Here is a 55,095-nt window from a genome sequence, read left to right on the forward strand (position 1 = left end):
GTCCTCGTCGGCGTAGAAGCAGAGGTCGCCGTCACGGAGCACGAAGCTGACGCCGTCACAGCCGACCAGCTGCCGGGCCGTGGTCGCGACGATGCGCTGGACCTCGGTCAGATCGGGTGCCATCGACAGGGCTTGGACAGCATCGAGCAGTCGCTCGATCCCCTCGGTGTATGTCGTGCTCATCTGGCTCCTTCCCTCGCGTGCGCCATCATGACATTCCGTCCGAAAATTCAAGTCACCCGATCGGTTCCATTTCCTGGCCCGATACCGAACTCTTGAGTTGTGCTCTCTAGAAACCGGCTCGCGGTCTGCGCAGCCTTCGCCGTCCAGGGCGCCGGGCTGATCACTCTGACCACCCGGCTTCCGGTGATCTCAGAACGCTGGAACCTCAATGAAATAAGGCTTTCTGCACTTCTGCTACTGATGATCCTGCTAGCTGGGGTGGGCTCGGTGATCGCCGAACGCGCGGCCACGAACCGACCCAGCGCGGTGCTGCTGCGGACCGGTCTGATGGGTGTGGCCGTGGGTATCGCGACAGCCGTTCTGGCGCCGTCGACCGCAATCTTCGTCGCTGGTCTGGCCCTCTACGGGCTCGCACTCGGCGTTGTCGACGCGACCAGCAACATGCAGGCGGTGGCCATCGAGGCCGCCTACGGCCGCCCGATCCTGCCCTCCTTCCACGGTTGCTGGACCTTCGGCGGGATGATCGGCGCTGCGTTCACCCTGGCCACCGCCCGGTTCGGGTTGGAGGTGGCCGCAGCGGTCGCGCTGGTGGTCCTGGCGGCGGCCGCCGGGCCGTTCTGGCAGCGCGCCGAACAGACCACCGCTGAGGAGCCGGGCCCACCCGCCGAGGAGGTACCGATCCCGTGGCGCCCGATAGTGATGGTGGGCATCGCGATGTTGATCTTCTATCTGGTCGACACCGCCTCCACCACCTGGGGCGCGACCTACCTGGACCGGGTCTTCGACACCCCGGACGCACTGGTAGCGCTGGCGACCTTCCCGTACCTGGCAGCGAGTCTCGTCGCTCGTTTCCTCGGCGACCGCGTGGTCAAGCAGGTGGGTGCCGTCCGGGTGCTGCGGGTCGGCGCCCTGGTCGGCGCGGCGGGCCTGGCGCTGGTGGTGACCGCACCGTCGTGGCAGCTCGCGGTGGTGGGGTTCACGGTGACCGGATTCGGCGTCGCGGTGGTGGCGCCGTTGAGCTTCTCCGCCGCCGCGACGATCGCGGGCGGCTCGCCGGAGCGGGTCGACGCGGTGATAGGCCGGTTCAACCAGTTCAACTACGTCGGAGCGCTGCTCGGCTCGGTGTTGACCGGCGTCGTCGGCAGCGACTCGCTCCGCTACGGCTTCGTCGTACCCGCGATCCTCGTGCTCGCGCTGATCCCGCTGGCGAAGTTCTTCACGCCGGCTGGGAACGGGGCGCTTCCTCCAGTGGTGCCGCCAGGTCCAGATCCAACACGATCAGCGCAATCCCAGCGGACTGACCTCACCAGGAGATCGGGTCCCGGCTGATCGGACAGGTCATGCAGTGGCCGCCGCCGCGGCCGCGGCCGAGCTCGGCGCCCACGATCTCCAGTACCTCGACACCGGCGTTGCGGAGCAGCGCGTTGGTCGCGGTGTTGCGGTCGTAGGTGTAGACCACGCCGGGACTCAGCGCCACTGCATTGTTCCCGCTGTCCCACTGTTGACGTTCGGAGGCGTAGACGTCGCCAGCGGTCTCCACCACCCGGAGCTTGGCGAGGTTCAGCGCTTCGGCGACGACGTCGACGAACCGGGCGTCACCCTCGTCGGTGACCTCCAACGGCTCGCGGCCCTCGCCGGGGCGCAGCGAGAAGGTGTGCACGGCATCCATGATCTTCGGGTAGAGCGTGACCAGGTCGCGGTCGGCGAAGGTGAAGACCGTGTCCAGGTGCATCGCCGCACGCAGCTTCGGCATCCCGGCGACCACCACCCGCTCGGCGGCCCCCTGCTCGAAGAGGGCGGCTGCGACCTGGGTGATCGCCTGGCGTGAGGTCCGCTCGCTCATCCCCATCAGCACCACGCCGTTGCCGACCGGCATGATGTCGCCGCCCTCGAAGGTGGCCTGTGCCCAGTTGCGGTCGGGGTCGCCCCACCAGACGGTGGAGTCCAGGTAGTCGGGGTGGAAGCTGTAGACCGCCTTCATCAGCATCGTCTCGTCGTGACGGGCCGGCCAATAGAGCGGGTTCAGGGTCAGCCCGCCGTAGAGCCAACAGGTGGTGTCACGGGTGTAGAGCGTGTTCGGCAACGGCGGCATCAGGTACTCGCGGGGACCGGCGGACTCGCGGGCCAAGGTCAGATAGGTGGAGCGGAAGTCCGTCGGCAGGTCGGTCGTGGAGAGCCCGCCGATCAGGTACTCGGCCAGTCGCGGCAACGGCAGCGACTCCAGGTAGCTCCGGGTGTCGGCCACCAGCCCCAGCCCGACCGTGTTCGGGGTGATCTTCCGTTCCAGTAGCCAGTCCCGCGCACCCGGGACGGCGAGGGTCTCGGCGAGCAGGTCGTGTAGTTCGACGACCTCCACCCCGTTCTCCTCCAGGCTGGTGACGAAGGCGGCGTGGTCGCGCTGGGCGTTCTCCACCCAGAGCACGTCGTCGAAGAGGAGGTCGTCGCTGTTGGTCGGCGTCAGCCGTCGGTGGGCGAGGCCCGGCCGGCAGACCAGGACCTTCCGGAGCCGGCCGACCTCGGAGTGCACGCCATGTACGGGGCGCTGGTTGGGAGACATCGAGCTACCTTTCCGAGTCGGTTAGAGGGTGATGCGGCCGGTGGCCAGGGCGATCACGCCGATCGTGGCGGTGATGACCGAGAAGGCGAGGATCACCAGTTCACGGGCGTCGAACCAGCGGCGGTCCTGTTCGCTGCGTGCCTTGACGAAGAGCAACGTCGCGGGGGCGTAGATGATCATCGAGACCAGCAGGTACTTCGGGCCCGCTGCCCAGAGCAGGAACGCCGTGTACCCGGTGGCGACGACGGCGATCGCCAACTCGCGTGGCCAACCGGCGGGCTGATCGTCGTAGGTCTCCTTGGTGACGGTGAGTTTCAGCGCGTAGGCGGCCGCGAGCAGGTAGGGGATCAAGGTCAAGGCGCTGGTCAGGTTGAGCGCGAGGTCGAAGGCGTCGTCGGAGAAGGCGGTGACCACCAACATCACCTGGATCAACCCGGTCGTCATCAACAGAGCGGGGACCGGGACGTCGACGTCGCTGATGCTCTTCAAGAACCGCGGCATGTCGTCGTCCTCGGCGGCGACGAAGAGCACCTCGGCGGCCATCAGGGTCCAGGCCAGGTAGGCGCCCAGGACCGAGACGATCAGGCCGACGCTGATGAATACCTTGCCCCAGTCGCCGACGGCGGCCTCCAGGACGCCGGCCATCGACGGCTGACGCAACTCGGCCATCTCCTCGGCCGGCAGGATCCCGTAGGAGACGATCGTGACCGAGGCGAAGATGCTGAATACCATCAGGAAGCCCAGCACGGTGGCCCGGCCGACGTCCTCGCGACGCTTCGCGTGCCGTGAGTAGACGCTGGCACCTTCGACGCCGATGAAGACGAAGACGGTGACCAGCATGGTGCCCTTCACCTGGTCGAAGAGGGAGTCGTAGCTCTCGCCCGACCAGTTGTCGGCGAAGACGCCGACGTCGAGGTAGAAGAGCGCCAACACGATGAAGACCAGGATCGGCACCACCTTGGCGACGGTGACGATCTGGTTGAGCGCGGCAGCGTCCTTCACGCCCCGTTTGATCAGCAGGTAGAAGCCCCAGACCCCCACACTGGAGAGGCAGATCGCCAGGACGGTGTTGCCGTCGCCGAGTTCCGGGAAGAGCGCGCTGAGCGTCGACATGATCAAGACCCAGTAGGTCACGTTGCCGACGCAACTGCTGGCCCAGTAGCCGAACGCCGAGAAGAAGCCCAGGTACTCACCGAACCCGGTCTTGGCGTAGGCGTAGACGCCGGAGTCGAGCTCGGGTTTGCGGACCGCCAGCATCTGGAAGACGAAGGCCAACATCAGCATGCCGGTGCCGGCGATCAGCCAAGCGATGAGTGCACCGGCGATGCCGGTCTCCTGGCCGAACCGAGCAGGAAGCGAGAAGACCCCAGCTCCGACCATGCCGCCGACCACCATCGCGGTCATCGTCAGTAGGCCGAGCTTCTGGGCTGGTAAGGCGCTTGCGACTGGCTTATCGCTCATCTTCGCTCCTGGTGGCTCGGACGACGATAACCATGTGACACCGGGTTTTGGCTAGAGAGTCGGGGCAACTCGGGACCAAAGTCCCGGTCGGTGTCGGCCGCTGACAAACCGGCGTCAAGGCGCGTCAAGATGACGACAACATCGCTGGAGTCAGGCGCCGAGGTGGGTTGGCTGGGTTCATGAGTATCGAATCCGGCCTGCTGATCGCGGCCGTCCTCGCCGTCGCGGTCTATCTGCTCGCGGCCCTGATCTTCCCGGAGCGTTTCTAGTGTCTGAAACCGTGTCCGGCCTGCTCACCCTCAGCGTGCTGATCGCCCTGCTGGCGCTGGCATACGTGCCGCTGGGGGACTTCATGGCCCGGGTCTACAACCGCTCCACCCACTACCGTCTCGAGCGTGGGATCTACCGGCTCGCCGGAGTGAATCCGCACGTCGAACAGAGCCCCAAGTCCTACGCCCTCAGCGTGGTCGGGTTCTCGACGGTCGGCGTCGTCCTGCTGATGGCGTTGCAGATGGCGCAGGCGCATCTGCCGATGAACCGGGATCTGCCCGGGGTGGACCTCTGGATGTCCTTCAACACCGCTGCCTCGTTCGTGGCGAACACCAACTGGCAGTCCTACGGCGGCGAGTCGACGCTCGGCTTCACGGTGCAGATGGTCGGCCTCGCGGTGCAGAACTTCGTCTCTGCAGCGGTCGGGATGGCGGTCGCGGTGGCGCTGATCCGTGGGTTCGTCCGGTCGCGCTCGGGATCGCTGGGCAACTTCTGGGTCGACCTGACCCGCGGCGCGCTCTGCATCCTCGCGCCGATCGCCTTCGTGGGTGCGGTGCTGTTGATCGTCGGCGGCGTGGTGCAGAACTTCGGTGACCAGACGGTCACCACCCTGGCCGGCGCGCAGCAGGTGATCACCGGTGGCCCGGTGGCCAGCCAGGAAGTGATCAAGCTGCTCGGCACCAACGGCGGAGGCTTCTTCAACGCGAACTCCGCGCATCCCTTCGAGAACCCCAACGGCTATACGAACCTGCTCCAGATCTTCCTGATCCTGCTGATCCCGGTGGCGCTGACGCGAACGCTGGGCACGATGTTGGGCAACAAGCGCCAGGGCCTCGCCGTCCTCAGCGCGATGACGATCCTCTTCGGCACGGTGCTGGCGATCGTCACCACCGCTGAGGTGGGCGGCCACTCGCAGGCCGCACAGGCGGCCGGTGCCTCGTTGGAGGGCAAGGAGGTCCGGTTCGGCGAGTGGGCGACGTCGCTCTTCGCCACCGCGACCACGGGCACCTCGACCGGTGCCGTCAACGGCGCCCACGACTCGCTCTCACCGACCGGTGGCGGTGCGGTGCTGGTCAACATGATGCTGGGAGAGATCGCCCCCGGTGGTGTCGGCTCGGGGATCTACGGGATCCTGGTGATGGCGATCCTGGTGGTCTTCATCGCCGGGCTGATGGTCGGCCGGACCCCGGAGTTCCTGGGCAAGAAGATCGGCGCTCGGCAGATGACCTTCGTGGCGCTCTACATCCTGACCACGCCGCTGCTGGTGCTGGTAGGCACCGGCGTCGCTATCTCGTTGGGCAGCACGCCCGGCTTCATGGGCAATCCGGGCGGGCACGGATTCAGCGAGGTGCTCTACGCCTACACCTCGGCCGCCAACAACAACGGCAGCGCCTTCGGCGGCATCACGGTGACCTCGGACTTCTTCCAGATCACCCTGGGTCTGGCCATGCTGCTGGGCCGGTTGGTGCCGATCGTCCTGGTTCTGATGCTCGCCGGATCCCTTGCCGAGCAAGGGAAAGTGCCGACCACGGCCGGCACCCTGCCCACCCACAAACCGCTCTTCGTAGGCCTGCTGGTCGGCGTGATCCTGATCGTCACCGGCCTCACCTACTTCCCTGCCCTCTCCCTGGGGCCGATCGCAGAGGCACTGGCATGACACTCTCCGTCCTTCTCGCGCAGTGCGTGCAGCAGTTCCCGACCGCGCTGCGCAAACTCGATCCGCGCCATGTCTGGCGCTCACCGGTGATGTTCCTGGTCTGGTTGGGCTCGGTGCTGACCACCGTGGCCGCGCTCGCCGACCCGTCGGTCTTCACCATCGCGCTGACTGTCTGGCTGTGGCTCACGGTGATCTTCGGCAACCTGGCCGAGGCGGTCGCTGAGGGCCGTGGCAAGGCCCAGGCGGCATCGCTGCGGGCAGCGCGTACCGACACCGTGGCGCGGCGGCTGGAGGCCGACGGAACCCACGCGGCGGTGCCCGGCACCCAGCTCGCCATCGGCGACCGGGTGATCGTCGAGGCCGGTGAGGTGATTCCCGGTGACGGCGACGTCGTGGAGGGGATCGCCACCGTGGACGAGTCGGCGATCACCGGTGAGTCCGCCCCGGTGATCCGCGAGGCCGGCGGCGACCGGAGCGCGGTGACCGGCGGAACCAAGGTGCTCTCGGACCGGATCGTCGTCCGGATCACCACAGCGCCGGGGGAGACCTTCCTGGACAAGATGATCGCGCTGGTCGAAGGCACCTCGCGCCGCCGGACGCCGAACGAGATAGCCCTCTCGATCCTGCTGGTCAGCCTTACCGTGGTCTTCCTGGCTGCGGTCGCGACCGTGGCGCCGATGGCGACCTATGCAGGCGCACCGCAGGACGTGGTGGTCCTGGTGGCACTGCTCGTCTGCCTGATCCCGACCACGATCGGCGCGCTGCTCAGCGCGATCGGGATCGCCGGCATGGACCGGCTGGTGCGGGTCAACGTGTTGGCGATGTCCGGTCGTGCGGTGGAAGCGGCCGGCGACGTCAGCACGTTGCTCCTGGACAAGACCGGAACGATCACCTACGGCAACCGCCAGGCGAGCCGGTTCGTTGCGGCTCCCGGCGTCAGCGACGACGACCTGCGCGACGCAGCCCGGCTGGCCAGCCTCGCCGACCAGACGCCGGAGGGACGGTCGATCGTCGACCTCGCTCTGAAGGTGGGCGCCGACGACGCGGACCTCCCGAGCGGCGCGGAGTTCATCGAGTTCACCGCCCAGACCCGGATGTCCGGCGTCGACCTGGCCGACGGGACCCAGATCCGCAAGGGCGCAGGCTCCGCGGTGGCGGGCTGGCTCGGCAGCACCCCGGAGCCGGGGGTCACCGACGTCGTCGATGCGATCGCCAGCTCCGGCGGCACCCCGCTGGTGATCGCCGTCCGCGACCCTGACGAGAAGGGCCGGGTGCTCGGTGTCGTCCACCTCAAGGACGTGGTGAAGGAGGGGATGGCCGAGCGGTTCGCGCAGCTGCGGGCGATGGGTATCCGCACCGTGATGATCACCGGTGACAACGCCCTGACGGCGCGGGCGATCGCCGATGAGGCCGGCGTCGACGACTTCCTGGCCGAGGCGACGCCCGAGGACAAGATGGCCTATATCCGCAAGGAGCAGGCGGGCGGCCGCCTGGTCGCGATGACCGGTGACGGCACCAACGATGCGCCCGCGCTGGCCGCCGCCGACGTCGGCGTCGCGATGAACAGCGGCACCGCAGCCGCCAAGGAGGCCGGCAACATGGTCGACCTCGACTCCGACCCGACCAAGCTGATCGACATCGTGGAGATCGGGAAGCAGTTGCTGATCACCCGCGGTGCGCTGACCACCTTCTCGATCGCCAACGACGTCGCCAAGTACTTCGCGATCATCCCGGCGATGTTCGTGGTCGCCTATCCCTCGTTGGACGCCCTGAACGTGATGGGGCTGAGCACGCCGCAGTCGGCGATCCTCTCCGCGGTGATCTTCAACGCGCTGGTGATCGTGGGGCTGATCCCGCTCGCGCTGCGTGGGGTCCGGTTCCGGGCGGCGTCGGCGACCCAGGTACTGCGTCGCAACATCACCGTATTCGGCCTCGGCGGCGTGATCGTCCCCTTCATCGGCATCAAGATCATCGACCTTCTGGTCTCGAACATTCCTGGAATCGGGTGACCGACATGTTGACTGACTTTTCCCGGCAGACCCTTGCTGGATTGAGGATCCTGATCGTTCTGACGGTGCTGCTCGGCGTCGTCTATCCGGTTGCGGTCTGGGCTGCGGGACGGGCCTTCGCCGACCGGGCCGACGGCCAACTCCTGCACCATGACGGTGAGGTGGTGGGCAGCAGGCTGCTCGGGCAGAACTTCGAGGGTGACACCTGGTTCCACCCGCGTCCGTCCGCCAACGGCTACGACACCTTGGCCTCGGCACCGAGCAACCTGGGCCCGTCGAACCCGGACCTGCTGGCCGCGATCGAAGAACGCCGCGCGGCGGTGGCCGAGGCCGAGGATGTCGATCCGGCGCGGGTACCTGCCGATGCGCTCACCGCCTCGGGGTCGGGGCTGGACCCGCACATCTCGCCTGCCTACGCGCTGCTCCAGGCGGGCCGGGTCGCAGCTGCCAACGGCCTCACGCCGGAGAAGGTGCGCCGACTGATCGACGCCTATACCGAGGGGCCGGTACTCGGCTTCCTCGGCGTCGAAGGCGTCAACGTCGTCGAGCTGAATCTGGCGATCAGTCGAGCAGCACACTGAGCGGGGGTGGAGACTGGACGTCATGGAACGCGCGAGGCTTCGGGTCTACCTGGGCGCCGCCCCCGGGGTAGGGAAGACCCATGCCATGCTCGCCGAAGGGCACCGACGCCGGGACCGTGGCACCGATGTGGTGGTCGGCTACGTCGAGACCCACGGCCGTCCCCGTACCGAGGAGATGGTCGGCGACCTCGAGGTGGTTCCGCGTCGGGAGGTCGCCTACCGGGGCACCACCCAATGGGAGATGGACCTCGACGCGATCGTGAAGCGGGCACCGACCGTGGTGTTGGTCGACGAGCTCGCGCACACCAATGTTCCGGGCAGCGCGCATCAGAAGCGGTGGCAGGACGTGGAGGTGCTGCTCGAGGCCGGGATCGCGGTGATCACCACCGTCAACGTCCAGCACCTGGAGTCACTCAACGACGTCACTGAGGCGATCACCGGCGTCCGGCAGCGGGAGACCGTGCCGGATGCCGTGGTCCGTGCGGCCGACCAGATCGAACTGGTCGACATGTCACCGCAGGCGCTGCGCCGGCGGATGGCGCACGGCAACATCTACCAACCCGAGAAGGTCGACGCCGCCCTCTCGAACTACTTCCGTGAGGGCAACCTGACGGCGCTGCGTGAGTTGGCGCTGCTCTGGCTGGCCGACCAGGTCGAGGAGGGCCTGGACCGGTACCGGGCCCAGCACGACATCGACTCCACCTGGGCTGCCCGGGAACGGATCGTGGTGGCGGTCAGCGGCGGCCCCGAGTCCAGCACCCTGATGCGCCGCGCCGCCCGGATCTCCGCGAGGCGATCCGGCGGGGAGTGGCAGGCGCTCTACGTGACCCGCCACGACGGACTCAGCGGGATCGCGCCGGAACGGCTCTCCGAGCTGCGCGCCAAAGCCGAGGAGTTGGGCGGGACGCTGCACACCGTCGTCGGCGACGACGCCGCCGACAGCGTGCTCACCTTCGCCCGCGCCGAGAACGCGACCCAGATCATCCTGGGCGCCAGCCGGCGTCGACGTTTCTCGCTGATGCTGCGTCCAGGTGTGGGGGAGCAGGTGATCGCCGGGGCGCGCGAGATCGATGTCCATATCGTCAACCACGACTATGTCCGCGCCTCGCGCACGACCCTGGCACCGCGCCGCGACAGCATCGGTCGCGGTCGCCGGATCGCCGGCTATCTCTTCGCGGTGCTCGCCCCGGTCGCGGTGAGCATGGTGATGTGGACCTCGCACAACATCGACGGTCTGCCGACCGAGGCGATGGCGTTGATGGCGGTGGTGGTCGCGACCGCGCTGATCGGCGGCCTGCTCCCGGCGGTGCTCGCTGCCCTGGCCAGTGGCCTGCTGCTCAACTATTTCTTCACGCCACCGCTCTACAACTGGACGATCTCGGCGCCGGAGAATATCACGGCGCTGTTGCTCTTCATCGTCGTGGGCATCTCGGTGGCGGTCGTCGTCGACCGGGCGGCTCGGCGTTCGGTCCAGGCCAGTCGGGCCCGGGCCGAGGCGGACGCCCTGACTGTGCTGGCGCACAGCCTGCTGACCAGCAGCGACGACCTCACCGGACTGCTCGGCTCGGCCTGCGAGGTCTTCGGTGCTCGCGGTGCGGCGGTGCTGCTGCGTGACGAGACCGGGACCGAGTCGGTGCTTGCCGTGGTCGGCCAGCCGATCGGGCAGAGCGAGGACGCCGACCTCTCCTGCGAGATCGATGAGCAGACCACCCTCGTCCTGCGCGGATCGCGGCTGCCGGCCGAGCAACGCGGACTGCTCAACGCCTATGCGGCCTACGCGAAGGTGATGACCGAGCGCCGGGCGGCGACCTCGGCGGAGGTGGAGCGGTTGCGGCTCGCGGAGGCGGATCGGACCCGCACCGCGTTGCTGACCGCCGTCTCGCACGACCTGCGCTCGCCGTTGGCGGCGGTCAAAGCCGCGGTGGCGAGCCTGCGGAGTACCGAGGTGACCTGGTCGGCACAGGACGAGGCGGAGCTGCTGGCCACCATCGAGGAGTCGGCGGATCGGCTGACCGCGCTGGTGATCAACCTGCTCGACATGAGCCGCATCTACACCGGTTCGGTCCAGGCCACGCTCGCCGAGGTGGGGGTTCGCGCCGCGGTCCAGGACGCGCTGGCGCCGATGCCGGACGGCGCACGGGTGCGGATCGAGGTGCCGGATGATGTCGGCGTCCGGGCCGACCCCGGCCTGCTCGACCGGGTGTTGGCGAACATCGTCGAGAACGCGTTGAAGTACACCCCTGCGGAGGCGGCGATCGAGGTGGACGCGACCACCCATGCCGAGCGGACCCTGATTCGGATCGCCGACAACGGTCCGGGGGTGAGCGACCATCGACCGCTCTTCGCGCCCTTCCAACGGATGGGCGACGTGCCGGCCAAGGACGGAGTCGGGCTGGGGCTGGCGGTCGCCCGTGGGCTGACCGAGGCGATGAGCGGCACCTTGGTCACCGAAGACACCCCCGGCGGAGGGCTTACCTTCGTTCTGGACCTACCCAGTGCTGACCAGGAGAACGCATGACCTTCGTGCTCGTCGTCGATGATGACCCGGCGATCCTGCGGACGCTCTCGATCAACCTGCGTGCCCGCGACTACGACGTGGAGACGGCGGGCGACGGACGCTCGGCGCTGCAGATCGTCGACGAGCGGATGCCCGACGTCGTGCTGCTCGACCTCGGTCTCCCGGACCTCGACGGCGTCGCGGTGCTCAAACAGTTGCGTTCCTTCACCCAGGTCCCGGTGATCGTCGTCTCGGCGAGGAGCGAGCCGGACGACAAGGTGGAGGCGCTCGATCTGGGTGCCGACGACTTCATCACCAAGCCGTTCTCGATCGAGGAGCTGTTGGCCCGGGTCCGGGCCGCGACCCGGCGGGCGGGGGTGGAGAACCCAGGGCTGACGGTCGACGTCGATGGGCTGACCCTCGACGTCACCGATTCGCGAGCCTCGCGGGACGGCGTCGATATCCACCTGACCCCGATCGAGTGGCGGATCGTGGAGATCCTGGTCCAGCACCGCGGCCGTCTGGTCCGTCAGGTCGATCTGCTGCGCACCGTCTGGGGGCCGACCTACGAACGCCAGACCAACTATCTCCGGGTCCACCTGGGCAGCATCCGTCGCAAGCTGGAACGGGATCCGGCGCACCCGGTGCTCTTCGTCACCGAGGCCGGACTGGGCTACCGGTTCGCGCCGCGGCTCACGGCGCAGCCTTAGGACGGTGTCACCGACTACAGATCTCGCCCGGTTGGGTGCGTTTGCGTTCGTTCTTGGGATCTTGCAACTGCCCGGTACGATGACGCCGAAATGGACGAGGACTATAGACCGCCCAGACCTGACCTTCGCGCGCCGCTGATCGGCGCTTCCACCCCGATGTTGGTGACTCGCTGATGTGGGTACTCACCTTGTTGATCGGCCTGCTGGTGGTCCTTGCGATCACCGTGGCCACCGGCTACTTCGTAGCCCAGGAATTCGCTTACATGGCCGTCGATCGGTCCCGGCTCGCAGCCCGGGCCGAGGCCGGGGACACCGGCGCGAAACGCGCCCTGGCCGTCACCAAGCGGACCTCCTTCATGCTCTCCGGCGCCCAGTTGGGCATCACCGTGACCGGTCTGTTGGTCGGTTACGTCGCCGAGCCGCTGATCGGTGAGGCGCTCGGCGAGGGACTCGGCGGTGTCGGCGTGCCGACCGCTGTGGGCATCGCCGTCGGTACCGTGCTGGCGCTGCTGCTCTCCACGCTCGTGCAGATGCTCTTCGGTGAGCTCTTCCCGAAGAACCTGGCGATCGCTCGGCCGGAGCCGGTGGCGCTCTGGTTGGCCCGATCCACCACGGCCTACCTGGCTGCGTTCGGCTGGCTGATCAAGATCTTCGACGCCGCCTCCAACGCGCTGCTGCGGTTGCTCAAGGTGGAGCCGGTCCATGACGTCGAGCACTCGGCGACCGCTCGCGACCTGGAGCACATCGTGGCGGAGTCGGCCGAGAGCGGCGACCTGCCGCCGGCCCTGGCGATGCTGCTGGATCGGATCCTCGACTTCCCCGAACAGGACGTCGAGCACGCGATGATCCCGCGGGCCCGCGTCGACGTGATGCGCGCCGACGGCACCGTCGGCGACGCCCGCCGGCTGATGGCGACCGGCCACTCCCGCTACCCGGTGCTCGACGACGACGGCGAGATCGTCGGCGTCGTCCATCTGGCCGACCTGTTGGCCACCTCGGCCGGCGACGATGCGCCGATCGCGGTGCTGCGCCGCGACGCACTGGTCGTACCGACGGCCATGCTGCTGCCGGACGCGATGCGGACGATGGCGCAGACTCGCAACCAGTTGGCCTGCGTCATTGACGAGTACGGCGGCTTCACCGGCGTCCTCACCTACGAGGACATCGCCGAGGAGTTGGTCGGCGAGATCACCGACGAACACGACGAGCCGATCGCGGGCTGGGTGGACGCCGAGGACGACGGCATCTGGGTGATGGCGGGCGAGGTGCACACCGACGAGGTCGAGCGTGCCATCGGACGTGATCTTCCCGAGGGCGACTACGAGACCATCGCCGGTGTGGCGATCGCGGCTCGCGGTGCGCTGCCCGAAGTGGGCGAACTGATCGAGGTCGAGCTGCCGCCGGAGCCTGAGGAACTCCTCGGCGACGAGGCGGCCGGAACCTTGCTCCAGATCGAGGTGCTTGAGGTCGAGCGGCATGTGCCGACTCGGGTCCGGGTCCAGCTGAAGGCGGGGGAGAAGTGATGGAGAACCCGTGGGTGGTCGCTGCGGCGACCACAGCGATCATCGTGCTCAGCGCCTTCTTCGTGGCCGTTGAGTTCGCCCTGCTGGCGGCCAAGCGGCACCGCCTCGAGGACCGTGCGGGCGAGAGCCGGTCGGCACGCGCCGCGCTGCGGAGCGCCAACGAGCTCACCGTGCTGTTGGCCGGGTGTCAGCTCGGTATTACCGCAGCGACCTTGGCCTTGGGCGCGATCACCAAGCCGGCCGTGCACCACTGGCTCACCCCGGCGATCGAGAACATCGGCGCGCCCTACTGGGTGGCCGACGTCGCGGGCTTCGTGCTCGCGCTGATCGTGGTCACCTTCCTGCATCTGGTGGTCGGTGAGATGGCCCCGAAGTCGTGGGCGATCGGACACCCCGAGAGCTCCGCGATCGCGTTGGCGTTGCCGATGCGGGCCTTCATGGCGGTGAGCCGGCCGTTGCTCACCGGGCTGAACTCGGCGGCCAACTGGTGCCTGCGGAGGGTGGGCGTGGAGCCTGCCGACCAGGTGGCCGGAGGACAGAACGCCGAAGACCTGCGACACCTGGTCGAGCACTCGGCCAGCGTCGGCGCGTTGGACCTCGCCTACTCGGCGCAGATCACCAGCGCGCTCGACCTCCGCAGCCTGACCATCGGCGACCTGCTCAAGCCGGACCGGACCCCGACCGCAGTTGCTCACGACGCGACCGCTGCCGAGGTACAGGAGATGGCGGCTCGCTCCGGGCACCTGCGGATCCTGGTCCGTTCGGCGGTACCGGGGCAGGCGCCGTCGACGATGGTGCACGTCCGAGACACCTTGCTGAACGCCCCGGATCAGTCCGTCGCGGAGCTGGCCCGTCCGGTCTTGGAGTTCGCTGCCGAGACCCCGCTGTACGCGGCGCTAGGCGAGATGCGCGAGACCCGGACGCACTTGGTGATCGTGCGTCGTGGGGACGGCAGCATCGGCGTCGTCACGCTGGCTGACGTGCTGGCGAACCTGCTGCCGCAGGCTGCCTAGTCGCTGCCAGCGCGGCGATGGAGTCGTCGGTGCACGACTCCCAGAAACCACCGACGACGTCCTCTACGTGGCTGAACGACTCAGCGGCGTAGAGGACGTCCTGGTAGGCGGTGATGTCGTAGTCCGCGGTACCCATCGCGACCAGGTCGAGGGGGCGGATCGTGACCTCGCGGAACTCCTCGGTCTCGCCTGGTGAGGAGAGGATGCCGGCGCCGTAGGCGCGCAGTGCGCCGCGTTCGGTGAGGACGCCGAACTCGAGGGTGAACCAGAAGACCCGGCTGATGAATTCCAACGCCTCGGTGCTCTGCACGCGCTGGCTGGCCTGCCCGGCGAGCTCGTAGAGAGCGGTGAACCGCGGGTTGGCGAGGGTGTTGCCGTGGCCGATCACTTCGTGGATGACGTCGGGCTCCGGGGTGTAGAGCGGAACCGAGTGGTGGCGGACGTACTGGGTGGAGAAGAACCGACGCGCGGCGAGCGCCCCGTAGAAGTCGCGCAGCGGGACCAGCCCGGCTGCGGGTTGGTAGCCGAAGCCGGTCAGTGGCGCGAGCAGGGCGCTGACCTCCTCGAGTTGCGGGATGTGGTCCTCGGGGAGTTGCAGGCTCTCCTTGCCGTGCAGGTACTCGGTGGCGGCGTACTGCTCGTGCAAGGGCCGGAGCGCGGCGCTGACTTGGCGCCAGACGTCGTGCTCGGCGTCGGTGTAGCTTGCCTGCGGGCAGGGCTCACCGGGCGCCCATCGGGCGGCGAGGGTGGCCAGTTCGTCGCGGCGGGCGCGGTAGTCGGCGTCGGCGAATCCGGGGTGGTCGGCGCCGAGTTGGACCTGGAGTGAACCGTCGTCTCGTTGGTGGACCGGGGCGAAGTACTGGGCCTCTTCGAACATGCTTCGATCTTCTGTCGTTCGTCGCTTAGTGACGAGGCAGGGGAGATGAACTGTCGCTTGATGCGGGTTTGGGTGGCAAAGTGTCTGGATATGGATGCGATTGACCTTCAGATCGTGGACGTCCTGCGGGCCGACGGCAGGATCTCGATCAGCCGGTTGGCGGAGCAGGTCGAGATCAGCCGGGCCAGCGCCTACACCCGGTTCCAGAGGCTGGTGGAGAGCGGCGTGATCCGCAGGTTCACCGTGGACGTCGATCCGGCGGCGGTGGGGATCGGCGTCTCCGCCTATGTCCATGTCCGGGTGCGGCAGAACTCGTGGAAGACGTTTCGGGCCAAGGCCTGGGCGATCCCCGAAGCGGAGCACGTGGCGCTGGTCTCCGGCGACTTCGACTGTGTGCTGCTGGTCCGGGCCCGTGACACCGCTCATCTGCGTGAGGTGGTGCTGGAACGGATCCAGGCGCTGGCCGAGGTGGTGGCCACCCAGACGGTGCTGATCTTCGACGAGCATTGATTTTCGTCTGGGCATGGAGCGGCTCTGTCGTGAGACCATCGAGGGGTGTGGGGAGTAACGGACCTGGGCACCTATCTGGTGGGGCTGGTGCTGATCATTCTGCTGCCCGGACCGAACTCGATCTATGTGCTCTCGGTGGCTGCGCGGCGTGGGATCCGTTCGGGCTACGCGGCCGCCTGCGGGGTCTTCACCGGCGACGCCGTGCTGATGGTGCTGTCGGCCGCGGGTGTGGCCTCGGTGTTGCGGACCAACGAGGTCCTCTTCACGGTCATCAAGTACGCCGGCGCCGGTTATCTGGGGTGGCTGGCGTTCGGCATGTTGCGTGGTGGTTGGACGCTGTGGCGTCGGCGTCGCACAGCTGTCGACGAGTTGGAGATCCCAGAGGCTCCGGCACCCTTGGAGCGACCGTACCGCCGCGCGCTGGTGGTCAGCCTGCTGAACCCGAAGGCGATCTTGTTCTTCATCGCCTTCTTCGTTCAGTTCGTCGACCCGAACTACGCCAATCCGGCGCTCTCCTTCCTGGTCCTCGGGATCATGGTGGAGGTCGCGAGCTTCCTCTATCTGAGCGCGTTGATCTTTGCGGGTGCCCGGTTGGCTGAGGCGGTCCGTCGCCGTCGGGCCCTGGCCGCGGGCGGCACCTCCGTGGTCGGCGCGGTCTTCCTCGCTTTCGCGGTGAAGCTGGCGACGGCGAGCGCGGGCTAGCGGACCAGGTCTGCCTCCTCTCGGCTGATCCGGTGGGTGCCTTGGTGGTCGATCATGAACGCTAGGCCGTTGGGAGTGGTCCAGACGTAGCGATTCGCTCCGGCCTGCCGGGCTCGATAGCCGGCGTGCGTCTTCCAGCGGTGGTGGGTGCGGGTGAGCGGACCGGAGTTGTGGTTCCCGGTCTGGGCGGGGCGGTCTTCGCCGTCATCGGGTGGAGCGCCTGGGGGTGGTGGCGGCCAGTAGGCGGTGACGTGGTCGTAGTCGACCTTGCGTGAGGTGGAGTTGGCGTAAGGCCAGTAGTCGCCACCGACCGCGAGGAAGACCTGCTCCTTGAGCGCCTCGGGGTGTTCGTAGGCGATGGTGCGGACCCGGTTGGCCAGGTCGATGACCGGCTTGACGGTGACCTTGGCACCGCGCAGTAGGCCGTGGAGTTGGTCGAGGGTCTGGGCACGTAGCCCGAAGTTTCCGACGCTCTCTACTCGGACCACGCCAGCCACCTTCGGTCGGTCGCCGACCTGGACCAGCGCGCCTTCATGCAGGTGGAGGTAGAGCACGGCGCGGGGAGCGAGCTGGCGCCAGTCGACCTGACGGAGGTGGGCCAGAAGTTCGGCGGGGAAGGCGATCGCCCGGTTGAGGTGCTCCGGAGCGTCGGGCTCGGCGGTTGCGGGCTGCTCGTTGTCGTGGACCTCGGCGGCCAACAGGGCAAGGAGCTCGGCGGGGCGGGCCAGGTAGCCGAGTGCGATGGCGCGCCACTCGTCGGTGGGGCGGTCGACGGTGTCGAGGCCCTGGCGGCGCAGGATTTCGACGATTCGGGTGAGCGTGGCCTCGATCCAGGCGGCGTCTCCCGCCTCGATCTGCGCGATCAGGGTGCGCAGACCGTGTTCGTTGGTGCGGGTGAAGCTGACATAGCGGCGACGCTTCTCGTCTTCCAGGCGCTGGTGGTGCGCATCGATGTCGGCCTCGATGATCTTGGCCTCGGCGACCTCCAGGATCCGGCCGCCGCCTTCGTGGCCGAGCATCCGGGCCACGGCGGCGTCGACGAGGCCGACCGCGACCAGGGGGAGTTGGCGCGACATCTTGGCGACCTTGCGGACGATCCAGAGATCGACGATGCCACTCTGGGCAGCGGCCCAGATCTCCGGCAGGCGGTGCCGGAGATCCAGGACGTCGGCAAGCGCATTCGTGGTGGCGACGGTGTGGGTTCCGCGGGCCAGCGCGATCTCGCCGAGGCAGTGGTCCTGCACCTTCGGCGTGCCTTCGCCGCCGAGCTGTACCAACGCGTTGCGCGATCCGCCCGGTACATCTCCCGAGTGGAGAGCCGCCCATTGTGCGAGCAGGCACAACTCGTGCACCTCGACCAGTCGCCGATGCACGACCGTGTCGACGGCCGCGGCAAGCACCGCGGCGGCGTCGAGGTCGGACAAGGCGGGGTTCATGCGATCAGGTTATTCGAACAAACTTTCGATAGCCAGAGGCAAAAGGGACCTGTGAAGGAGAATCTCAAGCGGTCGGTCGAAGCGGTGGTTCAGCCTGGATCCGGCGAGGTGATCGCCTTCTCGACCAGCGCGTAGGTCGCCTCGTCGAAGGCGACGATCCGGGCCTCACGCACCTGGGTCGGGGTGGTGCGCAGCGTCTCCACCGCGGCGCGCACGGCGTCGGATTTGGGCCATGCGTAGACACCGGCACTGATCAACGGGAAGGCGATGGAGGTGGCGCCGAGCTCGTCGGCGACCTCCAGAGACCTGCGGTAGCAGGAGACCAGGAGTGAGCGGTCGGTCTGGCCGGCGCGACGGTCGGGTCCGACCGTGTGGATCACCCATCGGGCCGGGAGGTTGCCCGCCGTCGTCCAGCCGGCATCGCCGGTGGCGAGGCCATCGGGGAACCGGGCGATGCAGTCGGCGAGCACGGCGGGCCCGCCGACGCGATGGATCGCCCCGTCGACGCCACCGCCGCCACGCATCGCGTTGTTGGCGGCGTTGACCACTGCATCGACGTCCTGACGGGTGATGTCGCCCTGTACGGCACGGATCTCCATGGCCCAGTCATACAACGCCGACCGCCTTCGGCCCAGCCCGTGCGGGGTCATCCGCGGGAACCATCGGTCCGGCCCGGCCGTCGGACCTCTATGTTCTCGGGAAAGAAGGCGCTCCGATCGTCGGCGACCGTGTTGGCGATCCTCCTGTCAGGGTTCGGCGTCGTCGGCTGTGCCGACGACGGCCCGGCGCCGACTCTCCAGGTGGAGGTCCGCGACTGGAGCGGGTGGGACCCTCAGCATCGCCCCACGCCCGAGAGGTTCGAGCTCCTCGGTGAGCAGGGCGAGGAGGTCACCTTCACTGCCCTCGGTGACGAGCTGACGGTGCGCGTCGTCGAGCGGGACGGCGATGAGATCACCGTTCGCACCTCGGCGGCGATGGCTCCGGAGAGCGCCGGAGGTGGGATCGGCCTGCGGGATCCGCGCAACGAGTTCACCGTGCAGGAGGGGAGGGCGGTGACGTTCGCGACGCCCACGACGGACGCCGGGACCACGGTCGAGATCTCGTGGCGCTGAGCAGCCCCTGGGCTGCGGTGCGGCAGACTCACCTCTGCAAGGATGATGACTCCGATCTGGGCAGAGGGAGAGCAGCGTGGTGGCAGGGCGTGACCAGCGCAAGCCGATGGAACGCCTGGTGCGGATGGCCGCGGCACTGCGCGCTGCCGGCGCCAACGGCGTCGCGGGGGAGAAGCTTGCCGACCTCGCCGAGTTCCAGGGCGCGGGCCGTGCCGACCAGGTCGCCCGCGAACTGCGCCTCCTGAACAGCCAGGGCTGGCAGATCGACAACATCGCGAACCGCGGTGAGCCCGCGGTCTACCGGATGACCACGGTCGACAACCGGCTCCGGCTCCGTCTGACGTCGGCCCAGCAGGCTGCGTTGCGCCGTGCCGCGCTGGTCGCCGACCGGGCAGACCTGGCCGACCGGCTCGGCCTCGGGGCTGCCACCTCCGAACCGCCGGTCGAGGTCGCCGAGACGCCGCACGACCCGGCGCTCGGCGTCGTGCTGCAGGCGGTGCGTGAAGGCGCCCTGCTCCGGTTCCGGTACCGCGGCAGCGATCGGGTGGTGCACCCCGAGTCGGTCCGAACCCAGTACCGCACCTGGTACCTGCGCGGTGTCGAGGACGGCTCGGAGCAGGTGAAGAGCTTCGTCGTCTCGCGGATGAGCGACGTCGACGTCGAAGCACCCGGCACCGCACGGCCGGTCCCGGTGGAACACCACCAGACCCTGCACCCGATGCATTGGCAGATCGACGAACCGGTGCAGGTGCGGCTCCGCACCAAGCGCGAGTTCGGGCCTGATGTACTCCGCTGGCTGGGCGGCCCGGAAGCCGAGACGGTGCAGGGCGAGGAGCTGCTGCTCGACTACACGGTGACGCACCGTGCGGCGCTCTACGACCGGCTCTACGAGTTGGGTACCCGGGTCGAGCTGATCGGCCCCGCTGAGATCCGCGCCGAACTGTTGGCCGAACTCGACTCGATGGCAGGACCGCGATGAGCTCTCCCACCTACACCTCCCGGATCGCCCGGCTCCCGCAGGTCTTCGAGATCCTCGCTGCCTACCCGGATGGCCTTGCTGTCAACGAACTTGCCAAACGCGTGGGTGTCCCGTCCGCGGAGCTCCGCGAGGACCTGCTGGCCTTCTACGCCGCCGACCTCGGTCCGGAGTGGTTGATGGGCCTGTCCCGACCCGAGGTCATCGAGTTCGTCGGACCGGACGGCGTCGACGAGGACCCGAACGACGCCGAGCGGGTCCGCATCGTCGACCCCCGTCCTACCGAGGAGCTCGGGGTCGAGTACATCGACGCCTCGGAGCTGGCTCTGATCTACACCGCGGCCCAGATGGAGCTGGAGGCCGCCTGGAGCCAGGAGCTCGCGGACGCCGTCGCGGTCCTCGAAGAGACCCTGCTCGGTGACGCGGCGAAGCCGTTCGCACCGGCCAGCGCCGCGTCGGGATCGACCACCCTCGCGGAGCTGCAGCGGGCCCGTACCGAACGTCGCCAGGTCCGCATCGAGTACTCGCGAAGTTGGCGCCACGGCGTCGCCGAGCGGCTGGTGCAGCCCTACCGGCTGGTGCACACCCGCCGCGGTTGGGAGGTCGATGCCGGTGTCGACGGCGGCGAGCTGCGGACCTTCCTGCTCTCCAACATCCGCTCCTGCGAGGTGGTCGAGGAGACCTTCACCCCGCCCGCCGACCTCGCCGAACGGTTGGCGGCACAGCGGGCCACCACCACGGTCACCGTGGAGGTGCCGTTCTCGGCTCGCTGGGCGGCGGACAGCTACGCCGAGCAGGTGCGAGTGATCGCCGAGCACGAAGCGTCCGTCGAACTCGAGCTCGACCTGCTGCCTCCGCTGGAGCGCCGGGTCGGCCTGTTGCTCCTGGTCGCCGGCCCGCAGGCAGAGCTGAAGGCACCGGCCGCGTTGACCGGCGCGCGCGGCGAACTCGCTCGAGAGTTGAGCGAGCACCACCGCACGCACTGAGGTCAGGCGATCGCCGCGAACTGGGCGGCATGCAGCCGGGCGAATGCGCCGTCGGAAGCCAGCAGTTCGGCGTGGCCGCCCTGCTCGACGATCCGGCCCTCCTCCATCACCAGGATCAGGTCCGCGTCACGGATCGTGGAGAGCCGGTGTGCGATCACGAACGAGGTGCGATCGGCACGGAGTGCCGTCATCGCCTTCTGGAGCAGGAGTTCGGTCCGGGTGTCGACCGACGAGGTCGCCTCGTCGAGGATCAACAGCGCAGGCTGGGCCAGGAAGGCACGGGCGATGGTGATCAGTTGGCGTTCACCGGCCGAGAGGTTCGACCCCTCATCGTCGACCCGGGTCTCATAGCCCTCGGGGAGCGAGTGCACGAATCGGTCCACGTAGGTCGCGCGGGCGGCCGCCAACACCTCGTCCTCGCTGGCATCGGGCCGGCCGTAGGCGATGTTCTCGCGGATGGTGCCCTTGAAGAGCCAGGTGTCCTGGAGCACCATGCCGACCTTGCTCCGCAGTTCGGCCCGGCTCAGCTCGGTGATGTCCACGCCGTCCAGGGTGATCCTGCCGCCGTCGAGTTCGTAGAACCGCATGATCAGGTTGACCAACGTGGTCTTGCCGGCGCCGGTCGGGCCGACGATCGCCACCGTCTGTCCGGGTTCGGCCACCAGCGAGAGGTGCTCGATCAGCGGCCGGTCGGCAACGTAGGAGAAGGAGACGTCCTCGAACGCCACCGCACCACGGGTCTGGCCGTTGCGCCGATCGCCGACAGCAGGGTCAATGCTCTCTTCGTCGGCGTCGAGGAGTTCGAAGACCCGCTCGGCCGAGGCGACGCCGGACTGCAGCAGGTTCGCCATCGAGGCGATCTGCGTCAACGGCTGGGTGAACTGGCGGCTGTACTGGATGAAGGCCTGCACCTCGCCGATCGTCAACGCCCCGCTGGTCACCCGGAGGGCGCCGACCACGGCCACCGCGACATAGGTGAGGTTCCCGATCAGCATCATCATCGGCATGATCAGGCCGCTGATGAACTGAGCGCGGTAGGAGGCCGTGTAGAGGGCTTCGTTCTGCTCGGCGAACTCGGCGTTGACCGCCTCGCGTCGGCCGAAGACCGAGACCAGGGCATGGCCGGAGATCGACTCCTCGACGTGGGCGTTCAACGCCCCGGTCCGTCGCCACTGGGCGATGAACTCACGTTGGGACCGCTTCATGATCTGACCGGTGAGGATGATCGAGACCGGCACCATCACCAAGGCCAGCAGCGCCAGCAAGGGGGAGATCCAGACCATCATCGAGAGCACCGCCACGACGGTGAGCAACGAGGTCAGCAGTTGGCTCATCGTCTGCTGCAAGGTCTGGCTGACATTGTCGATGTCGTTGGTGACCCGACTGAGCAGTTCGCCCCGCGGTTGCCGGTCGAAGTAGGACAACGGCAGCCGGTGCACCTTCTCCTCGACCTCGGTCCGCATCTGCTTCACGGTGCCCTGCACGATGTCGTTGACCAGGAAGCCCTGCAGCCAGGCGAGCAGCGCGCCGACCAGGTAGATCGCCAGTACCAGCAGGAGAAGCCGGCCCAACGCGCCGAAGTCGACCGGCTTGCCGTCGATCAGACCGTTGAAGACCAGGTCGGTGCCCTTGCCCAACAGCCACGGGCCGATCGCGGTCGCCGAGACGCTCGCCGCAGCGAGGATGAGGACGCCGATGGCACGGCTGCGCTCGGGCCGCATCCGGCGCAGCAGACGTCGGGTGGAGGCTTTGAAGTCGTCGGCCTTCGAGCCGACCATGCCGGCGCCCATCGGCCCCCGCCCGGGCCCGGTCGGACCGGCGATCCGCTCGGTCTCCTTCATCGTGGTGCTCATGCCGAAACCCCTTGGCTCGCAGCGATCTCGCGGTAGGTCGGGTTCGCGGCGAGGAGTTCGCCGTGACTGCCGGTACCGACCACCTCTCCGTCCTCCAGGACCAGGATCTGGTCCGCCTCCCGGATCGTGGCTATCCGTTGCGCCACGATCACCACCGTCGCGTCGCGGGTGATCGGGGCCAGCGCGGCGCGAAGCCGGGCATCGGTGGCGACGTCGAGGGCGGAGAAGGCGTCGTCGAACAGGTAGATCTCCGGACGCCGGACGATCGCGCGGGCGATCGCGAGACGCTGGCGTTGCCCACCCGAGACAGTGGTTCCGCCCTGCGCCACCGGGCTGTCGAGCCCTTCGGGAAGTGCCTCGACGAAGTCGCGTGCCTGGGCGATCTCCAAGGCCTGCCAGAGCTCGTCGTCGGTGGCCTCGGGGCGACCGTAGCGCAGGTTCGAGGCGATCGTGCCGCTGAAGAGGAAGGCCCGCTGCGGGACCAACCCGATCTTGGACCACAACAGTTCGGGGTCGAGGTCGCGCACATCGACGCCGTCCACCCGGACGGTGCCGACGCTGGCGTCGAGGAGCCGGGGCACCAGGTTGAGCAGGGTGGTCTTGCCGGCACCTGTCGAGCCGATCACGGCGATGGTCTGCCCGGGGCGGGCACTCAGGGTGACGCCGTCGAGGACCGGCGCTTCGGCGCCCGGGTAGGTGAAGCCCACGCCGTCCAGGTCGAGGTGGCCGACGACGTCGACCTTGCTGATCGGATCGGCCGGAGGGAGCACACTGCTCGGGGTGTCGAGGACCTCCGCGATCCGGTCGGCGCTGACCGCAGCCCGCGGCACGCTCATCAGCATGAAGGTGCCCATCATCACCGACATCAGGATCTGCATCAGGTAGGAGAGGAACGCGGTCATCGCACCGACCTGCATCTCGCCGTTGTCAACGCGGTGTCCACCGAACCAGATCACCCCGATGCTGGCCACGTTCGCCACCGTGATCACGATCGGGAACATCGCCGCCATCCACCGACCCGCGGTGATCGCGACCTCGGTGAGCTCCTGGTTCGCCGTCTCGAAACGGGCGCGCTCCTGCGGCTCGCGGACGAAGGCGCGGACCACCCGGATCCCGGTGATCTGCTCGCGCAGCACCCGGTTGACGGTGTCCAGCCGCTCCTGGACCGCCCGGAAAGCCGGAACCATCCGGGTCACCACCAGACCGACGGCGATGATCAGTACCGGAACCAGAACCACGATCAGCCAGGAGAGCCCGAGGTCCTCGCGCATCGCCATCACCACGCCACCGACCATCATGATCGGGATACCGGCGCCCATCACACAGGTCATCATCGCCAGCATCTGCACCTGCTGGACGTCGTTGGTGGCGCGGGTGATCAGCGACGGCGCCCCGAACCTGGCCACCTCTCGACCGGAGTAGTCGCCGATCGTGGAGAAGATGGCGGCGCGCAGATCGCGGCCGAACGACATCGAGGCACGTCCGGCGAAGTAGGCGGCCACCATCTGGCAGACGGCCTGCCCCAGAGTGACCACCAGCATCACCGCGCCGAGGCGCAGCACATAGTCGTTGTCCCCGGTGACGACACCGTTGTCGATGATGTCGGCGTTCAGACTCGGCAGATAGAGCATGCCGACGGTCGCGGCGAACTGCAGCGCCACGATGATCGCCAGCCAGCCACGGTAGGGGCGTGAGTAGGTGACCAGGAGGCGGAAGAGCGAGGAGCTGATAGACACGGCTATCAGTCTCACACCTTTGCCCTAGCCGCGGGGGTCACCTCGAACGTACCGTGAGGCCATGAGTGATGTGGAGCCGCTCTTCCTGGAGCCGGGCCGGGCCTTCACGGCCGAGGAGATCACCTTCTTCGCCGGACGCGGGGAGCGGACTCTCGAGCAGGCGTTGGCCGACGCCGAGGTGCTGGTCAGCTGTCCGCATTCGGGTGCTGCCATCCCCGGCGAACTGCGCCGGTTCCTGGTTCCGGAGTTCACCCGGCGGCTCCAGTTCGACTACACCGACTGCTCGACCGCACCGATCGTTCGGCGCTGGGCAGAGATCGATCCGTCGATCATCTATGTCGAGAACCCGCATCCGCGCCTCGTCCGTGACCCGAACCGGGCGCGCCCCGACGACCTCGCCGAACGGCTCACCGAAGCGCTGCGCCGGGTCCGAGAGGCAGGACTCTTCCATCGGGTCGACCTGACCGGGGTGGACGCGATCCGGCCGGTCACCTTCTCCTTCTTCCCGATGCTGGCGGTCCCCGACGACGCAGCAGGTGTTGCGGAGTTGGTGGAGGCGTTCGTCGACGCCGGAACCCGGGGTGTCGACGTCTACCAGCAGACCCGGGAGGCGTTGCAGGAACGGCTGATCAGCCAGGCGCTGGCCGGCGGTTCGCCGTCGGGCTCGCTGACCGCACTCTCCTTCCACGACACGATGAACCACACCACGACCCGGCAGGGCGCGGTCAACGTCGAGCGAGCACCACAGGACCGGCTCCCCGCTGTCGTTGCGCTCTCCAACCGGGGGACGGCGAGCGGCGACCCGCGTGCCGAGGACCCCGCCGTCACGATGGACCCGGCGCGGATCAGGCTGTTGGCCCAGGCCCATCGCGATGGCTTCGACGTCGCGGACCCGGACGACGTCGCCCTCAACCAGCCGGACCTGGGCAGCCAGGAGATCATCGCCTCCGGTGCCCGGTTCCGGGAGCTGGCGTCGGAGGCCGGAGCGGCAGGGGTCCGCTTCGACGCCGTCCAGGCGGAGTTCTTGCGCGAGCTCCTGCTCGGTGCCGCCAACGCCGCGCATATCGCGCAGCCCGGCACCGACTGGCCCGAGCCGGACGCGGCACACGTCGACGACCTCGCTCACCGGTGCGCCGCCTCCTGGGCGCGTTACCGGGAACTGGTGCGCTGAACGTCAGTCAGCGAGCACGACGTCAGTCAGCGAGCACGACGTCAGTCAGCGAGCACAGGGTCAGCCGAGAGCCAGGCCGAGCAGGGCACCCGCGGCGACCGAGGTGACGGCCAACACGATGGTCGGGATCGCGAACGAGTGGTCGATCAGTTTGGTGCCCAGTTGGGTGCTGCCGGACTCGTCGAAGTTGGCGGCCGCGATCTGGGAGCCGTTGGTGGGCAGCAGATAGATGCCCGCGAAGGCGCCGGCCCACATACCGGAGAGCAGGCCGGGCGCGATGCCGGCGGTGAGGCCGATCGGCACGATGGTCTGGGTCGCCGTCGATTGGCTGGTGGTGAGGACGCAGACCACGAAGACCCCCAGCGCGAAGACCCACGGCGCGTTGCTGACCAGGTCGCCGATGCTCTCCACGATCTCCTCGGTGTGGGCGGCGATGAAGGTGTTGGTCATCCAGGCCAGACCGAAGAGGGCGATCGCGGAGACCATGCCCGCCCGGAAGACGGTCTGCTCGGGGATCGCGGCGACCTTCGGGTTGCAGACCAGCAGGATCACCGCGCCGGTCAGGAACATGATCATCTGGATCAGTGAGGTCATCCCCATCGGATTGCCGTCGACCTCGGGTCGGATCTGCTTGAAGAGGCCGAAGACCACGATCGCGGCGACCCCGAGCAGGAAGATGATCGCGGCATTGCGGCCACTGCTGGTCGCCTTGACCTCCAGCTCCTTCGCGGCGGCAGCACCCGGTGCCAGCAGCTCGCCGCGGGCGATCCGCCCCTGGATCTCGGGGTCCTCGTCGATCTCCTTGCCGAGCCGATTGACCACCATCGAGCTCAGCACGATGCCGATGATCGCGGCCGGCAGGGTCACCTTGATGATGTCGAACATCTCGAAGTTGTAGGGCGCGACCTCGGTCAACGCCACCATCGCGGCCATCGCCGCCGAGACCGGGCTACAGGCCAGGGCGATACCGGTCGCGACCACCGAGAGCGAGAGCGGGCGTGAGGGCCGGACCCCGTTGCGGTAGGAGAGATCGGAGATCACCGGCAGCAGCGGGTACAGGATGTTGGAGGTGCCGGCGCCGACCGAGAAGAGGAACGAGACCAGCGGCGCGATCAGGGTGATCTGACGAGGTCGGGCGGCGATGATCTTGGCGGCCACGGTGACCAGCCAGTCGATGCCGCCGGCCAATTGCATCATCGAGCTGGCCAGCACCACCGTCAGCACGATCAGCAGGGCGTCGACCGGTGGGCTGCCCGGCTCCTCGCCGAAGACGAAGACCAGGACCGCGACACCGGCCCCACCCCACAGGCCGAGTGCGACACCGCTCGATCGGGTGCCGAGCACGATCGCGCCCAGGACCACCAGCAGTTCCAAGATCACGATCACGGTGTCCAAGGCGACTCCTTGCGTGGGGTTAGGAGCCCATCAGAACAGATTCCCGGCCCCGGCGGAATCATCGGCGCGCCGTCGGTTCAGCCCAGGTCGAGGCGCGTCAGCTCGTCGGCCACCGCGTCACGTACACCTCGGGGAACGTTGGACCTTGGTCGGTACTGGGCGAGCGGCTGGAACCCGTGTTCCTGGACGACGGCGGAGACGTTGCACAGCAAGGGCTCCAGCTGGTCGACGCTGCGGTCCGTGGCGTCGAGGAGCTCGGCGATCACCTGGGGCCGGCTCGCCGCTGCGCCGCCGTTCTCGGCGATCAGCAGACGCAGATAGGCCCGGACGGTGGCCTCGATCTCCTCGATGAGCCAACCGGTCCGGTGCCGGGCGCGCGCGGCCGGGTCGGTGAGGGCCAGGTGATCCGCACCGATGGTGCGGATCACGCCTTCACCGATCAGCGATTCGGTACGCGCCCGCAGCTCCAGTTGCCAGGTGTAGAGCAACTCGTCGCTCGAGCGCAGGGTCGCCTCGTGGTGGGTCCAGACCCAACGCGCGACCTCCACTCGCGAAGCCGGGGAGCCCAACTGCCGTAAGGCCTCAACGGGCCAGGAGCGCAGCAGATCGTCGACGTTCACGGCCCCAGCTTGGCATGGAGTCGGCTACTCGGCTGCGCCGATCCGGAGCATCTCCGCTCGCTCGCCGACCTTGACCCGTTCGCGTCCCGCGGCGGCACCGAGCGCGACCTCGTGCTCGTCCAGGCGCTGCCAGGCGTCGAAGGAGGTGGCGTCGATGTTGCGCTCGCGGAGCCACTGGTCGACGTCGTCGGTGCTGCGGGCGGTTGCGGTGGGGGTGGTCTCGGCCAGCAGGTGGCCGACGGTCTCGGCGGCGTCGCTCTTGGTGTGGCCGATCAGTCCGACCGGGCCGCGCTTGATCCAGCCGGTCACGTAGAGGCCCTCGACCCGCTCGCCGGCCAGGTCGAGCACTCGCCCGCCGTCGTTGGGGACGACAGCTGCGCGCTCGTCGAACGGGATGCCGGGCAGCGCGGTGCTGCGGTAACCCACGGCGCGGTAGACCGCCTGGACGTCCCAGTCGGTGATCTCGCCGGTGCCCTCCACGCCGCCGTCGCCGGTGGCCTGGGTGCGCTCGGTACGGAGCCCGACCACACCGTTGTGGTCACCGAGGATCTCGGTCGGCGCCTCGGCGAAGTGCAGGTGGATCCGGTGCGGCTTGCCCTCCAGGTCGCGGCCCACCCAGTTGGAGAGGGTGTTGAGCACCATCTTCTGCGACTTGTGCTTGGCGATGTGTTCCATGCCGTGCTCGTCGACGTCGAACCCCTCGGGGTGGACGACCACCTCGACGTTGGGGGAGTGGTTGAGCTCGCGGAGCTCGAGCGGCGAGAACTTTGCATACGCCGGACCACGCCGGGCGAAGACGTGGACGTCGGTGGTGGTCTTCGCCTTCAGGCCTTCGTAGACGTGCTGCGGGATGTCGGTCACCAGCATCTCGTCGCCGGTCTTCGCCAAGATCCGGGCGACGTCGAGGGCGACGTTGCCGACTCCGATCACGGCGACGCTCCTGGCGTCCAACGGCCAGCTCTGCTCGACGTCGGGGTGGGCGTCGTACCAGGAGACGAAGTCAGCGGCGCCGTAGCTGCCGGGAAGGTCCTCGCCCGGGATGCCGAGCTCGCGGTCGGCCATCGCGCCGGTGGAGACCACCACGGCGTCGTAGAACTCGCGGAGCTCCTCGAGCTTGATGTCGCTGCCGAGTGAGACGTTGCCGATGAAGCGCACCTGCGGCTGGGCGAGCACCCGCTGCAGGGCCTTGATGATCTCCTTGATCCGCGGGTGGTCGGGGGCGACGCCGTAGCGGACCAGGCCGTAGGGGGCGGGCAGCCGCTCGAAGAGGTCGATGGAGACCTCCGTGCCGGACTTGATCAGCTGGTCGGCTGCGTAGATTCCGGCAGGGCCAGCGCCCACGATCGCCACACGAAGAGTCATGACACCGAGTCTGCGGAGACCGGGGCCGGCTCACAACGAGAACAGGATTGGCACCTCACAAGGTATCCTTGTGAGGTGTTGAGCACGCGGGTACCCGAGCTCCGGTCCTTGGAGCTGCTGCTGGTGATCGCGCGTACCGGCAGCCTGGGAGCCAGCGCCGCCGAGCTCGGGATCAGCCAGCAGGCCGCCTCCTCGCGGCTGCGCACCATGGAAGCGCTGATCGGGGAGCCGTTGGTCGCCCGCAGCAAGCGGGGCTCCGAACTGACCCCTACCGGGGAGCTCCTCGCCCAGTGGGCCGGCCGGGTGGTGGAGGCCGCCGAGGAGCTGGACGTCGGCATCGACGCGCTCCGGGTGGACCGCCGGGCACATCTCAACGTGGCCGCCAGCCTGACCATCGCCGAACACATGCTGCCGGGCTGGTTGGTCGCACTCCGGTCGCTCCAGGCCCAACGTGGACTGCAACCGACCGAGATCACCATGACCGCCACCAACACCGAGAAGGTGGTCGCGCTGGTCAAGGCCGGTGAGGTCGAACTCGGCTTCGTCGAAGGACCCGACGCCCCCTACGGCCTGCGCCGCCGTCAGGTCGGCACGGATCGGTTGATCGTGGTGGTGGGTGCCGCACATCCGTGGGCGTTGCGGGCCCGCCGCCGGGTCAGCGCCGCCGTCCTGGCTGCCACGCCGTTGGTGGTCCGCGAAGCCGGGTCGGGAACCCGCACCGTCCTCGAGCGAGCACTCGCCGGCTACGAGACTCCGGCGCCGGTCCTCGAACTCTCCAGCACTGCGGCGGTCCGCTCGGCGGTGGCAGCAGGGGCGGGGCCGGCCGCACTCGGCGCGCAAGGGGTGCGCGACGATCTCGCCACCGGGCGGCTGGTCGCGATCGACGTTCCGGACCTCGACCTGACCCGGGTCCTGCACGCGGTCTGGCGCGACGGTCCGCACCCGCCCGAAGGGCCGGCCCGGGACCTGGTGGCGCTGGCGGTCCGTCAGGCCCGCTGAGTGGGACAACGTGGCGTCGGGCACAATGTCGGACCATGAGCAGCGCCACGAGCAAGACGAACCCCGGGAACTTCTTCGAGGACTTCGCCCTCGGCCAGGTGATCGAGCACGCCACGCCGCGGACCGTCACCGAGGGTGACCGTGCGCTGTACGGCGCGCTCTACCCGACCCGCTTCGCGCTGCCGTCCTCGGCCGAGTTCGCTGCCTCCGTCGGTCTCCGTCCGGCTCCGGTCGAGGAGCTCATCGCCTTCCACATCGCCTTCGGTAAGACAGTTCCGGACGTCTCGCTCAACGCCGTCGCCAACCTCGGCTACGCCGAGCTCCGCTTCCACGAGCCGATCGTGCCCGGTGACACCCTAGCCACCCGCTCCGAGGTGATCGGCCTCAAGCAGAACTCCAACGGCAAGTCGGGCGTCGTCTACGTCCGCTCGACGGCGACCAACCAGCGTGGCGAGGTCGCCCTGGAGTGGGCCCGCTGGGTGATGGTGCACAAGCGCGACGTCGACGCGCCGGCCCCCGAGACGGTGCTCCCGCAGTTGGCTCCGGCCCTGGCGGTCACCGACCTGGTCGTGCCGAAGGGTCTGGACTTCACCGACTACGACTTCGCGGCAGCCGGTGAGCCGCACCGGTTCGACGACTACACGGTGGGCGAGAAGATCGACCACGTCGACGGGGTAACGCTGACCGACCCCGAGCACATGATGGCCACCCGGCTGTGGCAGAACACCGCCAAGGTGCACTTCAACACCGAGGCGCGCCCCGACGGGCGCCGCCTGGTCTACGGCGGCCACATCATCTCGATGGCTCGGGCCCTCTCCTTCAACGGCTTGGCGAACGCCCAGCTGATCGCAGCGATCAACGCCGGGGCGCACACCTCGCCCGCGTTCGCCGGCGACACGGTCTACGCCTGGTCGGAGGTGCTGGAGAAGGCCGAGACCACCGCTCCCGGCGTCGGTGCCCTGCGGCTGCGTCTGGTCGCGACCCGGGGTCGCGACGAGTCGATGACCCTGCGTGGCGAGGACGGCAAGTACGCCGAGGGCGTGCTGCTCGACCTCGACTACTGGGTCTTCATTCCGCGCTAGTGGTCAGTCGAGGCGGGGCTCGATGAAGAGCCCCTCGGCCTCGACGGTGACGCCTTCGGCGTCATAGATCGCACCCTTGATCGTGACCTTGCGGCCCGACTCGGAGGCGGTCCAGGCGTGCAACCGCAGTTCGCCGAGCGGGGTGCCGCGGCGGTAGCGCAGGCTGAGCGTGCCGGTCATCAGGACCCGGCGACGGTCGGCGGCTGCCTGACCCATCACCTGGTCGAGCAGGAGCGCCGAGACGCCGCCGTGGACCAGTCCCGGCGGACCTTCGTAGGCGGCGCCGAGGGTGACCTGGGCATGGACGCCGTCCTCCCGGTGCTCGCTGCGCACCGGCGGAGCGATGGCGTTGCGATGTCCGATCACCGCGTTTCCCCAGTTCCAGACCCGGCCCTCGGTGTTGAAGTGGACACCGGCGGAGACCGGTACCTGCTCGCTGCGCAGCTTCTCCGTGATCGCCGCGATCTGGGCGGCGGCGTCCGCCAGGGTCGCCTCGTCGCTGATCGTGGACCGGATCGTCGCGTCGATCAGCTCGCGGATCGCACCGGTGAGCGGCCCGTAGGCCGCCTCGATCCGATCGATCTCGGCACTCGGAGTCGGGTCGGGGGAGAAGAGGTCGTGCTTCACGTCGAGGAGTCTATGGAGTGGGGTTGTTCGCCCCGGACGACGGCTCGAGTTGGAGTTCGATCGCGCGCTCCAGCCGGGCGAGCGCTTCGCCGGCGTCGGCGACCTCCATGGCAGCGGCATCGGAACGGCAACACGCGAGCATCTTCCGGAGCCGCAAGCGGTCCTTCTTCTCCAGACCGACGCTACGGAGATCGCGTGCCGCGACGAGGCTGGCCAGAACGACGAAGTCGATGCAGTGACGGGTCTGGGCCGGGTCTCGGACGATCTCCGTGCGGGCTGCCGCCTTTCCGACCAGTGCGGCGAACAGGGTCGGGCGGAGGACATGTCCGGTCCGGCCCCCTGTGGTCACCGCGACCCTCTCTGTCCGGCTCAGGGCTTGGGACGTGCCCGGGGCAGAGAGCGTCGGAGCGCCGCCGACACCGAGTCGGGCGGCTGCCCGCTCGCCGATGCCTTCGGGAATCAGGACGTCGATCTGGGCCAGCTCGCGGCGCCAGCGGTGCTGCAGCCCGTCCCCTGTGATGTCGGGCTGGAAGGCCATCACGCGGAGCGCGCCGGTGAAGGTGGCGAGCATGCCGGGGTTCGTCCTGATGTTGACGACCGTATCGGCATCGTCCGTTGGGCGGGACGGTGACACGTTGCGCTCGGCGCAGTGGAGGTGAACGAGTTGCCCGCCGATCAGCGTCCAGTCGGAGTCGATGTACTCGTGGAGATCCATCAGCGCGTGCCACGACTGTTGCTGGCCAGGTGAGAGTGGGGGCAGGACGATGGGTTCCGTCACTGTTCGCTCCTTGCGGACGCATTCACCGTTGTCGGCCACATAGCTCAGTGAGCAAGCGGACGGCTTCGCGATGCTCACGCACACCGTCGTGCTCCGCGAGATCGGCGGCGAGCCCGAGTGGGGATCGTGAGATCCGTGCGATCTCGGAGGGTGAGCGGTCGGCAACGATGTGGAGGATCACGTTGGTGCGTTCAGGTGAACCCGGTGAGAGGAGGTAGGCACTCTCCAAGGCGCTCAGGTCTGCTGACTCGACATAGCCCTCGACGAGGTCGGCTGCAGAGAGGTTCGACGCGGAGCGCGAGACCCCCGCGAGGTGGATGCGTGCCTCGTTGCGGAGGTCGGGGAGGTCGGGCGGAGCGGCGACGAGGAGATGGCGCGAGGCGCGCTTGCCCAGGGCGTGGCGCAGCGCGGACGCAGCTCGAGCGAGGTCGTCTGGAGCGGAGACTGCTGCACCCTGTGCGAGCAGAGCACGAAGACGGGCACGAGCCCGTGAACGTTCGGGGGCGCTGAGCGCTGCGACTGCCTCGGCGTCGTCGGAAGAGACGGCAAGAATCGCCCACGCCGATCGTGGGGAGAGCGGCCGACCGGCTGGCGGGTAACTACGTAGTCGACGCAGTTCATAGCTTTCGATGACCCATTGATGACCGATCTTCTCGGCGCGGAGCGAGCCGCCACGAATGCGCTGGTGAATGCGCTGGGGATGGACGCCGAGAAGCTTCGCGGCTTCGGCGACGCTGTGGCGTGGGCTGGACATCGGGCGCTCCTCCCTCGGGCGACGGACTCAGTGGTTGCGACAAATCTATAAGGACCAATAGGGAACAGGCAATGGATAGGAGCGGACCAGGGTTTCCCGAAGGCTGTTGAACGATTGTCAATTACTCGCTACCGTGGCCGATGTGACCGTCATCGCACAGGCTCGTTCGTTCATCCACTGGGGAATCGCCCACGGCGTACCGCGTGCGGTTCTGCGCGCGGCGGCCCGACGCGGCGACATCCAGGCCAACCTGATCGCCTCCAGCCACGACGCCAAGCGGGGCGTGGACGATCCGGTTTTCGGCATCATCGAGGAGATCCGCGCGCAGGGGCCGATGAACAGTTCCAGCTTCTCGCGGCTCACCGCCGACCACGCGCTGGTCCGCGAGGTGCTGACCAGCAACGACTTCCGCACCGGGATCCCCGGGCGGACCGGAGCCCTGGGCAGGATCGCCGACGCCACCGCGCCTCGCACCGTCCACCCGGTCGAAGCGCCGTCGCTGCTGGTCACCGAGCCGCCGGACCACACCCGCTATCGCAAGCTGGTGATGAAGGTCTTCACCATGCGCAAGGTCGAAGCGTTGCGCTCACGCACCCAAGCGATCGCCGACGAACTGCTCGACGAGTTGAAGGGCCGCGACCACGTCGACCTGGTCGAGGCCTACTGTGCGCGTCTTCCGGTCACCGTGATCGCGCAGATCCTCGGCGTCCCGGACAGCCAGCAGCAGCGGGTGTTGGAGTTCGGCGCGGCAGCCGCGCCGAGTCTCGACCTGGGTCTGCCCTGGAGTCAGTACCGGACCGTCGACCGTGCCCTCGCCGACTTCGACGGCTGGCTCGGCGAGCACCTGGAGTATCTGCGTCGTCACCCCGGCGACAACCTGCTCAGCGACTTGGTCGCCGTCCGCGACCAGGACGGTGGGCTCAATGAGACCGAGCTCCGCTCCACCGCGGGGCTGGTGCTGGCCGCCGGGTTCGAGACCACCGTGAACCTGCTCAGCAACGGGATCGCGTTGCTGCACGACAACCCTGACCAGCTTGCGGTCCTGCGCGACGACCCCTCGTTGTGGTCGAACACGGTCGAGGAGGTGCTCCGCCTCGACCCGCCGGTGCTGCTCACCGGCCGCGCCTGCATCCGCGAGACGGAGATCGGTGGTCAGCGGATTCGGGCGGGGGACCTGGTGACCACGCTGTTGGCGGGTGCCAACCGTGACCCGGCGGTCTTCACCGACCCGGCCCGCTTCGACGTCGCCCGCGAGAATGCGCGCGAACACCTCTCGTTCTCTGCCGGGCGGCACCACTGCTTGGGCGCCATGTTGGCCCGGATGGAGGGTGAGGTCGGGCTGCGCTCGATCTTCGAGCGGTACCCCGACCTCACCCTGCTGCCTGGTGCGCACCGGCGCAGCACCCGGATCCTGCGTGGGTTCGAGGTGCTTCCGGCGCGAATGGGCTGACTCAGGCCAGGCCGAACTCGGCCCGTCGGTCCTCGGGGACCAGGTCCACGTACTCCGGGTTCTTGGCGATGAAGCCACGGACCGCGGGGCAGACCGGGAGCACCAGCTTGCCGGCGGCCCGGGTCGCGTCGAGGCCGTCGCGGATCACTCGCTTGGCCAGGCCCTGGCCGGCGTACGCCTCATCCACCTCGGTATGCGGGAAGACCCGCGCGTCCGGTCGGTCGACGTACTCGGTGAACCCGGCCAGAGCGCCATCCACATGGACTTCGAAGCGTCCCTTGTCGGCGGCGTCGACCACAGTGACTTCAGGTTGTGTGCTCATGGGGGTCAGGTTAGCGCCGGGTAGGGCGGCGCTGGTGTCAGTGGGATGATGGCCCGGTGACGATCATTGCTGCAGCAGACGGTTCCGCCCTCGGAAACCCTGGACCGGCCGGGTGGGCCTGGTACGTCGACGACTCCTGTTGGGCTGCCGGCGGCTGGGCCCACGGCACCAACAACATGGGCGAGCTGATGGCCGTCCTCGACCTGCTGCAACAGACCGCCCACATCGACGACGACCTGCACGTCTTCTGCGACAGCCAGTACGTGATCAACTCGGTGACGAAGTGGATGAAGGGCTGGAAGGCCAACGGCTGGCGCAAGAAGGACAAGAAGCCCGTCCTCAACGTCGAGCTGATGAAGGCGATCGACGCTGCGATGCAGGGCCGCACCGTCCGCTTCGAGTGGGTCAAGGGGCACGCCGGTCACCCGCTCAACGAAGCCGCGGACTCGCTGGCCAACGCCGCCGCGGTCTCCTGGCGTTCCGGCACCCCGCCCGAGCCCGGCCCCGGTTTCGCCGGCGCGACGGTGGAGCACCCCGACGCCGAGCAGAAGCCGGCCGAGGACGAGCCCGATCTGTTTTCCATGTTGGACAGCTGAAACGCTGGCAGACTGACGCCACTGCTGCGGCGACGCCGCGGATCGATCCCTGGGAGGACCTATGAAGACGCGACTCACCTGCCCCTGCGGTGAACTGCTGACCGGCAAGGACGAGGACGAGCTGGTGGAGAACGTGCAGGCGCACCTGCGCGCGGCGCACCCGAGCCACGAGTACACCCGCGAGCAGATCCTCTTCATGGCTCTGTGATCTTCACGCCCTGGGGCGAGGAGCTCGACCCCGATCAGGTGCTGCCCGAGCACCCTCGTCCCCAGTTGGTCCGTCAGGATTGGCTGAACCTCAACGGGCGTTGGGATTACGCGATCACGCCGGCGGATCGGCAGGAAGCTCCTGCTCGGTTCGACGGCGAGATCGTGGTCCCGTTCTCGCCCGAGGCACCGCTCTCCGGCGTCGGCCGCGTCCTGCAGCCCGACCAGGCGCTCTGGTACCGCCGCACACTTCGGCTGGGCTCGGCGATGGCGCGACGGGGGCGGCTGCTGCTGCACTTCGGTGCCGTCGATCAGCGGTGTGAGGTCTGGGTCGACGGGACCTCGGTCGGGACCCATCTGGGTGGGTACCTGCCGTTCAGCTTCGACATCACCGACGCGCTGCGCAACGTCGTCGACCACGAGGTCGTGGTCCGGGTCCGCGACGTCACCGACACCTCCTGGCACGCCCGGGGTAAGCAGAAGCTGAAGAGCGGCGGGATCTGGTACTCGCCGCAGTCGGGAATCTGGCAGACGGTCTGGCTCGAACGCGTGCCGACCCGGTGGATCACCAAGCTCGACCACACCGCCGGACTCGACGGCCGACCGGGTGCTTGGCGGGGGCGGTTGACCTTCACGGTCCAGACCTCGGGCGATGCCGGAGAGGCGATCGTCAAGGTTCGCGACGGCCATGACGTCGTCGCCTCCGGTTCCGGGCGTGCGGGGGAGCCGATCACGTTGGAGATCGCCAACGCTCGGCCCTGGTCTCCCGACGACCCGCACCTCTACGACGTGGAGGTGGTCGCCGGCGAGGACCGGGTGGCTTCGTACGCCGCGATCCGTACCGTCGGCACCGCTCGCGATCCGCAGGGCCGGACCCGGTTCACCCTGAACGGCGAGCCGATCCTGCACGCAGGCCTGCTCGACCAGGGTTACTGGCCCGACGGTCTGCTCACGGCGCCGCACGACGACGCCCTGGTCTTCGACATCCAGACGGCCAAGGACCTGGGTTTCACCTTGCTGCGCAAGCACATCAAGGTCGAGCCGCTGCGCTGGTACTACCACTGCGACCGGCTCGGGATGCTGGTCTGGCAGGACATGGTCAACGGCGGGCGCAGCTACCAGCACGCCATCGTCACCACGCCGGTCCTGGCCCCGATCCGGATCGACGACCGGCGCCATCGGCTCTTCGGTCGTCAGGACGCCGCCGGCCGGGCCGAGTTCCGAGCCGAAGTGGACCGAACCGTCGAACTGCTCCGGAGCACGCCGAGCGTCGTCGCCTGGGTGCCGTTCAACGAGGGCTGGGGCCAGTTCGATGCGGCCGCCGTCACCGAGCAGATCCGGGCGCTGGACCCCACCCGGCCGATCGACGCCACCTCCGGTTGGCACGACCAGGGCGCTGGCGACATGGCGAGTCGACACGTCTACTTCAAGCCGTACAAGCTCAGCGCCACCGACGCCGCCGACGATCGGGTGGCGGTGCTCAGCGAGTACGGCGGCTACTCGCATCGGGTGGCCGGCCACTGCTGGAGTGAGGCCGAGTGCGGCTACCGCCGGATCGCTGCCCGCGACCAGTTCGAGCGGGCCTTCCGTGACCTGCAGCAGCGCCAGGTCCGCCCGGCGATCGCCGATGGGTTGGCTGGGTTCGTCTACACGCAGCTCAGCGACGTCGAGTCGGAGAGCAACGGCCTGATCACCTACGACCGAAGGGTGGTGAAGGTCGACGCAGCGGCGATCCGTGCCTCAAATGCGGGCCTACGCAGCGAGTTCGACCGTGCCGTGGGGCGGGTCCCGGCGCCGGTCACTGTCGCCGAGCGGGAGCTGGTTGCGCCGGTCTCACTGACCCTGCCCGATGGCCACCTCAACCCCGCGGCGATCGGTTGGTGCCGGACCCCGATGGTGCGTACCGACGGAATCGGTGCCGGAACAACCGGTAAGGGGCGGAACAAGCGCTGGGAGTACTGGGCGATCACCACCCCGACGCACGTGGTGGCAGTGGTGCTCTCCGATATCGACTACGCCGGGGTCAGTGGGCTCTGGGTGCTCGACCGGGCTACCCGGACGCCGATCGCCGTCGACGTGATCACCCCGTTCGGGTCGGGCGTCGAACTGCCGGGAACTCTGGGTGAAGGCGTGGCGCGGCTGCGTTCGAAGAAGTTGAACATCGAGATCGAGGAGATCGACGGCGGCACCGCGCTGCGGGTCACCGCCGATCGGGTGCGGGTCGAGGTGGTGGCTCAGCGCCCGGTCGGGCATGAGTCGTTGGGGGTCGTGGTGCCGTGGACCGAACGGCTCTTCCAGTACACCGTCAAAGATGTGGCACGTCCCGCCGTCGGCTCGCTGTGGATCGACGGCGTCGAACACCGGCTCCTGGCGGGGGAGTCCTGGGCGACCCTGGACCACGGGCGTGGACGGTGGCCGCACGCGATGCACTGGAACTGGGGTGCGGGGTCTGGGCTCAGCCACGGCCGGCGCGTCGGGATCCAGGTCGGCGGCAGGTGGACCGACGGAACCGGCTCGGTGGAGAACTCGCTACTCGTGGACGGACGCCTGCACAAGATCAGCGATGAACTGGTGTGGACCTACGACACCCAGGACTGGCTGGCGCCGTGGCGGGTGCACGGCCACGACGTCGACCTGACCTTCACGCCCGAGTACGACAAGGTGAGCGTCACCGACTTCAAGGTGCTCTCGTCGCGCACGCACCAATGCTTCGGCACATGGTCCGGGCACATCCACCTCGGCGGAGGTTCCTGGGTGGTCTTCGCCGATCTCTTCGGTTGGGCCGAGGACGTCCACCAGCGCTGGTGATCAGCTGCTGGGCTGTGGTCGCCAGCGGCGTTCGACGACGATCATCGCCAGCGCGACGGCGCCACCGATCGCGGTCTCGGCACCACGGTCCAACAGCAGGTCGCCGACCGGGCGATGCGCGCCGAGTTGGCCCATCAGCAACGCCATCGGCGTGATGCAGAGCAGGGCGAGCGCGTAGTTGCGCCCGACGACCAACTCGGTGAGTACCTGGAGCACCACCACGACGAGAACGGTGCGGACCGGCCCGAGCGAGAGGCTCAGCAGGATGGCGGCCGGGATCAGGCCGGCCAGGGTGCCCAGGACCCGGTGCCAGGCGCGCATCGAGCGGGACGCGTGGTCGGCGCCGGCCAGGGCGGCGACCACCGCCACGATCGCCCAGTAGGGATGCCCGAGCCCGGAGGCGAGAGCGGCAGTACCGGCGATCAGGACACCGATCGCCAGCCGGATCGCGTGTCCGCTGACGGGACGTGGGCTGGGTGAGGCGTCGCCGCGCTGGCGGCGCACCACTGCGCCCGCGTTGCCGACGATCACGCCGAAGAGTGCGGTCGAACCGGCGACGGCGGCCGGCACCCAGAGGCTGTCGTGGAGTGGGGGAGCGGAGGCGACGGCACCGAAGGCGAAGGTGAGGAAGATCGGGCCGGGCGGGTGCCAGTCCTGACGTTCGGCGACCAGTTGGCCGAGCACCACCACGATCAGGCAGCCGAGCAGCAGGCTCAGGTCGGTGGTGCCGGCTCTCGCGACGGTGGCGCCGGCGACCACGGTCAGCGTGAGCGCGGCTCCGGCGCTGGCCTGCATGACGGCGCGGGGCAGGTGGATGTGGTTGCGCCCGTAGAGCGAGGTGAAGGCGCCGAACGCGGCGTAGAGCGTCCATTCGGGGTGCCCGAGAGCGATACAGAGTAGGAGCGGCACCGCCACGCTGAAGCCGGCGCGGAGGGCGACCCGATGGGCTCCCGGGGTGTCGCGTAGCTGGAAGAAACCGGGTCCTGCGGGCACCCGACGACCTTACTCCGCGAGCACCGCCAGGATCGCGCGGCCGGTGGTGGTGGCGAGTTGGTCGGCTGCCAGCGGATGTGCCGAGACCTGGGTGTCATCGAGCAGGGCTTGGCTGACCCCGAGAGCGAAGAGGAGCCGCCAAGCGGCCTGGGCTCCGGTCGGGGTGGCGCCCAGATTGCGGCGCAGCCAGTCGGTGACCAGTTCGGCCAGCGCGTGCAGGAACCGTTCGGTGGCCGCGGCGTGGTCGGCGTCGTCGCGGCTCTCGATCAGGAACGCGCGCGACGCGCCGCGATGCCGGGTGAAGGTGTCGAAGGCGGCGCGGGCCAGTTGGCTGGCGACGTCGGCGGGGCTCTTCGCGGAGGCGATGGCGGCTTCGGCGGCGTCGAAGGCGCTGGTGGTCTCGGCGGTGATCTGCTCGTAGGCGCGGGCCTGGGCGGCGAGCAGGAGTCCGTGGCGGTCGCCGAAGCGGTGGTAGAGCGAGCCGTTGGAGCTCTGTGCGGCCTCGGCGACGGCGGCGATCGTGACCGCGCTCAGGCCGCCGTCGGCGAGCAGATCGAGGGTTACCTGGACCATCCGGTCGGTCGAGGTGGTGCTGCGGTTCTGCTGGGGAGTTCGCACGGAAACACTGTACAGACTAGAGCGCGTACTCTAATCTCGAACCATGAAGCGAGATCACTGGCGCCGCGAGAACGACCGCCTCGACGCCGCGGTCGACTATGTCGAGATCTACCGCAACGTGGCCTACCGCGAGTTCCCCTGGGACGTCGTGCAGTCGCTCAGCTTCGCGCTGTTCCGGACCTACGCCGTCCCCGGCATCGGCGGCCTGCTCGACGAGACCCGGCAGTTCGAGGTGAACGCCCAGAAGCGGTACGACGACACTGCGCTGCTGCTGGAGCCGCCCGGCGTACACGGGTTCGAGCACCCCGAGGCCAGGGCCGCGATCCGCCGGATCAACCAGATGCACCACAGCTACGACATCCCCAACCACGAGATGATCTACGTCCTGGCCACCTTCGTGGTGGTGCCCAAGCGCTGGCTCGACGACTACGGCAAGCGCCCGTTGACGGCCAACGAGGTGGTCGCCTCGGCCAACTACTACCGAGAGCTCGGTCGGCACATGGGGCTCAAGGAGATTCCCGAGACCTACCAGGCGTTCGCCGACTTCATGGACGCCTACGAGGCCGAGCACTTCGCCTTCACCGCACCCTCGCGCCGGGTCGCGGACGGCACCCTCGCGCTGATGCTGACGTTCTATCCGCGGCCGGTGCGGCGCCTGGTGGAGATCTTCAGCCGGTCCTTGATGGACGAGCCGCTGCTCGACGCCTTCGGCTACCGCCGGCCCCCTGCCGCCGCCGTGGCGTTGAGCCGCGGCGGGCTCAAGGTCCGTGGTCGCCTGCTCCGCCTCTTCCCCGCTCGCCGTGGGCTGAAGCGGATCGTCGACCAGCCGCAGATCCGCAGCTACCCGAACGGCTATCGGATCGAGGAGCTGGGCACCTTCCCCCGCGGCTGTCCGGCCTCGCGCTGAGCGCGGCCTTGCGCCGAAGGCAGCCTTGATGGTCCGGTGGCGTAACCTTGCGCCTTGTGGCAGTCCGTGACTTCGATGCAGAGATCAAGCAGCTCCAGGCAACGATGAAGACGATCGGTCAGGTCCTCGACCTCGACTCGATGCGTACTGAGATCGCCGACCTCTCGGAGCAGGTTGCTGCACCCGACCTGTGGGACAACCAGGAGAACGCGCAGCGCGTCACCGGGCGGCTCTCCACGCTGAACGGCGAACTCGAGAGGTTCACCAGCCTGGAGGACCGGATCGAGGACCTCGGCGTGCTGGTCGAACTGGCCACCGAGGAGGGTGACGAGGAGTCGCTCGCCGACGCGGAGGCCGAGCTCGGTCGGGTCCAGAAGTCCGTCGAGTCCCTCGAGATCCGGACCCTGCTCAACGGCGAGTACGACGCCCGCGAAGCGCTGGTCAGCATCCGCGCCGGCGCCGGTGGCGTCGATGCCGCGGACTTCGCGCAGACCCTGCAGCGGATGTACGTGCGATGGGCCGAGCAGCACGGTTACCCGGTGGAGATCTTCGAAACCTCCTACGCCGAAGAGGCCGGGATCAAGTCCACGACCTTCGCGATCAAGGCGCCCTACGCCTACGGCAACCTCTCGGTCGAGGCCGGTACCCACCGCCTGGTCCGGATCAGCCCCTTCGACAACCAGGGACGACGCCAGACCTCGTTCGCCGCCGTCGAGGTGGTCCCGGTACTGGAGCAGACCGACGAGATCGACATCGACGAGAACGACATCCGCGTCGACGTCTACCGTTCCGGTGGCCCCGGCGGCCAGTCGGTCAACACCACCGACTCGGCGGTGCGACTGACCCACATCCCGACCGGCACCGTGGTGAGCTGCCAGAACGAGAAGAGCCAGCTCCAGAACAAGGCCTCTGCGATGGTGGTCCTCAAGGCCAAGCTGCTCGCCCGTAAGAAGGCTGAGGAGAAGGCGCAGCTCGACGAGATGCGCGGCGACGTCCAGGCGTCGTGGGGCGACCAGATGCGCAACTACGTGCTCAACCCGTACCAGGTCGTCAAGGACCTGCGTACCGGCTACGAGTCCGGCAGCCCGCAGGCGGTCTTCGACGGCGACCTCGACGACTTCCTCGAGGCCGGCATCCGCTGGCGCCGCGGCGCGGAGAAGGCTGACGCCTAAGAGGTGGCTGAGGCGGCGCTCAGCGCCGCCGCGCACCAGGCGTCGGCCCGCACCGTGACATCGGTCGAGTCGAGCCGTGTTGCCTCGAGGTCGGGCACGCTCAGCGAGCAACTGAACCAGGTGTCGGTGAAGAGGCCCTGCAAGGTAGCGGTGACAGCGTTGCCGTCGGCGCAGAGCGTATGCAGGCCCGGGGTGCCGAACTCTCGGCCCGGCGTCGTCTTGCAACCCCTCGTGCCGCTCGCGGACGTCACCAGCTTCTTGGCGCGCTCGGGCGTCACCGGTGGTACGAAGACCCAGGCCCGAGCCACGATGCCCTCGGCGCCGGTGAACGTGCAGTCGACCTCGTGGGCGACGTCTTCGACGCCGGGGGCGACGGTGGCGCGCTCGCCGTTGCCGTAGCTGGTGCTCCCGGCGACCTCGCCGATCGTCGTGGCGAAGACCCGCTCATCGATCCGGTCGCAGAACGAGGTCGGGTTGACCGCGGGATCGGTGGCGAGCACCTCCCTCAACGTCGGCAGCGGCGCCTCGGTCTCACCCTTGTCGTCCCCGCCGGAGCAGCCGACGGTGAACAGCAGCAGGGCGGCGACGGGAAGTGCGCGGAGCGTGGGCGGGGTACGGCGGGGCACGGGGTCAGCGTACGCACCACGCCCGGAGTGGCGCATTGACCGGCCCGAGTTGGCGACTGGCCTAAACTCGATCCAGTGATCCGCTTCGAAAAGGTTGTCAAGACCTATCCGGGCCAGTCCCACACTGCGCTCGATCAGGTGAGTGTCGACATCGAGAAGGGCGAATTCGTCTTCCTCGTCGGCCAGTCAGGTTCTGGTAAGTCGACCTTCCTGCGGCTCATCCTGCGTGAGTACCGGGCCACCTCCGGCAAGGTCCACGTGGCCGGCAAGGAGATCAACCGGCTCGCCTCCTGGAAGGTGCCCCGGCTGCGCCGACAGATCGGTACCGTCTTCCAGGACTTCCGGCTGCTGCAGAACAAGACCGTCGCCGAGAACGTCGGCTTCGCACTGCAGGTGATCGGCAAGTCCCGCTCCCACATCAGGACCGCCGTGCCGGAGGCACTGGAGCTGGTCGGTCTGGGCGACAAGGGGGACCGGCTGCCGGACGAGCTCTCCGGTGGTGAGCAGCAGCGGGTGGCGATCGCCCGTGCCTTCGTGAACAAACCGATGATCCTGATCGCGGACGAACCGACCGGAAACCTCGACCCGACGTCGTCCGCGGAGATCATGAAGCTGCTCGACCGGATCAATCGGACCGGCACCACCGTGGTGATGGCTACCCACGACGCCGGCATCGTCAACGAGATGCGCAAGCGAGTCATCGAGCTGGAGCACGGTCGCGTGGTGCGCGACGAGGCCAGCGGCATCTACGGAAACCAGAACTGAGTACCCCATGCAGCTTCGTTACGTCTTCACTGAACTCGGCCAGGGCCTGCGTCGCAATCTGACGATGCACGTCGCGGTGGTCCTCACCCTCTTCGTCTCGCTGACCCTCGTCGGACTGGGACTGTTGCTCAACAGCCAGACCGACAAGGCCGAGCAGTACTTCGGTACTCAGCTCACCGTCAAGGTGCTGATGTGCAACGGGGCGCTCAACGAGGGCAACGGCTGTGCCGGCCCGGTCTCGGACGCCGAGCGGACCAACATCCTCGAAGCGATCGAGGCGAGCCCGGTCACCGACAGCTGGGAGGAAGAGACCCAGCAGGAGGCGTTCGACAACGCGCGCGAGGTGCTGGGTGACGCCTTCCGGGTCTCCTCGCCGAACGCGATGCACTCCGCGATCTGGGTGACCCTCACCGACGCCCGCAAGCACGAGACGCTGATCAGCTCGGTGCAGACGCTGCCGGGCGTCTTCGGCATCGTCACCGCCAAGGAGGTCCTCGACCCGCTCTACGGCGTCATCGACACCCTGAAGATCGGCTCCATCGCGATCGGCGGATTCCTGGTCCTCGCAGCCCTGCTGCTGGTCGCCAATACGATCCGGCTGGCCGCCTTCGCCCGTCGTCGCGAGATCAGCATCATGCGGTTGGTGGGTGCTTCGCGGCTCTACATCTCGTTGCCGTTCCTTCTGGAAGCGTTGGTGACGGCGCTGGCCGGCGTCGCGCTGGCGGCCGGTGCACTGGGCGCGTTCTGGTGGTTCGGTATCCACGAGCGGGTCGCCGAGCGGCTCCGGTTCATGCCGTGGGTGGACGCCGGCGACCTGGGTTCGGCGATCGCCTGGATCGCGATCCTCGGTCCTGCGCTGACGGTGATCCCGACACTCGTACTGACCCGCAAATACCTCAAAGTCTGAGTTCGGTCGTCTAGCCTCGAATCGTTCACTTCCCCGAACAAAGGTTTCACCGTGTCTCGCTTCTTCCCCAGCGGGCACCGCAACCGGCTGGCGGCACTGGCTGTGTCGGCCTCGTTGGTTGTGGGTGCAGTAGCCCCCTTCGCCTTCGCCGATGACCTCAAGGACAAACAGCGCGAGGTGGAGAAGAAGGTCCAGGCCGCCCACAACGATCTGGACGAGTCGAGCGCGCAGTTGCGTAAGGCGACGATCGCGTTGCGCAACGCGAACGCCCGCCTCAGCAAGGCACGGGCTGATCTGGCCAGCACCCGCGCCCAACTGGCGGCCGCACAGGCCAAGGACGCGCGGATGCAGACGCTGTTGGCCAAGGCGGAGGAGGAGCTGACTGCCGCTCAGGAGGATGTCCGGCAGGGGCGGATGGAGGTCCGTTATCAGCAGGCGGACGTCGACCGGATGGGTGCGGCTCAGTACGAGCAGGGCGATCCCCGCCTTGAGGGGTACGCCGCGCTGCTGAACGCCGAGGACCTTGCCGACGTCGCCCGGGCCCAGGAGGCGACCAGGGCCGCGACGACCGAACAGGACGCCATCCTGATCGGCCTGCGCGAGGCGCAGGAGTTGCTCAAGCTCAAGAAGGAACAGGTCGCGCAGAAGCGTGACGAGGTGGAGACCCGCCGGGTCGAGGCCGCAGCCAACCTGGCGTTGATGAAGCGGCTCGAGACGCGTGCCGTCAGCCGTGCCGAGCGGGTCGCCTCCACGCGCTCCGCTCGCCGGGGCGCCGCCGCTCAGGCCCAGGCGGCCCGTCGGGCGGACCGGAAGGCGCTCGCCGCGCTCGAGGCGGACCAGGCACGGATCGAGCGGATCCTGCGCAACCGTGCCGCCAAGCACCAGGGGACGCCGTCCAACTCCGGCGGTTTCCTCAACCACCCGGTCAACGGCTACGTGACGTCCCCCTACGGCTACCGGATCCACCCGATCTACGGCTACCGCTCGCTGCACAACGGTGTCGACTTCGGTGCCGCGTGCGGCACGCCGATGTACGCCTCGGCCAACGGGACCGTGCTCTCGCGCTACTACCAGGACGCGTGGGGCAACCGGCTGATCATCGACCACGGCGGCGCCCGCGGCGTCGGCCTGGCCACGATCTACAACCACGCGTCGTCCTATGTGGTGAGCCCCGGTGAGAGGGTCAAGCGCGGTCAGCTGATCGGATACGTCGGCACCACGGGCTGGTCCACCGGCTGCCATCTGCACTTCATCGTGATGGCCAACGGCACTCCCGTCGACCCGATGAAGTGGTTCTGAGCCCAGAGCTGGACGGGTAGCGGCAAATCGGTTGCCGGCTACTGACAGAATCGCCTTCATGGTCAGGGAGAAGGGCACCAAGCCGGTCGCGCAGAACAAGAAGGCGCGGCACGACTATCACATCGACGACACCTGGGAAGCCGGCATGGTGCTGGTGGGTACCGAGGTGAAGTCGTTGCGAGCCGGTCGGGCGAGCCTGGTCGACGGCTTCGCCGACATCGAGAACGGCGAGGTGTGGCTGCACAACGTGCACATCCCCGAGTACTCGCAGGGCACCTGGACCAACCACATGGCGCGTCGCAAGCGGAAGCTGCTGCTGAACCGGGCCGAGATCAACAAGATCGAGCGGAAGGTCGCGGCCAAGGGCTACACGCTGATCCCGCTGAGCCTGTACTTCAAGGACGGCCGGGCCAAGGTCGAGCTGGCGTTGGCCCGTGGCAAGAAGGAGTACGACAAGCGGCACACCATCGCCGAGCGGCAGGCGAACCGGGAGAAGGAACAGGCGATCGGACGCCGGCTCAAGGGGATCGAATGAGCCGGCGTCCGCAGACCGCTTAGGCGGTAACGAGCGTTACCGCGCCGACCACCATGGAGATGGTGCCCAGGCCGAGCAGTGCACCGGAGAAGATCCGCCGCCGGAACGTGGTGGCGATACCGGCGAAGAAGAGGGCCAGCGCGAGGAAGATCGCGGCCTTGTCGTAGGCGTCGCCCTTGTCGGCGGCCTCCTTGGCCTTGGCCTCCTGCTTCTCCGCGTCGGCGAAGGCAGCTTCGGCGAAGGCGTCGTCCTCGATCACGTAGCTGGCCATCTCGAACGGCGTCTCGGCGTCGCTGTCGTCGGCGGTCCACTCCTCGATGGCGGTCTTGAGTTCGGGGCGCATCAGCGTCATCAGGTACTCGCTGAGCTCGGTGTTCTCGCCGTAGTTGCTCTCCGCCCAGGTGGCGAACATCGCCTGGTCGGCGGCGTAGGTCTGGATCGAGCCGTTGACGGCGGAGTTGGCTTCGCTGTTGGCCTTGATCGCGGCCGCGCGAGCTTCGGCCTCCTCGCCGCCCTGGGTGGCGGAGAGGTAGGCGGCGAGCGCGGTGAGGACTGCGGCGAGGCCGAGGACAAGCGCGGTGATCGGCTCGAGCAGGCGAGAGTCTTCGGTGTTGTCAGACATGGTGCTCCATAGATCGGTGGGGGAGGGCGGCGCTCCAGCCCGATCCGGACGCGCGTCGTGGACGCTATCCAAGTTCTGGTCTATATGTCTCATTTGGGCCGTCTGTTCCGTCGTGTCGGAATACTCGGTGGCGAGCCCCGGTTGGGGATCGGTAGAGTGAGAACGTCGTCCGGTCCGCGAGGGTCGGCGGCACGTTGAAAAATCAAGAGGGGCTGATCGGTTTCGACTGAGGACGTACGTCCCAGAGGAAGCGGGTCGAGAAGCCAGCGTTATCTCGTTAACGATCGCTGGAAACCAATAGTTGCCAACGCTAAGCGCAACGACTTCGCTCTCGCTGCCTGAGCAGTGACCGAAGGGTCTGACCGGGCATCCGTCTCCGTCCCGGACCCAGGCCTCATTTAGGAGACTTGCTGGTCACTCCGGGTCACGGAGGGTGACTGGGACTTTTCCGTGACTGAGCCTGTCGGCGACGTGTCTGTGCGAGCGCCGGGGCTGAGAAAACGACATCGCAGACTGCACCCGGAGAAGATCTGGCACTGCGCTTTAGGACCGGGGTTCGATTCCCCGCAGCTCCACCAAGCGACAGCCTCTTGATTAGGCCCCTGACCTGCACTTATGGTGCAGGTCAGGGGCCTTCTCTGATTTCACGCCATGCCGTTTCAACATCGTTTCAACATCCCGTGAGACGCTTGAGGCTCAACTTCACCGTTTCAACAGGCAGGAACTGGCCTCATGGCGACCATCGCTGAGCATGTCCGCAAGGACGGGCGAGTCAGCTTCTACGTGAAATTTCGGCACGAGAAGAAGCAGACCTCGCGGATGTTCGACGACGCCAAGGGCGCAGAGAAGTTCAAGAAGGCGGTCGAAGCGGTCGGCTCAACGGTCGCGATCGCGATGCTGGACTCGGCGACATCCAGCCACAGCGTCGACAGCCTGTTCATCGAGTGGCTGGCGATCAAGCGCATCGACATGACCACCGAGGGCCACCGCGACTATGAACGTGCCTATGCGAAGTGGATCAAGCCGACCCTTGGGTGGCGCGATGCGGAGCTGGTGACAGAGCGCGACGTGCAGGCATGGATCGATGACACCCTGCGCCCCGGCGGCCTCGGCGCCAAGGCGGTTGCGAAGCAACATGCGCTGCTTCACGGGATGTTCAAGTGGGCGTCGTCCAAGCGCGTTGGCAAGATCGCCAACAATCCTTGCACTGAGACCGCATTGCCCAAGCGGAAGAAGCGACCCCCACGGGGGCTATCGATTCCCGAGTTGCACGCCGTGCTGAAGGCGGGCGAGGAGGCCGGGCATCAGGACGCCGCGGACGTTGTCGCAGTGATGGCCGGCACGGGTTGGCGCCCCGGAGAAGTCATGGGTCTCGTTGCGGGGGCCGTTGACGTAATGCCCAATGGGGCCGTCTACGTGACCATGGAGAGCGTTTATCGCCGCAGCGAGGGCATCGTGCAGGACGGCAAGTCAGAGGCCGCGGGACGCCGCCTGCGCGTACTTGGGTCGGGGGCGGCGGTAGTTCAGCGCCGCATCGTTGGCAAGGGCGTTGGGGATCCCGTCTTCCCGCACCCGAACCCAGGTCGAGGCAAAGGGGCAGCAAGGGACGCCGAGGGCAAGGTCATCGTGAGGCCCTGGCCGCCCGCCAACTTCAGTCGCAATCACTGGCCGAAGATCGTCGAGGCTGCTGGGCTGAAGGAGCGCGGCCCGACCCCGTACTGGTTGCGACACACTCACGTCGCGCTCTGTCACGCCGCAGGACTCACGTTGCCCGAGATCCAGCGTCGCATTGGACACGAGTCCATTCAGACCACAATCGACGTGTACGGGCGGCTGATTGACGGGATGACCGACGAGAGCGCCGACCGCCTGGACGCGCTCCTGACGCCCCCTAGAAGCCCTGTGGCGATCGAAGGCGAGGTTGTTCAGGTTGCCGCTGTCGGGTCAGCGCGCGGATGGCCGCCAGGGTCTTCAGCCAGCCCCTCGGGCTCGCCTGCGACTTGAACGCGCGACGCTTAGTGGCGTTCGCTTCCACGGGTCTCCGCGCCAAGCTTGCAGCGAGTCGATCCTTTCGATCTGCTCCTCGGTGTAGCGCACGGCTCGGCCAAACCTCAGGTGAGGCCAGTCGTGTTGCTGGCGTAGCGTGCGAACGGTGTTGAGACTCAGGCCCAACCGCCCAGCTAGCTCGGCCTCGGTGAAGTAGGTAGTTGCCATGAAACGGAACGTACCTCTGCCACAGCGTCGGCCAGGTCGGGCTTGTAGTCGAGGATGACTCCGGCCTGACGCATTGACTGCTCCCAGGCGCTGCTAACCGAGGATTCTCGGTTATCGCTCGGAACTGAGCCGCGCCGCCAACGCCCGTCCTCGCGCCGACCGTCTGCGGCAAGCACGAGTGCCGTGCTCATCGCCCGCGCGCCCGTGGACATGTTGCGGCGGGTCACGTTGCAGTCGATGAGCTGGGCTGGGGCGCTTCAGGCGGCAGGAGGAAGATGGGCGTCATGAATGTCGTCTGCCCGTTTGCGAAGATCGCCGCTACGAGGAGGCTGCCGAAGCTTGCGGCGTGGGGATCACTCGCATCCGTAGTGCGGTCGACGCTGGCGAGTTGATTCCGTCCTTTCCGGACACGCACCCTCGGTTGATGCGAACGGAGTTGGAGGAGTGGGTCAAGACGTGGCCCAGAGATAAGCCCAAGAAGTAGCCTATGTCAGCGAATGTCGCGCCTGCGTCGTCGCCGATACCCCCGGCTCGGTCCCGCCGGCTGGTTGCCTCCAGCCAGCAGCATGTCTTCGACCCACTCCTTGGTAGTCATCCACCGGCCGCCAACCTTGACGCCACGAAGCGCGCCAGTCCGAAGCTGCGCCCGCACCCAGTCGGCGTTGCCGAACGGGTAGTCCTCGTCTTCGGCAACCTGTGCGGGGGTGAGGTACTTGGTCACCCCTCAACGGTCTCAGGCCGCGATCGTGGCTCCCGCAATGGCCAACACCCCCGTCCGCAGTGGGTAGCGAACGGGGGTGTCGTCTAGGTGGGTCAGCAGCTACCCCACAGGCCGGCGTCGCGTGACTTCGCGGACGCCTGGGCCTTCTTGTATGCCTTGGTGCGCTTGAACGGCTTCCCGCCGTAGACGTACACCTTGGCGTTGCCTGCACGGACCTGGGCGTAGTTCATGTCCTTGCCGCTGGAGCGCTTGGTGACGTAGCGCAGGAGGCGGCCATAGCGGTCCTTGAGGTCTTGCGTGGGGTCGGAGGTGAGCTTGACCTTGGTTCCGCGGGGGAGTCGCTTCTTGAGCCAGCGCGACGCCTCGGGCCCCCAGCATTCGGTGCCGCCGTAGACCTCGGGGGTGTCGATGCCGATGAGTCGGACGTTCTTCGTGCCGCCACCGTTCAGCTTGACCTTCACGGTGTCGCCGTCGGTGACCTTGATGATGCGGCCGTACTGCACCACGGTCTTCTTCTTGGGGTTGCCGCCGCCCTTGGGCGGGTCACTGGGCTTGGTAGTGCCGTAGTAGCAGGGGCAGGGGTTGGAGTCGCAGGCCACGCCGTCGCCGTCGGCGTCGAGGCGGTGCGGATCGGAGTGCGGTCCGCCTGCGTTGAGGAAGAAGATCTGGGCGTCGCGCTGGTTGGCGAAGTCGCCGCAGTCGCGGTCATAGGCGCTGGCGGGTGCCGTCATGGCGCCGATGCCGAACGCGGTGAGCGCGGTCGCGAGCAGGCCAAGGAGGGCGGTGAGGATGGTTGTTCTACGCATGTCTTGTCCAGGTGTTGGGTCTTGTCGAGAACCGAACACGCTAGGCAAGGGAGGAGCGGGCCGCCTTGGGATCGCGGGAAGTTGACCAGGGTGGACTGCGGTTGATCCGCCTTCTTGTCATGCGCGTGACAAGTTTTGACCGGGCGAACTAGGACCTTGGTTAGGGGGCGCCGAGTCCGTTAGCCGCCCTTCTCGAGCCGGGTGCACTGGGTGCCTCGTTTTGACACAGCGGCATCCATGAAGGAGTATCTATAAGAGCGGACGTGGTGCGTCCAAAACCCCGGTTAGGCTAGGTGGCTGAACCGGGGTTTTTTGCTGTACGGGTCAGGTTGGGACGGGCGGGACTACTCGCTTCTTTCTGTCCTTAGTTAGCAACCGCTGTACGAACTCGACGAGCTGTGGCCCTTCGCGAGGGCCTGTCGCCGGCGCACGCTGGGCGCGGTCGGCTGGCGCAGCAGCATCCGGAATGTACTACCCATTCCAGCAGGCGAGGCGTGTCCAAGCCCCGGTTAGGCCAGGTGGTCGAACCGGGGCTGACGACCGGCCCCCCAAGCGGCGACCGACGCCCCAGCCCCGGCCGCCACTCGGTCGGCATGCAGCCGACGGGGTGAGGGTAGGTGGGGCTGCCGACACTTTGGGCGAGCGTCGCGCGTGAAGCGATTCGCTTCAGTCGGGGTGGAGTGAAGCGAATTGCTCACGCAGGTGACAAGTTCTTGAGGCGAGATGGGACCTAGGTCCCGAGTTGGCCCGAAGTGCCGCGCGGGACGGTTCTGCCCAGGTAGGTTCGCGCGCTATGAGCGAAACGCATGCCGTCGAGATTGTTGACACCCTCACCCTCCGTTTCGTGGGGGAGACGGAAAAGGGAGCGCCGTTGCACGAACTCCGGGCCGCGCATGTCGCGGAGGTGCTGCAAGGCATCGTTGAACTGACTGGCGACTTCCTCAAGGCGGGAGCGTTGGGAGATGGCCTGCAGTCAGAGGTTCTGGTCAGGCCGGCCCAAGAAGGTTCCTTCATGCTTGAGGTTCTGCGGGTTGCTCAGGACCCAGCCGTCGCCCTCGCCGCAGGCGCCGTGGCGCCCCCATCCCTGGGGTCAATCCTCCTGTGGGCAACTAAGTCAGCGCGCGCAGACGTCGAGGACTACGACTACCTCGAGAATGGCAACGTCAAGGTCTGCTGGCAGGACAAGACAGTCCAGGAAATCCCCCGCCATGCCTGGGACGAACTGCAGAAGCAGAAGCGGCGCCGCAAGAAGCAACTTAGGAAGATCATGGCCCCGCTCAGCGACCCCCGCGTCAGCGCCGTAGAGGTGTCAGAAGAACCGGCCGAGGTAGTCGACGGTGAGATCGTTCCACCCGTGCCGGCCTTTGAGCTCGCGCGCCCCGACTACAACGCGGTCAGTCCCGAGGATGAGATCGAGGAAACGTTCAAGATCTTCGACGCAGATGCCCAGATGTCTGCGATCGACTTTGACGACCCAGAGAAGTGGCGCGTGCGGACCAAGGAGGCGAAGCGGAGTGCGACGGTCGAGGACCAGCAGTTCCTTGACCGAGTGGCGGCGGGGCTCGCGATCCGGAAGACCGACATCTTCAATCTAGAGATCCGGGAGGATATCCTGACGAAGAACGGTCGCACTACGCGCAAGTGGACGGTTCTGCGAGTCAAGAGCCACAGGAGGGCGGCGCATGACGATGACGCATAGCCATCATGCTGGCGCTCGACGACAGGTCGATGCCGCCAGTTTGGCTCTGCTCATTGTCGGCCTCGTGTTCGCCGTACTTACTGGTTGGCTTTCCGTTCGGGGTGACGTCAATCCGCTAGTGATCATCCCCTCGCTGGTCGCCATTGCGATGGGCGCGTCCCACCTTACGAAGTGGGTCGCGCCGCGCGACTGAGGCCCTCTGGCAATCTACCGCTCCACAACCACATGCAGCAGCTTCCGCGTCTCTGACCGCGCGCCCCATGCCTGCTCCCATGCCTGCTCGTAGGTGTCGGCTTGGATGGTTTCGCGGGTGACGGTGTCGCCTTCGCGGTAGCTGGCGGTGAGGGTGAGCATGGATGCACTCTATCGAACACGTGTTCTATCGTGGTGGCGTGGTCAACTCCCGTCAGCCAACCCCGTTTCAAGCTCGCCTCACCGCGCCCACGCATGTCTGGGTGGACCTGACGCCCGACAAGGTCTCGCGCTCTGCTGGGCTGCTGACGATGTGGCGGCAGGGTCGCGAGGGCTGGGAGGGCTACGTCATCTGGGCTGACTGGCAGCCTGCGCATGAGGGGCAGACGGTGCGCCAGGGGTGGGTGGCTGCGGGGATGATCGAGGTCGCGAAATAGCTGAGAGCCCCCGCCAGCCGAAGCTGACGGGGGCAGGTGGGGCAGTGGGTGGCTACTTGTCGGGCAGCGTCTTGCTGGGCCGATACGCGGTCGCGGTGCCGACGCCGACGACGGCGCTCGCGAGGGCGATCCACAGCGGGATCATGCTCTCGGAGATGAGGCCGTAGCCACCAAGTAGGGCCACGACGGCAAGCGCGATCGGGTAGAGACGGTCACGAACTGCGGGCGGGATCTGGATCATCACTTCTCTCCTCGGAGTGCCTGGAGTGCAGCGCGGGCGCGCTGGCGGAGTGCGGCGGGTGCGGTCTTGTCGTCGCGCTGCTTGCGGAGTTCCTTGCGGGCTTCCTTGAAGCGGGCAGGGAAGCGGCCGAGCGGCTTGGCGGGCGGCCAGCCCCACGGCTCGGTGGAGTCGTAGCGTCCCGTGCCGACTGAGACGTGCACGTGCTTGTCGTGCGGGTCGCTACCGGGGTACGGACGCCAGCCCTCGCCGAGTCGGTCAGTGGAGATGATCCGTCGCCGCCAGATGACGTAGGCGCCGGCGCCGAGCGCGGGACGCTTGCCGAGGAGGCTCGCGACATGCATCGCGAGCTTGTCTGCATCGAGTCCGCCGGCGGGGTCGTGAGTGAAGTCGCGGGCGCGAACGACACCGGCGTCGTTCGGGTTGTGGTCCGAGACGCGAGCCGAGTGCGCAGGGTCGCCGATGCCGCCATCGCTGACCTTGCTGCGCTTGGGGGCGGCTGCGTTCACTTCGTTGAGCAGCACGTCCAGGCTGCGGGCCATTCGCCAGGTCATGGCTCTCTCCTCAAGATGATGTCGAGCGTGATGGTCAGGTAGAAGCGGGCGTGGTCGGTGAGCCAACTCCAAGATCTGGAGAAACTTGAAGTTCGCTTGGTCATCGCCAGATCACCGCGCCTCTCACGTAGTCGATGTACGGCTGCCACTTCTTCGGCATGACGCGTGTGCCGCGGGGCAGGAGGATCGTCGGCAGCCCGGCGAGGTGCGCAGCTCGTAAGACGCGTCCGGCGTAACGAGGTCGACGGGACGCGCACTTCACGGCGACAGTCAGGCCCAGCTCTCGCGCCAGCTCTGCGATGGGATGCCACGCGTCCGGCTCGGTCAGCCACTGCCCACCCTTGGCGTCGAGCTCGATGCGGATCACGCCCAACTCGGCGGCTTGCTCCAAGCGGCGCGACACCTTGACGATCCGGAAGCCCTCCCGGGATTCGAGCCGTCGAACCCGTCGCCACATCATCGTGTCGACGTTGCGGTTCCGCTTCGTGCGGCCAGCGGGGTCACGGAAGCCGTCAAGCAGCAGTGGCTTGCGCCAGTGCGTGTTCACCAGCACGTTGTCGGCAGTGGGCCAAACGTCGAGGTCCACGGCCCGCGAGTTGTTGGCCGCATGCTCCAGGCCGACCTTGCTGTTGTTCCTCCGGTACGGCAGCAGGTGCGTAAAGCGCGACCAGCGGCGGGGGATGGGGCGGGTCACGGCGCCACCCCTCGGCAGTCGAGCGCCACGGCTCCATCGGGTGCGACCGTGAACCCCATCAGCACCGTGCCGTCGGGACAGGCATAGCTGCCGGGGGCCGCGGTTCCAGCGGGGCCACGCTCACCAGCGGGACCGGTGTCGCCCTTCGCTCCCTGTGGCCCTTGCGGTCCAGGTGGTCCGGGTTCACCTGTTGCGCCAGGTGCGCCGTCCTTGCCTGCCACGCCTGGTTCGCCGCCGGTTCCGTTGCTACCGTCGTCGCCGTCGCGGCCGGGCTTA

General features: G+C 67.9%; 57 protein-coding genes, 1 other RNA gene and 1 pseudogene (2 of these 59 running past the window's edge). 32 read left to right on the top strand and 27 right to left on the bottom strand.

The window, feature by feature from the left end:
• Positions 1 to 183 carry the 5' portion of a diguanylate cyclase domain-containing protein gene (locus ACLM5J_RS09410; protein WP_413656140.1) on the bottom strand. Its footprint begins 783 nt before the window's first position, so the window shows 183 of its 966 coding nt (coding positions 1–183); the start codon lies at positions 181 to 183; the stop codon falls past the left edge of the window.
• Between the two features lie 99 nt (positions 184 to 282).
• Between ACLM5J_RS09410 and ACLM5J_RS09415 the strand changes: the two genes are divergently transcribed.
• Positions 283 to 1,512: an MFS transporter gene (locus tag ACLM5J_RS09415; protein ID WP_413656141.1), complete on the top strand. Its 1,230-nt coding sequence runs from the start codon at positions 283 to 285 to the stop codon at positions 1,510 to 1,512.
• Here ACLM5J_RS09415 and ACLM5J_RS09420 read toward each other — a convergent pair.
• Both ACLM5J_RS09420 and ACLM5J_RS09425 read right to left on the bottom strand, forming a co-directional pair.
• A complete protein-coding gene (locus ACLM5J_RS09420; protein ID WP_413656142.1) occupies positions 1,487 to 2,740 on the bottom strand; it encodes an arginine deiminase in 1,254 nt (417 codons plus the stop codon). The genes ACLM5J_RS09415 and ACLM5J_RS09420 overlap by 26 nt on opposite strands.
• Before the next feature lie 21 nt (positions 2,741 to 2,761).
• Positions 2,762 to 4,201, bottom strand: a complete 1,440-nt coding sequence (locus ACLM5J_RS09425; RefSeq protein ID WP_413656144.1) for a basic amino acid/polyamine antiporter — start codon at positions 4,199 to 4,201, stop codon at positions 2,762 to 2,764.
• 179 nt (positions 4,202 to 4,380) lie between these two features.
• Here ACLM5J_RS09425 and ACLM5J_RS09430 point away from each other — a divergent pair, with 179 nt between their 5' ends.
• The 8 genes from ACLM5J_RS09430 to ACLM5J_RS09465 all read left to right on the top strand — a co-directional run bounded on the left by ACLM5J_RS09430 (position 4,381) and on the right by ACLM5J_RS09465 (position 14,461).
• Positions 4,381 to 4,470: a potassium-transporting ATPase subunit F gene (locus ACLM5J_RS09430; RefSeq protein WP_413656146.1), complete on the top strand. Its 90-nt coding sequence runs from the start codon at positions 4,381 to 4,383 to the stop codon at positions 4,468 to 4,470.
• A complete protein-coding gene (gene kdpA, locus ACLM5J_RS09435) occupies positions 4,470 to 6,128 on the top strand; it encodes a potassium-transporting ATPase subunit KdpA (RefSeq protein WP_413656147.1) in 1,659 nt (552 codons plus the stop codon). Before ACLM5J_RS09430 ends, kdpA begins: the two co-directional genes overlap by 1 nt.
• Complete coding sequence (gene kdpB, locus ACLM5J_RS09440; protein ID WP_413656148.1) at positions 6,125 to 8,137, top strand: potassium-transporting ATPase subunit KdpB; 2,013 nt, start codon at positions 6,125 to 6,127, stop codon at positions 8,135 to 8,137. The genes kdpA and kdpB overlap by 4 nt, the downstream gene beginning before the upstream one ends.
• 5 nt (positions 8,138 to 8,142) lie before the next feature.
• Entirely contained in the window at positions 8,143 to 8,718 is a 576-nt protein-coding gene (gene kdpC, locus ACLM5J_RS09445; RefSeq protein WP_413656149.1) for a potassium-transporting ATPase subunit KdpC, read from the top strand.
• A gap of 22 nt (positions 8,719 to 8,740) precedes the next feature.
• Positions 8,741 to 11,236 (top strand): DUF4118 domain-containing protein, encoded by a 2,496-nt coding sequence (locus tag ACLM5J_RS09450; protein WP_413656150.1) that lies wholly within the window; start codon positions 8,741 to 8,743, stop codon positions 11,234 to 11,236.
• Positions 11,233 to 11,925, top strand: coding sequence for a response regulator (locus ACLM5J_RS09455; RefSeq protein WP_413656151.1), 693 nt, complete (start codon positions 11,233 to 11,235; stop codon positions 11,923 to 11,925). The genes ACLM5J_RS09450 and ACLM5J_RS09455 overlap by 4 nt, the downstream gene beginning before the upstream one ends.
• Before the next feature lie 173 nt (positions 11,926 to 12,098).
• On the top strand, positions 12,099 to 13,448 hold the full coding sequence (locus ACLM5J_RS09460) for a hemolysin family protein (RefSeq protein ID WP_413656153.1): 1,350 nt from the start codon (positions 12,099 to 12,101) through the stop codon (positions 13,446 to 13,448).
• Entirely contained in the window at positions 13,448 to 14,461 is a 1,014-nt protein-coding gene (locus ACLM5J_RS09465) for a hemolysin family protein (RefSeq protein ID WP_413656154.1), read from the top strand. The genes ACLM5J_RS09460 and ACLM5J_RS09465 overlap by 1 nt, the downstream gene beginning before the upstream one ends.
• Here the strand turns inward: ACLM5J_RS09465 and ACLM5J_RS09470 are convergent.
• Positions 14,415 to 15,338 carry a phenylalanine 4-monooxygenase gene (locus ACLM5J_RS09470; protein ID WP_413656155.1) on the bottom strand — a complete coding sequence of 308 codons (924 nt, stop codon included), beginning with the start codon at positions 15,336 to 15,338 and terminating at the stop codon, positions 14,415 to 14,417. The two genes, ACLM5J_RS09465 and ACLM5J_RS09470, sit on opposite strands and share 47 nt — an antisense overlap.
• Before the next feature lie 90 nt (positions 15,339 to 15,428).
• Here ACLM5J_RS09470 and ACLM5J_RS09475 point away from each other — a divergent pair, with 90 nt between their 5' ends.
• The gene (locus tag ACLM5J_RS09475; RefSeq protein ID WP_413656157.1) at positions 15,429 to 15,848 is read left to right on the top strand and encodes an Lrp/AsnC family transcriptional regulator; all 420 of its coding nucleotides are present in this window, start codon (positions 15,429 to 15,431) and stop codon (positions 15,846 to 15,848) included.
• A gap of 45 nt (positions 15,849 to 15,893) precedes the next feature.
• Positions 15,894 to 16,550 (top strand): leucine efflux protein LeuE, encoded by a 657-nt coding sequence (gene leuE, locus ACLM5J_RS09480; RefSeq protein WP_413656158.1) that lies wholly within the window; start codon positions 15,894 to 15,896, stop codon positions 16,548 to 16,550.
• Here leuE and ACLM5J_RS09485 read toward each other — a convergent pair.
• The gene (locus tag ACLM5J_RS09485; protein WP_413656159.1) at positions 16,547 to 17,986 is read right to left on the bottom strand and encodes a DUF222 domain-containing protein; all 1,440 of its coding nucleotides are present in this window, start codon (positions 17,984 to 17,986) and stop codon (positions 16,547 to 16,549) included. The two genes, leuE and ACLM5J_RS09485, sit on opposite strands and share 4 nt — an antisense overlap.
• Before the next feature lie 89 nt (positions 17,987 to 18,075).
• The gene (locus ACLM5J_RS09490) at positions 18,076 to 18,585 is read right to left on the bottom strand and encodes an O-acetyl-ADP-ribose deacetylase (RefSeq protein ID WP_413656160.1); all 510 of its coding nucleotides are present in this window, start codon (positions 18,583 to 18,585) and stop codon (positions 18,076 to 18,078) included.
• A gap of 90 nt (positions 18,586 to 18,675) precedes the next feature.
• On the opposite strand from ACLM5J_RS09490, the gene ACLM5J_RS09495 reads away from it, so the two are divergent.
• The 3 genes from ACLM5J_RS09495 (at position 18,676) to ACLM5J_RS09505 (ending at position 21,060) form a co-directional block, all read left to right on the top strand.
• A complete protein-coding gene (locus ACLM5J_RS09495; protein WP_413656161.1) occupies positions 18,676 to 19,098 on the top strand; it encodes a hypothetical protein in 423 nt (140 codons plus the stop codon).
• Between the two features lie 76 nt (positions 19,099 to 19,174).
• Positions 19,175 to 20,077, top strand: coding sequence for a WYL domain-containing protein (locus ACLM5J_RS09500; RefSeq protein WP_413656163.1), 903 nt, complete (start codon positions 19,175 to 19,177; stop codon positions 20,075 to 20,077).
• A complete protein-coding gene (locus tag ACLM5J_RS09505; protein WP_413656165.1) occupies positions 20,074 to 21,060 on the top strand; it encodes a helix-turn-helix transcriptional regulator in 987 nt (328 codons plus the stop codon). Before ACLM5J_RS09500 ends, ACLM5J_RS09505 begins: the two co-directional genes overlap by 4 nt.
• A gap of 2 nt (positions 21,061 to 21,062) precedes the next feature.
• On the opposite strand, the gene ACLM5J_RS09510 is transcribed toward ACLM5J_RS09505, so the two are convergent.
• Both ACLM5J_RS09510 and ACLM5J_RS09515 read right to left on the bottom strand, forming a co-directional pair.
• Positions 21,063 to 22,913 carry an ABC transporter ATP-binding protein gene (locus ACLM5J_RS09510; RefSeq protein ID WP_413656167.1) on the bottom strand — a complete coding sequence of 617 codons (1,851 nt, stop codon included), beginning with the start codon at positions 22,911 to 22,913 and terminating at the stop codon, positions 21,063 to 21,065.
• The gene (locus ACLM5J_RS09515; protein ID WP_413656168.1) at positions 22,910 to 24,649 is read right to left on the bottom strand and encodes an ABC transporter ATP-binding protein; all 1,740 of its coding nucleotides are present in this window, start codon (positions 24,647 to 24,649) and stop codon (positions 22,910 to 22,912) included. The genes ACLM5J_RS09510 and ACLM5J_RS09515 overlap by 4 nt, the downstream gene beginning before the upstream one ends.
• Positions 24,650 to 24,710: 61 nt before the next feature.
• On the opposite strand from ACLM5J_RS09515, the gene ACLM5J_RS09520 reads away from it, so the two are divergent.
• Positions 24,711 to 25,820 (top strand): N-formylglutamate amidohydrolase, encoded by a 1,110-nt coding sequence (locus tag ACLM5J_RS09520; protein ID WP_413656170.1) that lies wholly within the window; start codon positions 24,711 to 24,713, stop codon positions 25,818 to 25,820.
• A 60-nt stretch (positions 25,821 to 25,880) separates the two neighbouring features.
• Here ACLM5J_RS09520 and ACLM5J_RS09525 read toward each other — a convergent pair whose 3' ends face one another.
• From ACLM5J_RS09525 to ACLM5J_RS09535, 3 genes are all read right to left on the bottom strand, one after another.
• A complete protein-coding gene (locus ACLM5J_RS09525) occupies positions 25,881 to 27,206 on the bottom strand; it encodes an anaerobic C4-dicarboxylate transporter (RefSeq protein ID WP_413656249.1) in 1,326 nt (441 codons plus the stop codon).
• 86 nt (positions 27,207 to 27,292) lie between these two features.
• The gene (locus ACLM5J_RS09530; RefSeq protein ID WP_413656171.1) at positions 27,293 to 27,835 is read right to left on the bottom strand and encodes a hypothetical protein; all 543 of its coding nucleotides are present in this window, start codon (positions 27,833 to 27,835) and stop codon (positions 27,293 to 27,295) included.
• A gap of 24 nt (positions 27,836 to 27,859) precedes the next feature.
• On the bottom strand, positions 27,860 to 29,197 hold the full coding sequence (locus ACLM5J_RS09535; protein WP_413656172.1) for an FAD-dependent oxidoreductase: 1,338 nt from the start codon (positions 29,195 to 29,197) through the stop codon (positions 27,860 to 27,862).
• 75 nt (positions 29,198 to 29,272) lie between these two features.
• On the opposite strand from ACLM5J_RS09535, the gene ACLM5J_RS09540 reads away from it, so the two are divergent.
• The gene (locus ACLM5J_RS09540) at positions 29,273 to 30,196 is read left to right on the top strand and encodes a LysR family transcriptional regulator (RefSeq protein ID WP_413656173.1); all 924 of its coding nucleotides are present in this window, start codon (positions 29,273 to 29,275) and stop codon (positions 30,194 to 30,196) included.
• A gap of 35 nt (positions 30,197 to 30,231) precedes the next feature.
• Entirely contained in the window at positions 30,232 to 31,278 is a 1,047-nt protein-coding gene (locus tag ACLM5J_RS09545) for a MaoC family dehydratase (protein ID WP_413656174.1), read from the top strand.
• Positions 31,279 to 31,281: 3 nt separating this feature from the next.
• On the opposite strand, the gene ACLM5J_RS09550 is transcribed toward ACLM5J_RS09545, so the two are convergent.
• The 3 genes from ACLM5J_RS09550 to ACLM5J_RS09560 are packed head-to-tail and all read right to left on the bottom strand — an operon-like array spanning position 31,282 to position 33,437.
• Positions 31,282 to 31,905, bottom strand: coding sequence for a PaaI family thioesterase (locus ACLM5J_RS09550; protein WP_413656175.1), 624 nt, complete (start codon positions 31,903 to 31,905; stop codon positions 31,282 to 31,284).
• 10 nt (positions 31,906 to 31,915) lie between these two features.
• A complete protein-coding gene (locus ACLM5J_RS09555) occupies positions 31,916 to 32,683 on the bottom strand; it encodes a hypothetical protein (RefSeq protein ID WP_413656176.1) in 768 nt (255 codons plus the stop codon).
• 22 nt (positions 32,684 to 32,705) lie between these two features.
• Positions 32,706 to 33,437 (bottom strand): helix-turn-helix domain-containing protein, encoded by a 732-nt coding sequence (locus tag ACLM5J_RS09560; RefSeq protein ID WP_413656177.1) that lies wholly within the window; start codon positions 33,435 to 33,437, stop codon positions 32,706 to 32,708.
• A gap of 142 nt (positions 33,438 to 33,579) precedes the next feature.
• On the opposite strand from ACLM5J_RS09560, the gene ACLM5J_RS09565 reads away from it, so the two are divergent.
• Positions 33,580 to 34,887: a cytochrome P450 gene (locus tag ACLM5J_RS09565; RefSeq protein ID WP_413656178.1), complete on the top strand. Its 1,308-nt coding sequence runs from the start codon at positions 33,580 to 33,582 to the stop codon at positions 34,885 to 34,887.
• 1 nt (position 34,888) lies between these two features.
• On the opposite strand, the gene ACLM5J_RS09570 is transcribed toward ACLM5J_RS09565, so the two are convergent.
• The gene (locus tag ACLM5J_RS09570; RefSeq protein ID WP_413656179.1) at positions 34,889 to 35,209 is read right to left on the bottom strand and encodes a GNAT family N-acetyltransferase; all 321 of its coding nucleotides are present in this window, start codon (positions 35,207 to 35,209) and stop codon (positions 34,889 to 34,891) included.
• Positions 35,210 to 35,265: 56 nt separating this feature from the next.
• Between ACLM5J_RS09570 and ACLM5J_RS09575 the strand changes: the two are divergent.
• From ACLM5J_RS09575 to ACLM5J_RS09585, 3 genes and pseudogenes are all read left to right on the top strand, one after another.
• A pseudogene (locus tag ACLM5J_RS09575) lies at positions 35,266 to 35,778 on the top strand (ribonuclease H family protein); the annotation flags it as partial.
• Positions 35,779 to 35,866: 88 nt separating this feature from the next.
• Positions 35,867 to 36,013 carry a DUF1059 domain-containing protein gene (locus tag ACLM5J_RS09580; RefSeq protein ID WP_413656180.1) on the top strand — a complete coding sequence of 49 codons (147 nt, stop codon included), beginning with the start codon at positions 35,867 to 35,869 and terminating at the stop codon, positions 36,011 to 36,013.
• Positions 36,010 to 38,820 (top strand): DUF2804 family protein, encoded by a 2,811-nt coding sequence (locus ACLM5J_RS09585; RefSeq protein WP_413656181.1) that lies wholly within the window; start codon positions 36,010 to 36,012, stop codon positions 38,818 to 38,820. Before ACLM5J_RS09580 ends, ACLM5J_RS09585 begins: the two co-directional genes overlap by 4 nt.
• Here ACLM5J_RS09585 and ACLM5J_RS09590 read toward each other — a convergent pair whose 3' ends face one another.
• Together ACLM5J_RS09590 and ACLM5J_RS09595 are read right to left on the bottom strand one after the other, a co-directional pair.
• On the bottom strand, positions 38,821 to 39,813 hold the full coding sequence (locus ACLM5J_RS09590) for an FUSC family protein (RefSeq protein WP_413656182.1): 993 nt from the start codon (positions 39,811 to 39,813) through the stop codon (positions 38,821 to 38,823).
• A 9-nt stretch (positions 39,814 to 39,822) separates the two neighbouring features.
• Complete coding sequence (locus tag ACLM5J_RS09595; RefSeq protein WP_413656183.1) at positions 39,823 to 40,431, bottom strand: TetR/AcrR family transcriptional regulator; 609 nt, start codon at positions 40,429 to 40,431, stop codon at positions 39,823 to 39,825.
• A 43-nt stretch (positions 40,432 to 40,474) separates the two neighbouring features.
• Here ACLM5J_RS09595 and ACLM5J_RS09600 point away from each other — a divergent pair, with 43 nt between their 5' ends.
• Positions 40,475 to 41,338 (top strand): oxygenase MpaB family protein, encoded by an 864-nt coding sequence (locus ACLM5J_RS09600; RefSeq protein ID WP_413656184.1) that lies wholly within the window; start codon positions 40,475 to 40,477, stop codon positions 41,336 to 41,338.
• Between the two features lie 56 nt (positions 41,339 to 41,394).
• Entirely contained in the window at positions 41,395 to 42,510 is a 1,116-nt protein-coding gene (prfB, locus tag ACLM5J_RS09605) for a peptide chain release factor 2 (protein ID WP_413656185.1), read from the top strand.
• Here prfB and ACLM5J_RS09610 read toward each other — a convergent pair.
• Entirely contained in the window at positions 42,507 to 43,136 is a 630-nt protein-coding gene (locus tag ACLM5J_RS09610; protein ID WP_413656186.1) for a hypothetical protein, read from the bottom strand. The genes prfB and ACLM5J_RS09610 overlap by 4 nt on opposite strands.
• 75 nt (positions 43,137 to 43,211) lie before the next feature.
• Between ACLM5J_RS09610 and ftsE the strand changes: the two genes are divergently transcribed.
• The 4 genes from ftsE to smpB are packed head-to-tail and all read left to right on the top strand — an operon-like array spanning position 43,212 to position 46,642.
• On the top strand, positions 43,212 to 43,901 hold the full coding sequence (gene ftsE, locus ACLM5J_RS09615; protein WP_413656187.1) for a cell division ATP-binding protein FtsE: 690 nt from the start codon (positions 43,212 to 43,214) through the stop codon (positions 43,899 to 43,901).
• 7 nt (positions 43,902 to 43,908) lie between these two features.
• Positions 43,909 to 44,808 (top strand): permease-like cell division protein FtsX, encoded by a 900-nt coding sequence (ftsX, locus tag ACLM5J_RS09620; RefSeq protein WP_413656188.1) that lies wholly within the window; start codon positions 43,909 to 43,911, stop codon positions 44,806 to 44,808.
• Between the two features lie 51 nt (positions 44,809 to 44,859).
• The gene (locus tag ACLM5J_RS09625) at positions 44,860 to 46,107 is read left to right on the top strand and encodes a peptidoglycan DD-metalloendopeptidase family protein (protein WP_413656189.1); all 1,248 of its coding nucleotides are present in this window, start codon (positions 44,860 to 44,862) and stop codon (positions 46,105 to 46,107) included.
• A 58-nt stretch (positions 46,108 to 46,165) separates the two neighbouring features.
• Positions 46,166 to 46,642, top strand: a complete 477-nt coding sequence (smpB, locus tag ACLM5J_RS09630) for an SsrA-binding protein SmpB (protein ID WP_413656190.1) — start codon at positions 46,166 to 46,168, stop codon at positions 46,640 to 46,642.
• Between the two features lie 19 nt (positions 46,643 to 46,661).
• Here the strand turns inward: smpB and ACLM5J_RS09635 are convergent, their stop codons facing one another.
• Positions 46,662 to 47,264: a hypothetical protein gene (locus ACLM5J_RS09635; RefSeq protein ID WP_413656191.1), complete on the bottom strand. Its 603-nt coding sequence runs from the start codon at positions 47,262 to 47,264 to the stop codon at positions 46,662 to 46,664.
• Positions 47,265 to 47,472: 208 nt separating this feature from the next.
• Between ACLM5J_RS09635 and ssrA the strand changes: the two genes are divergently transcribed.
• Positions 47,473 to 47,842, top strand: a transfer-messenger RNA (tmRNA) gene (gene ssrA / locus ACLM5J_RS09640).
• 154 nt (positions 47,843 to 47,996) lie between these two features.
• Positions 47,997 to 49,268, top strand: a complete 1,272-nt coding sequence (locus ACLM5J_RS09645) for a tyrosine-type recombinase/integrase (RefSeq protein ID WP_413656192.1) — start codon at positions 47,997 to 47,999, stop codon at positions 49,266 to 49,268.
• Here ACLM5J_RS09645 and ACLM5J_RS09650 read toward each other — a convergent pair.
• The 3 genes from ACLM5J_RS09650 to ACLM5J_RS09660 form a co-directional block, all read right to left on the bottom strand.
• A complete protein-coding gene (locus ACLM5J_RS09650; protein ID WP_413656193.1) occupies positions 49,236 to 49,478 on the bottom strand; it encodes a helix-turn-helix domain-containing protein in 243 nt (80 codons plus the stop codon). The genes ACLM5J_RS09645 and ACLM5J_RS09650 overlap by 33 nt on opposite strands.
• Positions 49,479 to 49,968: 490 nt before the next feature.
• A complete protein-coding gene (locus ACLM5J_RS09655; RefSeq protein WP_413656194.1) occupies positions 49,969 to 50,199 on the bottom strand; it encodes a hypothetical protein in 231 nt (76 codons plus the stop codon).
• A gap of 92 nt (positions 50,200 to 50,291) precedes the next feature.
• Positions 50,292 to 51,005 carry a thermonuclease family protein gene (locus ACLM5J_RS09660; protein ID WP_413656195.1) on the bottom strand — a complete coding sequence of 238 codons (714 nt, stop codon included), beginning with the start codon at positions 51,003 to 51,005 and terminating at the stop codon, positions 50,292 to 50,294.
• Positions 51,006 to 51,798: 793 nt separating this feature from the next.
• Here ACLM5J_RS09660 and ACLM5J_RS09665 point away from each other — a divergent pair.
• On the top strand, positions 51,799 to 52,704 hold the full coding sequence (locus tag ACLM5J_RS09665) for a hypothetical protein (RefSeq protein ID WP_413656196.1): 906 nt from the start codon (positions 51,799 to 51,801) through the stop codon (positions 52,702 to 52,704).
• Positions 52,688 to 52,897, top strand: coding sequence for a hypothetical protein (locus tag ACLM5J_RS09670; protein WP_413656197.1), 210 nt, complete (start codon positions 52,688 to 52,690; stop codon positions 52,895 to 52,897). Before ACLM5J_RS09665 ends, ACLM5J_RS09670 begins: the two co-directional genes overlap by 17 nt.
• Positions 52,898 to 52,911: 14 nt before the next feature.
• Here ACLM5J_RS09670 and ACLM5J_RS09675 read toward each other — a convergent pair whose 3' ends face one another.
• Entirely contained in the window at positions 52,912 to 53,058 is a 147-nt protein-coding gene (locus ACLM5J_RS09675) for a hypothetical protein (RefSeq protein WP_413656198.1), read from the bottom strand.
• Positions 53,059 to 53,060: 2 nt separating this feature from the next.
• Between ACLM5J_RS09675 and ACLM5J_RS09680 the strand changes: the two genes are divergently transcribed.
• A complete protein-coding gene (locus ACLM5J_RS09680) occupies positions 53,061 to 53,333 on the top strand; it encodes a hypothetical protein (RefSeq protein ID WP_413656199.1) in 273 nt (90 codons plus the stop codon).
• A gap of 52 nt (positions 53,334 to 53,385) precedes the next feature.
• On the opposite strand, the gene ACLM5J_RS09685 is transcribed toward ACLM5J_RS09680, so the two are convergent.
• From ACLM5J_RS09685 to ACLM5J_RS09700, 4 genes are all read right to left on the bottom strand, one after another.
• On the bottom strand, positions 53,386 to 53,574 hold the full coding sequence (locus ACLM5J_RS09685; RefSeq protein ID WP_413656200.1) for a hypothetical protein: 189 nt from the start codon (positions 53,572 to 53,574) through the stop codon (positions 53,386 to 53,388).
• On the bottom strand, positions 53,574 to 54,125 hold the full coding sequence (locus tag ACLM5J_RS09690) for a hypothetical protein (RefSeq protein ID WP_413656201.1): 552 nt from the start codon (positions 54,123 to 54,125) through the stop codon (positions 53,574 to 53,576). The genes ACLM5J_RS09685 and ACLM5J_RS09690 overlap by 1 nt, the downstream gene beginning before the upstream one ends.
• A gap of 100 nt (positions 54,126 to 54,225) precedes the next feature.
• A complete protein-coding gene (locus ACLM5J_RS09695; RefSeq protein WP_413656202.1) occupies positions 54,226 to 54,819 on the bottom strand; it encodes a hypothetical protein in 594 nt (197 codons plus the stop codon).
• Positions 54,816 to 55,095: the final stretch of a hypothetical protein gene (locus ACLM5J_RS09700; protein WP_413656203.1), read on the bottom strand. Its footprint extends 317 nt past the window's final position; the window shows 280 of its 597 coding nt (coding positions 318–597); the start codon falls outside the window, past its right edge — the gene reads right to left on this strand; the stop codon is at positions 54,816 to 54,818. Before ACLM5J_RS09700 ends, ACLM5J_RS09695 begins: the two co-directional genes overlap by 4 nt.

The sequence above is a fragment of the Nocardioides sp. Bht2 genome (assembly GCF_047308515.1).
GTDB lineage: Bacteria > Actinomycetota > Actinomycetes > Propionibacteriales > Nocardioidaceae > Nocardioides.

Coding starts and splice junctions, on each gene's coding strand:
- ACLM5J_RS09685 (WP_413656200.1), bottom strand. CDS start 53,574: ATGATCCAGATCCCGCCCGCAGTTCGTGACCGTCTCTACCCGATCGCG.
- kdpB (WP_413656148.1), top strand. CDS start 6,125: ATGACACTCTCCGTCCTTCTCGCGCAGTGCGTGCAGCAGTTCCCGACC.
- ACLM5J_RS09425 (WP_413656144.1), bottom strand. CDS start 4,201: ATGAGCGATAAGCCAGTCGCAAGCGCCTTACCAGCCCAGAAGCTCGGC.
- ACLM5J_RS09670 (WP_413656197.1), top strand. CDS start 52,688: ATGACGATGACGCATAGCCATCATGCTGGCGCTCGACGACAGGTCGAT.
- ACLM5J_RS09485 (WP_413656159.1), bottom strand. CDS start 17,986: ATGAACCCCGCCTTGTCCGACCTCGACGCCGCCGCGGTGCTTGCCGCG.
- ACLM5J_RS09535 (WP_413656172.1), bottom strand. CDS start 29,197: ATGACTCTTCGTGTGGCGATCGTGGGCGCTGGCCCTGCCGGAATCTAC.
- ACLM5J_RS09470 (WP_413656155.1), bottom strand. CDS start 15,338: ATGTTCGAAGAGGCCCAGTACTTCGCCCCGGTCCACCAACGAGACGAC.
- ACLM5J_RS09495 (WP_413656161.1), top strand. CDS start 18,676: ATGTTCTCGGGAAAGAAGGCGCTCCGATCGTCGGCGACCGTGTTGGCG.
- ACLM5J_RS09680 (WP_413656199.1), top strand. CDS start 53,061: ATGCACTCTATCGAACACGTGTTCTATCGTGGTGGCGTGGTCAACTCC.
- kdpC (WP_413656149.1), top strand. CDS start 8,143: ATGTTGACTGACTTTTCCCGGCAGACCCTTGCTGGATTGAGGATCCTG.
- ACLM5J_RS09520 (WP_413656170.1), top strand. CDS start 24,711: ATGAGTGATGTGGAGCCGCTCTTCCTGGAGCCGGGCCGGGCCTTCACG.
- ftsX (WP_413656188.1), top strand. CDS start 43,909: ATGCAGCTTCGTTACGTCTTCACTGAACTCGGCCAGGGCCTGCGTCGC.
- ACLM5J_RS09430 (WP_413656146.1), top strand. CDS start 4,381: ATGAGTATCGAATCCGGCCTGCTGATCGCGGCCGTCCTCGCCGTCGCG.
- ACLM5J_RS09420 (WP_413656142.1), bottom strand. CDS start 2,740: ATGTCTCCCAACCAGCGCCCCGTACATGGCGTGCACTCCGAGGTCGGC.
- ACLM5J_RS09635 (WP_413656191.1), bottom strand. CDS start 47,264: ATGTCTGACAACACCGAAGACTCTCGCCTGCTCGAGCCGATCACCGCG.
- ACLM5J_RS09660 (WP_413656195.1), bottom strand. CDS start 51,005: ATGCGTAGAACAACCATCCTCACCGCCCTCCTTGGCCTGCTCGCGACC.
- ACLM5J_RS09675 (WP_413656198.1), bottom strand. CDS start 53,058: ATGCTCACCCTCACCGCCAGCTACCGCGAAGGCGACACCGTCACCCGC.
- ACLM5J_RS09510 (WP_413656167.1), bottom strand. CDS start 22,913: ATGAGCACCACGATGAAGGAGACCGAGCGGATCGCCGGTCCGACCGGG.
- ACLM5J_RS09645 (WP_413656192.1), top strand. CDS start 47,997: ATGGCGACCATCGCTGAGCATGTCCGCAAGGACGGGCGAGTCAGCTTC.
- ACLM5J_RS09560 (WP_413656177.1), bottom strand. CDS start 33,437: ATGTCCAGCCCACGCCACAGCGTCGCCGAAGCCGCGAAGCTTCTCGGC.
- ACLM5J_RS09580 (WP_413656180.1), top strand. CDS start 35,867: ATGAAGACGCGACTCACCTGCCCCTGCGGTGAACTGCTGACCGGCAAG.
- ACLM5J_RS09545 (WP_413656174.1), top strand. CDS start 30,232: ATGAGCAGCGCCACGAGCAAGACGAACCCCGGGAACTTCTTCGAGGAC.
- ACLM5J_RS09475 (WP_413656157.1), top strand. CDS start 15,429: ATGGATGCGATTGACCTTCAGATCGTGGACGTCCTGCGGGCCGACGGC.
- ACLM5J_RS09460 (WP_413656153.1), top strand. CDS start 12,099: ATGTGGGTACTCACCTTGTTGATCGGCCTGCTGGTGGTCCTTGCGATC.
- ACLM5J_RS09570 (WP_413656179.1), bottom strand. CDS start 35,209: ATGAGCACACAACCTGAAGTCACTGTGGTCGACGCCGCCGACAAGGGA.
- ACLM5J_RS09490 (WP_413656160.1), bottom strand. CDS start 18,585: ATGGAGATCCGTGCCGTACAGGGCGACATCACCCGTCAGGACGTCGAT.
- ACLM5J_RS09690 (WP_413656201.1), bottom strand. CDS start 54,125: ATGACCTGGCGAATGGCCCGCAGCCTGGACGTGCTGCTCAACGAAGTG.
- ACLM5J_RS09450 (WP_413656150.1), top strand. CDS start 8,741: ATGGAACGCGCGAGGCTTCGGGTCTACCTGGGCGCCGCCCCCGGGGTA.
- ACLM5J_RS09505 (WP_413656165.1), top strand. CDS start 20,074: ATGAGCTCTCCCACCTACACCTCCCGGATCGCCCGGCTCCCGCAGGTC.
- ACLM5J_RS09455 (WP_413656151.1), top strand. CDS start 11,233: ATGACCTTCGTGCTCGTCGTCGATGATGACCCGGCGATCCTGCGGACG.
- ACLM5J_RS09465 (WP_413656154.1), top strand. CDS start 13,448: ATGGAGAACCCGTGGGTGGTCGCTGCGGCGACCACAGCGATCATCGTG.
- ACLM5J_RS09650 (WP_413656193.1), bottom strand. CDS start 49,478: ATGGCAACTACCTACTTCACCGAGGCCGAGCTAGCTGGGCGGTTGGGC.
- ACLM5J_RS09600 (WP_413656184.1), top strand. CDS start 40,475: ATGAAGCGAGATCACTGGCGCCGCGAGAACGACCGCCTCGACGCCGCG.
- smpB (WP_413656190.1), top strand. CDS start 46,166: ATGGTCAGGGAGAAGGGCACCAAGCCGGTCGCGCAGAACAAGAAGGCG.
- ACLM5J_RS09665 (WP_413656196.1), top strand. CDS start 51,799: ATGAGCGAAACGCATGCCGTCGAGATTGTTGACACCCTCACCCTCCGT.